At 71.2% G+C, this 54,667-nt stretch carries 61 protein-coding genes (2 of these 61 running past the window's edge); 23 read left to right on the top strand and 38 right to left on the bottom strand.

Annotated elements, in window-relative coordinates; all coding sequences use genetic code 11:
* The 3 genes in view from ACWH95_RS09015 to ACWH95_RS09005 are tightly spaced (at most 15 nt apart) and all read right to left on the bottom strand, a layout consistent with a single transcriptional unit that may run on beyond the window.
* Positions 1-397, bottom strand: partial view of a carbohydrate ABC transporter permease gene (locus ACWH95_RS09015; protein WP_136032291.1) — the start only. 437 nt of this gene lie to the left of the window's left edge; 397 of the gene's 834 nt are visible here — the first part of the coding sequence; it begins with the start codon at positions 395-397; its stop codon lies beyond the left edge, outside the window.
* A complete protein-coding gene (locus ACWH95_RS09010; RefSeq protein WP_136032289.1) occupies positions 394-1,368 on the bottom strand; it encodes a carbohydrate ABC transporter permease in 975 nt (324 codons plus the stop codon). The genes ACWH95_RS09015 and ACWH95_RS09010 overlap by 4 nt, the downstream gene beginning before the upstream one ends.
* 15 nt (positions 1,369-1,383) lie before the next feature.
* Positions 1,384-2,673 carry a sugar ABC transporter substrate-binding protein gene (locus ACWH95_RS09005; RefSeq protein WP_136032286.1) on the bottom strand — a complete coding sequence of 430 codons (1,290 nt, stop codon included), beginning with the start codon at positions 2,671-2,673 and terminating at the stop codon, positions 1,384-1,386.
* A gap of 150 nt (positions 2,674-2,823) precedes the next feature.
* Here ACWH95_RS09005 and ACWH95_RS09000 point away from each other — a divergent pair, with 150 nt between their 5' ends.
* The 4 genes from ACWH95_RS09000 to ACWH95_RS08985 all read left to right on the top strand — a co-directional run bounded on the left by ACWH95_RS09000 (position 2,824) and on the right by ACWH95_RS08985 (position 6,115).
* Positions 2,824-4,083: an LCP family protein gene (locus ACWH95_RS09000; RefSeq protein ID WP_136032283.1), complete on the top strand. Its 1,260-nt coding sequence runs from the start codon at positions 2,824-2,826 to the stop codon at positions 4,081-4,083.
* Positions 4,084-4,112: 29 nt separating this feature from the next.
* Positions 4,113-4,973, top strand: coding sequence for a spermidine synthase (locus ACWH95_RS08995; protein WP_247638391.1), 861 nt, complete (start codon positions 4,113-4,115; stop codon positions 4,971-4,973).
* Positions 4,974-5,055: 82 nt separating this feature from the next.
* Positions 5,056-5,583, top strand: coding sequence for a hypothetical protein (locus tag ACWH95_RS08990; protein WP_136032279.1), 528 nt, complete (start codon positions 5,056-5,058; stop codon positions 5,581-5,583).
* 43 nt (positions 5,584-5,626) lie between these two features.
* Positions 5,627-6,115, top strand: coding sequence for a SprT-like domain-containing protein (locus tag ACWH95_RS08985; RefSeq protein WP_136032277.1), 489 nt, complete (start codon positions 5,627-5,629; stop codon positions 6,113-6,115).
* A 52-nt stretch (positions 6,116-6,167) separates the two neighbouring features.
* On the opposite strand, the gene ACWH95_RS08980 is transcribed toward ACWH95_RS08985, so the two are convergent.
* The 11 genes from ACWH95_RS08980 to ACWH95_RS08930 form a co-directional block, all read right to left on the bottom strand.
* Positions 6,168-6,689, bottom strand: coding sequence for a DUF3054 domain-containing protein (locus tag ACWH95_RS08980; protein ID WP_206251722.1), 522 nt, complete (start codon positions 6,687-6,689; stop codon positions 6,168-6,170).
* Between the two features lie 77 nt (positions 6,690-6,766).
* On the bottom strand, positions 6,767-7,426 hold the full coding sequence (locus tag ACWH95_RS08975) for a 2-phosphosulfolactate phosphatase (protein WP_206251723.1): 660 nt from the start codon (positions 7,424-7,426) through the stop codon (positions 6,767-6,769).
* A gap of 18 nt (positions 7,427-7,444) precedes the next feature.
* Positions 7,445-8,905: an ABC transporter permease gene (locus tag ACWH95_RS08970; protein WP_247638390.1), complete on the bottom strand. Its 1,461-nt coding sequence runs from the start codon at positions 8,903-8,905 to the stop codon at positions 7,445-7,447.
* Positions 8,902-9,663, bottom strand: coding sequence for an ABC transporter ATP-binding protein (locus ACWH95_RS08965; RefSeq protein WP_136029774.1), 762 nt, complete (start codon positions 9,661-9,663; stop codon positions 8,902-8,904). Before ACWH95_RS08965 ends, ACWH95_RS08970 begins: the two co-directional genes overlap by 4 nt.
* A 97-nt stretch (positions 9,664-9,760) precedes the next feature.
* A complete protein-coding gene (locus ACWH95_RS08960) occupies positions 9,761-10,396 on the bottom strand; it encodes a response regulator (protein ID WP_136029771.1) in 636 nt (211 codons plus the stop codon).
* Positions 10,393-11,574 carry a sensor histidine kinase gene (locus ACWH95_RS08955; protein ID WP_454120553.1) on the bottom strand — a complete coding sequence of 394 codons (1,182 nt, stop codon included), beginning with the start codon at positions 11,572-11,574 and terminating at the stop codon, positions 10,393-10,395. The genes ACWH95_RS08960 and ACWH95_RS08955 overlap by 4 nt, the downstream gene beginning before the upstream one ends.
* Positions 11,575-11,632: 58 nt before the next feature.
* Positions 11,633-12,424, bottom strand: coding sequence for a class I SAM-dependent methyltransferase (locus tag ACWH95_RS08950; RefSeq protein WP_247981275.1), 792 nt, complete (start codon positions 12,422-12,424; stop codon positions 11,633-11,635).
* A gap of 37 nt (positions 12,425-12,461) precedes the next feature.
* Positions 12,462-13,616, bottom strand: a complete 1,155-nt coding sequence (locus ACWH95_RS08945; RefSeq protein WP_205814424.1) for an AMP-binding protein — start codon at positions 13,614-13,616, stop codon at positions 12,462-12,464.
* 23 nt (positions 13,617-13,639) lie between these two features.
* Positions 13,640-14,560: a 1,4-dihydroxy-2-naphthoyl-CoA synthase gene (locus ACWH95_RS08940; RefSeq protein ID WP_136037165.1), complete on the bottom strand. Its 921-nt coding sequence runs from the start codon at positions 14,558-14,560 to the stop codon at positions 13,640-13,642.
* A gap of 74 nt (positions 14,561-14,634) precedes the next feature.
* Complete coding sequence (locus ACWH95_RS08935; protein WP_454120552.1) at positions 14,635-15,612, bottom strand: permease prefix domain 1-containing protein; 978 nt, start codon at positions 15,610-15,612, stop codon at positions 14,635-14,637.
* Position 15,613: 1 nt separating this feature from the next.
* Positions 15,614-15,946: a PadR family transcriptional regulator gene (locus ACWH95_RS08930; protein ID WP_136029762.1), complete on the bottom strand. Its 333-nt coding sequence runs from the start codon at positions 15,944-15,946 to the stop codon at positions 15,614-15,616.
* A 119-nt stretch (positions 15,947-16,065) separates the two neighbouring features.
* Here ACWH95_RS08930 and ACWH95_RS08925 point away from each other — a divergent pair, with 119 nt between their 5' ends.
* Entirely contained in the window at positions 16,066-17,052 is a 987-nt protein-coding gene (locus tag ACWH95_RS08925; RefSeq protein ID WP_454120551.1) for an o-succinylbenzoate synthase, read from the top strand.
* Here ACWH95_RS08925 and ACWH95_RS08920 read toward each other — a convergent pair.
* Complete coding sequence (locus ACWH95_RS08920) at positions 17,049-17,672, bottom strand: TetR/AcrR family transcriptional regulator (RefSeq protein WP_136029756.1); 624 nt, start codon at positions 17,670-17,672, stop codon at positions 17,049-17,051. The genes ACWH95_RS08925 and ACWH95_RS08920 overlap by 4 nt on opposite strands.
* A 131-nt stretch (positions 17,673-17,803) precedes the next feature.
* Between ACWH95_RS08920 and ACWH95_RS08915 the strand changes: the two genes are divergently transcribed.
* The 3 genes from ACWH95_RS08915 to ACWH95_RS08905 are packed head-to-tail and all read left to right on the top strand — an operon-like array spanning position 17,804 to position 23,217.
* The gene (locus tag ACWH95_RS08915; protein WP_454120550.1) at positions 17,804-20,638 is read left to right on the top strand and encodes an efflux RND transporter permease subunit; all 2,835 of its coding nucleotides are present in this window, start codon (positions 17,804-17,806) and stop codon (positions 20,636-20,638) included.
* Positions 20,635-22,608, top strand: coding sequence for a YhgE/Pip family protein (locus ACWH95_RS08910; RefSeq protein WP_454120549.1), 1,974 nt, complete (start codon positions 20,635-20,637; stop codon positions 22,606-22,608). The genes ACWH95_RS08915 and ACWH95_RS08910 overlap by 4 nt, the downstream gene beginning before the upstream one ends.
* An 18-nt stretch (positions 22,609-22,626) precedes the next feature.
* Positions 22,627-23,217: a 2'-5' RNA ligase family protein gene (locus ACWH95_RS08905; RefSeq protein WP_240745271.1), complete on the top strand. Its 591-nt coding sequence runs from the start codon at positions 22,627-22,629 to the stop codon at positions 23,215-23,217.
* Between the two features lie 27 nt (positions 23,218-23,244).
* Here the strand turns inward: ACWH95_RS08905 and ccsB are convergent, their stop codons facing one another.
* The 5 genes from ccsB to ACWH95_RS08880 are packed head-to-tail and all read right to left on the bottom strand — an operon-like array spanning position 23,245 to position 27,914.
* Positions 23,245-24,225: a c-type cytochrome biogenesis protein CcsB gene (ccsB, locus tag ACWH95_RS08900; protein ID WP_136029750.1), complete on the bottom strand. Its 981-nt coding sequence runs from the start codon at positions 24,223-24,225 to the stop codon at positions 23,245-23,247.
* Positions 24,226-24,229: 4 nt separating this feature from the next.
* Complete coding sequence (gene resB / locus ACWH95_RS08895) at positions 24,230-25,990, bottom strand: cytochrome c biogenesis protein ResB (protein ID WP_378803407.1); 1,761 nt, start codon at positions 25,988-25,990, stop codon at positions 24,230-24,232.
* 37 nt (positions 25,991-26,027) lie between these two features.
* Entirely contained in the window at positions 26,028-26,786 is a 759-nt protein-coding gene (locus tag ACWH95_RS08890) for a cytochrome c biogenesis CcdA family protein (protein WP_136029746.1), read from the bottom strand.
* 16 nt (positions 26,787-26,802) lie between these two features.
* Positions 26,803-27,453, bottom strand: a complete 651-nt coding sequence (locus tag ACWH95_RS08885; protein WP_136029744.1) for a TlpA family protein disulfide reductase — start codon at positions 27,451-27,453, stop codon at positions 26,803-26,805.
* A gap of 56 nt (positions 27,454-27,509) precedes the next feature.
* A complete protein-coding gene (locus ACWH95_RS08880) occupies positions 27,510-27,914 on the bottom strand; it encodes a MerR family transcriptional regulator (RefSeq protein ID WP_136029742.1) in 405 nt (134 codons plus the stop codon).
* Between the two features lie 52 nt (positions 27,915-27,966).
* Between ACWH95_RS08880 and ACWH95_RS08875 the strand changes: the two genes are divergently transcribed.
* Positions 27,967-28,872, top strand: coding sequence for an NAD(P)/FAD-dependent oxidoreductase (locus ACWH95_RS08875; protein WP_136029740.1), 906 nt, complete (start codon positions 27,967-27,969; stop codon positions 28,870-28,872).
* Positions 28,873-28,909: 37 nt separating this feature from the next.
* Here ACWH95_RS08875 and ACWH95_RS08870 read toward each other — a convergent pair whose 3' ends face one another.
* Together ACWH95_RS08870 and ACWH95_RS08865 are read right to left on the bottom strand one after the other, a co-directional pair.
* A complete protein-coding gene (locus tag ACWH95_RS08870; RefSeq protein WP_136029737.1) occupies positions 28,910-29,551 on the bottom strand; it encodes a histidine phosphatase family protein in 642 nt (213 codons plus the stop codon).
* A 1-nt stretch (position 29,552) separates the two neighbouring features.
* On the bottom strand, positions 29,553-29,951 hold the full coding sequence (locus tag ACWH95_RS08865; protein WP_240745361.1) for a DUF5684 domain-containing protein: 399 nt from the start codon (positions 29,949-29,951) through the stop codon (positions 29,553-29,555).
* Between the two features lie 117 nt (positions 29,952-30,068).
* On the opposite strand from ACWH95_RS08865, the gene aspS reads away from it, so the two are divergent.
* The gene (gene aspS, locus ACWH95_RS08860) at positions 30,069-31,850 is read left to right on the top strand and encodes an aspartate--tRNA ligase (RefSeq protein ID WP_206251732.1); all 1,782 of its coding nucleotides are present in this window, start codon (positions 30,069-30,071) and stop codon (positions 31,848-31,850) included.
* 92 nt (positions 31,851-31,942) lie between these two features.
* On the opposite strand, the gene ACWH95_RS08855 is transcribed toward aspS, so the two are convergent.
* On the bottom strand, positions 31,943-32,725 hold the full coding sequence (locus ACWH95_RS08855) for a sulfite exporter TauE/SafE family protein (protein ID WP_136036377.1): 783 nt from the start codon (positions 32,723-32,725) through the stop codon (positions 31,943-31,945).
* A gap of 107 nt (positions 32,726-32,832) precedes the next feature.
* Here ACWH95_RS08855 and ACWH95_RS08850 point away from each other — a divergent pair, with 107 nt between their 5' ends.
* From ACWH95_RS08850 to ACWH95_RS08830, 5 genes are all read left to right on the top strand, one after another.
* Positions 32,833-33,345 (top strand): GNAT family N-acetyltransferase, encoded by a 513-nt coding sequence (locus ACWH95_RS08850; protein ID WP_136029732.1) that lies wholly within the window; start codon positions 32,833-32,835, stop codon positions 33,343-33,345.
* Positions 33,346-33,504: 159 nt separating this feature from the next.
* Positions 33,505-34,650 (top strand): ABC transporter substrate-binding protein, encoded by a 1,146-nt coding sequence (locus ACWH95_RS08845; RefSeq protein ID WP_378803404.1) that lies wholly within the window; start codon positions 33,505-33,507, stop codon positions 34,648-34,650.
* Positions 34,647-35,585, top strand: coding sequence for an ABC transporter permease (locus ACWH95_RS08840; RefSeq protein ID WP_378803403.1), 939 nt, complete (start codon positions 34,647-34,649; stop codon positions 35,583-35,585). The genes ACWH95_RS08845 and ACWH95_RS08840 overlap by 4 nt, the downstream gene beginning before the upstream one ends.
* Positions 35,582-36,373, top strand: a complete 792-nt coding sequence (locus tag ACWH95_RS08835; RefSeq protein ID WP_136029725.1) for an ABC transporter permease — start codon at positions 35,582-35,584, stop codon at positions 36,371-36,373. The genes ACWH95_RS08840 and ACWH95_RS08835 overlap by 4 nt, the downstream gene beginning before the upstream one ends.
* Positions 36,370-37,461: an ABC transporter ATP-binding protein gene (locus ACWH95_RS08830; protein ID WP_378803402.1), complete on the top strand. Its 1,092-nt coding sequence runs from the start codon at positions 36,370-36,372 to the stop codon at positions 37,459-37,461. Before ACWH95_RS08835 ends, ACWH95_RS08830 begins: the two co-directional genes overlap by 4 nt.
* A gap of 73 nt (positions 37,462-37,534) precedes the next feature.
* On the opposite strand, the gene ACWH95_RS08825 is transcribed toward ACWH95_RS08830, so the two are convergent.
* From ACWH95_RS08825 to ACWH95_RS08775, 11 genes are all read right to left on the bottom strand, one after another.
* Positions 37,535-38,209 carry a hypothetical protein gene (locus ACWH95_RS08825; protein WP_454120548.1) on the bottom strand — a complete coding sequence of 225 codons (675 nt, stop codon included), beginning with the start codon at positions 38,207-38,209 and terminating at the stop codon, positions 37,535-37,537.
* 271 nt (positions 38,210-38,480) lie between these two features.
* The gene (locus ACWH95_RS08820; RefSeq protein WP_136031965.1) at positions 38,481-39,236 is read right to left on the bottom strand and encodes an amino acid ABC transporter ATP-binding protein; all 756 of its coding nucleotides are present in this window, start codon (positions 39,234-39,236) and stop codon (positions 38,481-38,483) included.
* Positions 39,233-40,030 (bottom strand): amino acid ABC transporter permease, encoded by a 798-nt coding sequence (locus ACWH95_RS08815; RefSeq protein WP_136031967.1) that lies wholly within the window; start codon positions 40,028-40,030, stop codon positions 39,233-39,235. The genes ACWH95_RS08820 and ACWH95_RS08815 overlap by 4 nt, the downstream gene beginning before the upstream one ends.
* Positions 40,031-40,064: 34 nt before the next feature.
* On the bottom strand, positions 40,065-40,877 hold the full coding sequence (locus ACWH95_RS08810; protein ID WP_247981265.1) for a basic amino acid ABC transporter substrate-binding protein: 813 nt from the start codon (positions 40,875-40,877) through the stop codon (positions 40,065-40,067).
* Between the two features lie 143 nt (positions 40,878-41,020).
* Positions 41,021-41,323, bottom strand: a complete 303-nt coding sequence (locus tag ACWH95_RS08805; RefSeq protein ID WP_136035876.1) for a Dabb family protein — start codon at positions 41,321-41,323, stop codon at positions 41,021-41,023.
* On the bottom strand, positions 41,320-41,616 hold the full coding sequence (locus tag ACWH95_RS08800) for a glutaredoxin family protein (RefSeq protein WP_136031972.1): 297 nt from the start codon (positions 41,614-41,616) through the stop codon (positions 41,320-41,322). The genes ACWH95_RS08805 and ACWH95_RS08800 overlap by 4 nt, the downstream gene beginning before the upstream one ends.
* Positions 41,613-41,915, bottom strand: a complete 303-nt coding sequence (locus ACWH95_RS08795; protein ID WP_136035875.1) for a rhodanese-like domain-containing protein — start codon at positions 41,913-41,915, stop codon at positions 41,613-41,615. Before ACWH95_RS08795 ends, ACWH95_RS08800 begins: the two co-directional genes overlap by 4 nt.
* Before the next feature lie 75 nt (positions 41,916-41,990).
* The gene (locus tag ACWH95_RS08790) at positions 41,991-42,089 is read right to left on the bottom strand and encodes a 30S ribosomal protein bS22 (RefSeq protein ID WP_003792170.1); all 99 of its coding nucleotides are present in this window, start codon (positions 42,087-42,089) and stop codon (positions 41,991-41,993) included.
* A gap of 118 nt (positions 42,090-42,207) precedes the next feature.
* Positions 42,208-42,399, bottom strand: a complete 192-nt coding sequence (locus ACWH95_RS08785; protein ID WP_116242548.1) for a helix-turn-helix domain-containing protein — start codon at positions 42,397-42,399, stop codon at positions 42,208-42,210.
* Positions 42,400-42,474: 75 nt separating this feature from the next.
* On the bottom strand, positions 42,475-43,404 hold the full coding sequence (locus tag ACWH95_RS08780) for a cyclase family protein (RefSeq protein ID WP_452312417.1): 930 nt from the start codon (positions 43,402-43,404) through the stop codon (positions 42,475-42,477).
* A gap of 38 nt (positions 43,405-43,442) precedes the next feature.
* Positions 43,443-44,375 carry a TetR/AcrR family transcriptional regulator gene (locus ACWH95_RS08775; RefSeq protein ID WP_136031978.1) on the bottom strand — a complete coding sequence of 311 codons (933 nt, stop codon included), beginning with the start codon at positions 44,373-44,375 and terminating at the stop codon, positions 43,443-43,445.
* Positions 44,376-44,476: 101 nt separating this feature from the next.
* Here ACWH95_RS08775 and ACWH95_RS08770 point away from each other — a divergent pair, with 101 nt between their 5' ends.
* Both ACWH95_RS08770 and ACWH95_RS08765 read left to right on the top strand, forming a co-directional pair.
* The gene (locus ACWH95_RS08770) at positions 44,477-45,403 is read left to right on the top strand and encodes an ATP-binding cassette domain-containing protein (protein ID WP_454120547.1); all 927 of its coding nucleotides are present in this window, start codon (positions 44,477-44,479) and stop codon (positions 45,401-45,403) included.
* Complete coding sequence (locus ACWH95_RS08765) at positions 45,400-46,230, top strand: ABC transporter permease (protein ID WP_247638375.1); 831 nt, start codon at positions 45,400-45,402, stop codon at positions 46,228-46,230. The genes ACWH95_RS08770 and ACWH95_RS08765 overlap by 4 nt, the downstream gene beginning before the upstream one ends.
* A gap of 186 nt (positions 46,231-46,416) precedes the next feature.
* Here ACWH95_RS08765 and ACWH95_RS08760 read toward each other — a convergent pair whose 3' ends face one another.
* Positions 46,417-46,830 carry an ArsR/SmtB family transcription factor gene (locus ACWH95_RS08760; protein ID WP_136031980.1) on the bottom strand — a complete coding sequence of 138 codons (414 nt, stop codon included), beginning with the start codon at positions 46,828-46,830 and terminating at the stop codon, positions 46,417-46,419.
* 92 nt (positions 46,831-46,922) lie between these two features.
* Here ACWH95_RS08760 and ACWH95_RS08755 point away from each other — a divergent pair, with 92 nt between their 5' ends.
* The 4 genes from ACWH95_RS08755 (at position 46,923) to ACWH95_RS08740 (ending at position 51,437) form a co-directional block, all read left to right on the top strand.
* A complete protein-coding gene (locus ACWH95_RS08755) occupies positions 46,923-48,353 on the top strand; it encodes a TrkH family potassium uptake protein (RefSeq protein ID WP_136031982.1) in 1,431 nt (476 codons plus the stop codon).
* Positions 48,346-49,017, top strand: coding sequence for a potassium channel family protein (locus ACWH95_RS08750; RefSeq protein WP_136031985.1), 672 nt, complete (start codon positions 48,346-48,348; stop codon positions 49,015-49,017). Before ACWH95_RS08755 ends, ACWH95_RS08750 begins: the two co-directional genes overlap by 8 nt.
* A 69-nt stretch (positions 49,018-49,086) precedes the next feature.
* Complete coding sequence (locus ACWH95_RS08745; RefSeq protein ID WP_136035873.1) at positions 49,087-49,863, top strand: ABC transporter ATP-binding protein; 777 nt, start codon at positions 49,087-49,089, stop codon at positions 49,861-49,863.
* Positions 49,845-51,437 carry a hypothetical protein gene (locus tag ACWH95_RS08740; RefSeq protein WP_454120546.1) on the top strand — a complete coding sequence of 531 codons (1,593 nt, stop codon included), beginning with the start codon at positions 49,845-49,847 and terminating at the stop codon, positions 51,435-51,437. Before ACWH95_RS08745 ends, ACWH95_RS08740 begins: the two co-directional genes overlap by 19 nt.
* A gap of 12 nt (positions 51,438-51,449) precedes the next feature.
* On the opposite strand, the gene ACWH95_RS08735 is transcribed toward ACWH95_RS08740, so the two are convergent.
* Together ACWH95_RS08735 and proC are read right to left on the bottom strand one after the other, a co-directional pair.
* Positions 51,450-51,737 carry a DUF1905 domain-containing protein gene (locus ACWH95_RS08735; RefSeq protein ID WP_454120545.1) on the bottom strand — a complete coding sequence of 96 codons (288 nt, stop codon included), beginning with the start codon at positions 51,735-51,737 and terminating at the stop codon, positions 51,450-51,452.
* 1 nt (position 51,738) lies between these two features.
* Complete coding sequence (gene proC, locus ACWH95_RS08730) at positions 51,739-52,578, bottom strand: pyrroline-5-carboxylate reductase (protein WP_136031994.1); 840 nt, start codon at positions 52,576-52,578, stop codon at positions 51,739-51,741.
* Between the two features lie 59 nt (positions 52,579-52,637).
* On the opposite strand from proC, the gene ACWH95_RS08725 reads away from it, so the two are divergent.
* Positions 52,638-53,609, top strand: coding sequence for a cation diffusion facilitator family transporter (locus tag ACWH95_RS08725; RefSeq protein WP_136031996.1), 972 nt, complete (start codon positions 52,638-52,640; stop codon positions 53,607-53,609).
* Between the two features lie 34 nt (positions 53,610-53,643).
* On the opposite strand, the gene tadA is transcribed toward ACWH95_RS08725, so the two are convergent.
* Positions 53,644-54,099, bottom strand: coding sequence for a tRNA adenosine(34) deaminase TadA (gene tadA, locus ACWH95_RS08720; RefSeq protein WP_136031998.1), 456 nt, complete (start codon positions 54,097-54,099; stop codon positions 53,644-53,646).
* Positions 54,100-54,179: 80 nt separating this feature from the next.
* Here tadA and upp point away from each other — a divergent pair, with 80 nt between their 5' ends.
* Positions 54,180-54,667: the 5' portion of a uracil phosphoribosyltransferase gene (gene upp, locus ACWH95_RS08715; protein ID WP_136032000.1), read on the top strand. The gene runs 145 nt beyond the window's last position; the window shows 488 of its 633 coding nt (coding positions 1-488); the start codon lies at positions 54,180-54,182; the stop codon falls past the right edge of the window.

The raw sequence follows: 54,667 nt of genomic DNA, 5'->3' as shown, positions 1-54,667 counted from the left end.
CGAGGCTCTTCACCTGGAGGAACAGCGGGATCACGAGCGCCTCGAGCGGCACCATCTGCACGACCAGGATCATCATGAGGATCGTGGTGCGGAACTTGAAGCGGAAGCGCGCGACGGCGACCGCCGCGAGCAGGCACACCAGCGCGCTGACGAGCACCGTGACGAGCGCCACGATGGCGGAGTTGCGCAGGTAGGTGCCGAAGCCGCCCTCGGTGAGCACGAAGGCGAAGTTGTCGAACGTGAACTCCTGCGGCAGGAGCGACTGCCCACCGCTGGAGGCCTTGCCGTCGAGTGCGCTGGAGACCATCCAGTACACGGGGAACAGCGTGAAGATCAGGACGGCGGCGACGCCGATCCCGAGACCGATGCGGGAGCGGAGCCGGGGGCGCGGGTTCACAGCTCGTCCTCCTTCATGAGCGACCGGATGTACACGATCGTGATGCCGATCAGGACGAGGGTGAGCAGCACCGCGAGCGCGGCGCCGAAGCCGTAGCGGTTCTGCCCGAACGACTCCACGTACGACCACACGCCCAGGTTCAGCACCTGGCGGTTGCCGCCGCTTCCGCCGGGCATCAGGTAGACCTGCGCGAAGACCTTGAAGTCCCAGATGGTCGACAGGATGATGACGACCGAGAACACGGGCTTGAGCGTGGGGAAGATGATCTTCCAGAACCGGCGCCATGCACCGGCGCCGTCGAGGGCCGCGGCCTCCAGCATCTCCTTCGAGACGCCGAGGAGCCCGGCGAGGACCGTGATCGCCACGAACGGGAAGCCGTGGTGGACGACGTTGAGCAGCACGATCGCGTAGAACGACCACTGGTTGGTGAACCAGTTGACCTGGCCGTCGATGAGGCCGAGGTCCTGGAGCACCGAGTTGAAGATGCCGCGGTCGGCATCGAAGATGAACGTCCAGACGTAGGTGCCGGTCACGGCGGGCATCGCCCACGCGACCATGATGCAGCTGGACACGATGGTGCGCCACACGGTGCCGAGGCGCGCGAGCAGCAGCGCGACCAGGGTCCCGAGTGCGACGGTGGTGAACACCGCGACGGCCGCGAAGCCGACCGTGTTGGGGAGCACCACCGTCCACAGGGTCGGGTTGGTGAGCGCCTCGACGTAGTTGTCCAGGCCGATCCAGTTGTTCTCGCCGGTGTTGATCTCGCGCAGTCCGTAGTCCTGCAGCGAGTAGATGAACACCTGGACGAGCGGCCAGAGCATGAGCACCGCGAGGATGATCAGCCCGGGCGCGAGGAGAAGCCAGGGACGGGCCGTGACGAGCGAGAGTCCTCGCTTCTTCCGGCCGCCGGCCACGGAGGCGGAGGTGGACTCCGCCTTCGTGGCCGGCAGTGGCGCTTGCACCATCGACATGGAAGGAGTGGTTCCTTACTGGTTGAGCAGTTCGGTCATCTCCGCAGCGGCGTCCTTCGTCGCGGTCGCGACGTCCTTCTGCCCGCTGAGGATGGCCTGGATCATGGCGTTGGTCGTCTTCTTCGCCTGCACGGCGCCGAAGTTCGGGGTGACCGGGACGGACGCGCCGCCGTCGACCATCTGCTCCGCGAACGGGGCGACGAGCGGGTCGGTCGAGGCGAGGGCCTCCTCCATCGCGGACTGCACGCCCGGGAAGTAGCCGGTCTCGTCCGACCACTGCTCGGCGAACTTGCCGGTGGTCATGAGCTTGACGAACTCCCACGCCAGGTCGGCGTTCTTGGTGGTGTTGAAGATCGACAGGTGCGAGCCGCCGAGCACGGACGGGGCGATGCCGCCGTCCTGGCCGGGGATGACCGCGGCGCCGATCTTGCCCTCGAGCTCGGGGTTGGCCTCGACGAGCGCGTTCGGGGTCCACGATCCGGAGAGCATCATGGCGACGTTGCCCTGCGTGAACGCGTCACGGAGGTCGGTCTCCTTCCAGGTGGTGGCACCCGCGGAGGAGAAGCCGTGCTCGGTGGCCAGGCCCGTGTAGAACTCGATGCCGGCCTGCGACTCGGCGCTGTCCAGCTCGCTCGTCCAGGTGTCGCCGTCCTTCGTGGCGATCTCGCCGCCGGCGCCCCAGACCCAGGGGTAGACCTGGAACTCGGCGTCGCCCGCGACCGGGAAGGGCAGCATGTCGGGCTTGGCGGCCTTGATGGCCTCGCCCGCGGTGACGATGTCGTCCCACGTCTTCGGAGCCTCGAGCCCGAGCTCCTCGAAGACATCGGTGCGGTAGACGATCGAGCGGACGCCGGCGTACCACGGCATGCCGTAGAGCTCGTCGTCGTACGTGCCCGCGACCGAGAGGCCCTCGACCAGGTCGTCGCGCAGGCCCTTCTCGCCGTCGACGTACTCGTCGATCGGGAGGAGCGCGCCGGCGTCGGCGAACTCGGCGGTCCAGGTGGTGCCGGTCTCGGCGATGTCGGGGGTGGTGCCGCCGGCGATCGAGGTGACGAAGCGGTCGTGGGCGTCGGCCCACTGGATCTCCTCGATCTTGACGGTCGCGCCGGTCTCCTCCTCGAAGGCCTCGGAGACCTTGTCGTAGAACGCGGTCGCGTCGGGGTTGGTCCCCTTCATGATCCAGACGGTGAGCTCCTTGCCCTCACCGTCGGCCGAGCCGTTGTCGCCACTGCCGCCGGCACAGCCGGCCAGGGCGATCGTGGCGGCGGCGCCGAGCGCCACTGCCGGAAGAATGCGCTTGTGCATGAAGGGATCTCCTCTTTGAAAAGTCCAGGTAGGCATCGGGTGCAGACCGGGGGATAGGAAAAAGTATCCACGACTAACTAATTCGCTGCAAGTTCCTCCCAGAATCGTCACACCCCCGTAACATCGGGCTCCGCCGGTAGGCTCGCGCCTATGCCACGCCGCGGACACGACGCCGATCGCCCGACCATCGCCCGCCACGCCCCGCAGCGCACGCGCAGCACCGCCGGACGGGTCTTCCGGCTCCTCGGCATCTCCCTCGCCGTCGTGCTGGTCTCCGTCATCGGCGTCGGCACGTTCCTGATCGTCGACCTGTTCGCCCGCATCGGCGACGACGCCGTGGTGCTGGAGGGAGCCCCCGAGGTCGACCCGCCCACCATCGGCGCCTATCCCGCCGACAAGTCCTTCAGCATCCTGATCGCCGGGACGGACGAGTGCGGAGAGCGCGCGACCGCGCTGTTCGCGGAGCGGTGCGAAGAGGCCGACGGACTCCGCCGCAACGACGTCACCCTCCTCGTGCACGTCTCGGCCGAGCCCCGCAACGTCACGGTCGTCTCGCTCCCCCGCGACCTCGGCGTCGAGGTGCCGGAGTGCACCCGGCCCGACGGCTCCGTCGCATCGGCCATGCAGAAGGCGCGCATGAACTCCCTGTTCGAGCACGCCGGGCTCTCGTGCGTCGCGAAGACCGTCAGCACGCTCGGCGACATCCCGATCGAGTTCGCCGCCGCCATCAGCTTCGACGGCGTGATGGCCGTGACCGACGCGATCGGCGGCGTCGAGGTGTGCATCGCGGGAGAGGGCATCCGCGACCGGCACACGGGCATCGACTGGCCCGCGGGCATGCGCACCGTGTCGGGCGTCGAGGCACTGCAGTTCATCCGCACCAGGCACGGCGTGGGCGACGAGAGCGACCTGGCACGCATCTCCAACCAGCAGCAGTACATGTCGCGCCTCGCGAAGAAGGTGCTCAGCGAGGAGACGCTCACCGATGTGCCGAAGGTGCTGCGCATCGCGAACGCCGTGGCCGACAACATCGACCCCAGCGAATCGCTCAACGACCCGCTCCGGCTCGCGCAGCTCGCGCTCGCCCTGAAGGACGTGAAGTTCAGCGACTTCGTCTTCGTGCAGTACCCCAACGTCGTCGACCCCGACGACGACGACCGCGTGGTGCCCAACGAGGCCGCGGCCGAACAGCTGTGGGCGGCCATCAAGTCCGGACAGCCGCTGCAGCTGACCGGCGACGTGGCGACCCGCCGCGGCGTGGAGCTCGTGACACCGGCGCCGGGCGAGACCGACGGCACCGCCGCGACCCCCGCGCCGGGCGAGACGCCCGACGCGCGGGCCACCCTGCCCCCGGACGTCTCCGGTCAGACGCTCGAGCAGGAGACGTGCGCGGTCGGCAACCAGCGCTGAGCGGTCGGCGCAGCGCGTAGGCTCGGAGCATGGGCCGGACGCGCGCGCGAGACACCGAGCACCCGCAGACCCGGCTCGATCACGGCGGCATCGCCCGCATCGTCCCCTCCGAGTTCACGAGCGGCTTCGAGCTCATCGTCGACGACACCCCGCAGTCGCACGTCGACCTCGACGACCCGACCCACCTGCACTTCGAGTACATCGTGCGGATGGGCGCCGTGATCGACCAGCTGCCCGCCGGTCCGCTCACCGCCGTGCACCTCGGTGCCGGCGCGCTCACGATCCCCCGCTACATCGAGGCCACGCGAACCGGCTCGCGCCAGCAGGTGATCGAGCTGGAGGCACCGCTCGTGCAGCTCGTCCGGGAGCACCTCCCCCTCCCGAAGGGCGCGGCCATCCGGCTGCGCATCGGCGACGCACGGGAGGGTGTGGGGCGCCTGCCCGCCGCACTGCACCACGCCTGCGACCTGGTGGTGTCGGACGTGTACTCCGGCGCGCAGACGCCCGCCCATCTCACGAGCGTCGAGTTCTACCGCGAGCTCTCCGGGCTGCTCGCCCCCGGTGGCGTGCTGCTGGTGAACGTCGCGGACGGACCGGGGCTCGCGTTCGCCCGGCGCCAGGCCGCGACCATCGCCGCCGTGCTGCCCGAGCTCGGCATCCTCGCCGACACGCAGGTGCTCAAGGGACGGCGATTCGGCAACCTCGTGCTCGCGGCATCCGCCGCGCCGCTGCCCACCGAGTGGCTGCCGCGACTGCTCGCGGCCGGGCCCCACCCCGCCAAGATCGCCCAGGGCGCGGAGGCGGAGGCGTTCCTCCAGGGAGCTCGCGTCGTGACGGACGCGGACGCCGTCGCGTCGCCCCGCCCTGACGCATCGCTGTTCCTGCGCTGACCAGGGCGCGCCGCCTTCGAGACCGCGCAGACGCCAGGCACACTGGACGGGGACGCGGCGGGGACGCATCAGAAGGAGAGCAATGAGTTTGATCCGGGGTTACGACCGGGAGACCCTCCGCGAACTGGTCGATCTCGACGAGTGCGCTGCCCGCCTGACCGAGATCGAGGAGCAGCGCTCCCTGCCCGCACTGCTCGAGCGCGTGTGGCTGCTGAAGGTGCTCGACCGTCTCGACGAGGCGCTCGTGCTCGCCGAGGAGACCGTGCGCCAGGCGCGGATGGCCGGAACCCGCCGGGACGTGCTGCGCGCCCGTGTGCTGCACGCCACGATCCTGCAGTACCGCGGCGCCCATGCGGCCGCCGAGCAGGAGCTGGCCACGTGCGCCTCCGAGGCCGAGGGGCAGCGCTGGCTGTCGATCGCCGCGTTCGCCTACCAGCACCACGGCAAGAACGCCTACGAGGCCGGCGACTTCGACACCGCGCGGGAGAGCTTCAAGCAGTCGCTGTTCCTGCGGCGCGAGTCGGGCGCGGCCGACAGCGAGCTGGAGACCGTGCTGCTGGCGATCGAGGCCGCCGAACGGCACCGACCGTCGCAGCTCATCGCGGGCTGAGCCGCAGCACCCCGATGTCCCCGCCGTGGATTACCCTGAGCCCATGGCGGAACTGACCCGAGTGCGCGTCTGGGGCGAGGCACTGATCCGGCTGCACCTCGACGACAGCTGGACGTTCGACTTCGACCATGCCAAGCGCCGTGCCGGGCAGTGCGACTACACGAACAAGCGCATCACGGTATCGCGCTACCTCGCCGCCCGCTTCGAGGACGACGAGATCCACCAGGTCCTGCTGCACGAGGTGGCCCATGCGCTCGCGGGTCACGCGGCGGCGCACGGCCCCGCCTGGAAACGCGTCGCCGCCGACCTCGGCTACGTCGGCGGCACCACCCACCACGGCGAGACCGCGGTCGAACTGGCGCCGTGGGTGGGGCACTGCCCCGCGGGGCACGTGACCTATCGCCACCGCCGCCCGACGCGGGCCACCTCGTGCGCCCGGTGCTCGCGCACGTTCGACTCCCGGCACCTGTTCGCCTGGACGCGCCGCGAGATCACCACGGACGCCCGACTCGCTGCGCAGCTGCCGCGCTGACGACGCCCGCGGCTCCAAGTCTCCGCGCAGTCGCCGTCCGCCGTGACCCGGCTCAGGCGGGATCGGGGTCGCGCGACTCCGGCGCCTCGGCGGGATCGTCCGCCGCCGACGCCTCCGGGGCACGCGTGGCCGCCGCACCCGGTTCCGGCACGGCCGCGGGGAACGCCGCCGCCGACGGGCGGGTCTGCGGCGCGGAGGCCGAGCCCCGGTCGGACGACGCGCGCAGACGCCGCACCAGCGCCGCGAGCCCGCGCCAGCCCACCAGGAACAGCCCCAGCACGATCGACGCGACCACGATGAAGGGCACCTCGGCCGTGTCGCCGCTCAGCACTCGCAACAGCATGCCGCCCGCGACCGTGACGACCCACACGACGGCACCCCACGCCAGCGACCACGGTCGCCGCGGTCGTGCCGGGAGCAGCAGCGCCACCGCGTATCCGACCAGCAGCGCGGCCAGGAAGGGCCAGGCGGTGAGGAGGAACCCGGCCGGGTCTTCTTGATGGGATGCCCGCCCGATCGCGGCGAAGACCAGGACGAGCACGGCGTCGACGATGAGAGCGGGGAGGTATCTCATGCCCCGACCCTACGCCGCGCCACCGTCATCGGCTCGCCGGCGCGGCGGACCGCCGTGTGACCGGTGGCACCGCGCGCTCAGGTGTGGCGGACGAACCGCCCCTCGCGCAGCACCGGCACCGCGTCGATCGCATCCAGTGCCGCAGCCTCGACGGGGGCGAGGGGGGTGAGCCCCGCAGCGGTCAGGCGCTCCGTGGCCGCGACGCCCGCCGCGAGCTCGCGCGCGGAGCCGGTGGCCCCCACCAGGTGCCGCAGCGCCCGCCGCAGCGCCCGGAAACCCTCGGCCGCGACGGCCGCATCGGGTGCCGTGTGGTCGATGCCGCGGTCGGTGAGCGCCGCCGCGATCGCTCCGGCCCCCAGCAGGTCCTCCGCGGCGAAGCGCAGCTCCCCTGCCTCGTCGAGCTCTCCCGCCGGGATGATCGCGACCGAGGTGCGGCCCTGACGACGCTCCTGCTCCGCCTGCACCGCTGCGGCCACGGCCCGGGCGTTGCGCAGCGAGCCGAGCAGCACCGTGGCCTCGGCCGGAGCAGCGGCCGCGACCGCCGCCCCGTTGCGCGACCACTCGAGCGCTCCGGCCAGCGGGACCTCGGCGCCCTCCGCGACAGCCTCCGCCACGACGGACGAGAACCGCAGCACGTCGACCACCACGATCACGTCGGACGGCGCGAGCCGCCGGAGCCCGGCGACCCCCCAGTCGAGGCGGACCTGATACGTGGACTGATCGAACGGCGACGGCACCCGTCCAGCCTAGGGGCGTCAGTCCGCGGCGAGCGCCTCGACCGGTGCCACGCGCGTCGCGAGGCGCGTGGGCGTCGCGGCCGCCACGAGCGTGAGGACCGCGGTCGCAGCGACGATGATCACGACCGGCAGCCACGGCACCTGCGGGGCGACGAGGCCGGCCGGGGTGAACTCCGGCAGCGTGGGCACCGAGCCGAGCAGCGACTGCGCCGCGATCCAGCCGTAGGCCACGCCGAGCACGAGCCCGGTGAGGGTCGCGGCGACCGTGATGTGCGTCGCCTCCAGCAGCACCAAGCGGCGCACCTGTCCGTTGGAGAGGCCGATCGACCGCAGCAGCCCCAGCTCACGCCGACGCTGCACGACCCCGATCGTGAGCAGGTTGACCAGGCCGACCGCGGCGATCACCGCCGACACCGCCACGAGCACCATCATGATGGCCGCGAAGGCGTCGAACGGCGCGAAGAACTCCGGCGGGATCTCCTCGGTGGTCTGGCTCATCATGAGGCGCTTGGCGGACTCGAGGGCCACGGCGAACATGGTCACGAGGGTCACGCCCATCACGACGCCGATCGCCATGCGCGACGAGCGCTCCGGGTAGCGGAGGGCGTTCTCGGCCGCGAGCCGTGCGGTCGCGCTCGATCCGAACAGGCGACCGACGAGCCGCAGCACGGGCGGCATGAACAGCACCGACCCGAGCGCGAGCCCGGTGAACGACAGGATGCCGCCGAAGAACGCCACGACCACGCCGAGCGGGGTCACGAGCCCGAGGATCACGCCGCCCGCGAGCAGCGCGGCACCCGAGATCAGCAGCACCCACGCCCCCACGTGGCGCCCCGTCCGGCCCGAGACCTCATCGTGCGTGCGCTCGACCGCTCCGCCGAGCGCCTGCAGCGGCGTGACAGCGAGCACGCGGCGCGACCCCACCCACGCGGCCGCCCACGTCGTGAGCGCGACGCCGATCGCCGGGAGTGCGAGCGCGGGCTGCGCGAGCGTGAAGTCCGTCGGGGCGTTGGCGACGAACCGTCCCCCGATCTCGACGGCCGCTGCGGAGAGCGCGAGACCGGCGAGGAGCCCGATGGCGGCACCGAGCAGACCCACCATGAGTCCCTGTCGTCCGACCTGCCCGCGCTGCGAGCGCGCGGTGGCACCGATCAGGCGCAGCAGGGCGATCTGACGGGTGCGGCCGGCGATGATGGTCGAGAACGTGTTGGCCGTGACGATCGCGGCGACGTACATGGCCACCGCGGTGAGCAGCACCGAGAGGATCGCGACGACGACGGCGAGGGTGCCGCTGTCGCCGATGAACGGGTCGGACTGGAGCACCGCGCCGATGTAGGCGGTGATCTCGACGAGGAAGACACCGAAGGCGGCGGACAGCGCCGCGACCAGGATGCTCGCACCCATGCCGCGGTCGCGCAGCCAGCCCAGGCGAGGACCGGTCGCCCTGGTCTCCGGGACGACGGTCGCGACGGCGGTCATGCCGTCACCTCGGCGGCCAGCATGTACGCGGAGATCTGCTCGGCGGTCTGGCGGGGGTGGTCGGCGACGATGCGGCCGTCGCCCAGGTACAGCACCCGGTCGGCGTGGCTCGCGGCGATCGCGTCGTGCGTGACCATCGCGATGGACTGGCCGTGCTCGCGGCTCGCGGAGGCGAGCAGGCGCAGCACCTCCCGGCCGGTCTTCGAGTCGAGGTTGCCGGTGGGCTCGTCGGCGAACACGAGGTCGGGGGCCGTGGCGAGCGCCCTGGCGATCGCGACGCGCTGCTGCTGGCCGCCCGACAGCTGGTGGGGACGGTGCCCGAGGCGCGGCCCGAGACCGAGGGTGTCGATGAGGCCGTCGATGCGGGCCCGCTCGATCGCGCTCGGCCGGCGACCGTCGAGCTCGAACGGCAGCAGGATGTTGCCGAGGGCGTCGAGCGTGGGCACCAGGTTGAACGCCTGGAAGATGAAGCCGACGCGGCGGCGGCGGAGCAGCGTGAGGTCGAGGTCGCTCAGCCCCGTGATCTCGGTGTCGCCGATCCACGCCCGGCCCTCGGTGGGGCTGTCGAGCCCGGCCATGATGTGCATGAGCGTGGACTTGCCGGAGCCGGACGGCCCCATGATCGCGGTGAACTGGCCGCGGCGGATGCCGACGCTCACGTCGTCGAGCGCGTGGACCGTGCCCTCACCGGAGCCGTAGGTCTTCTTCAGGTGCTGGACGCGGGCGGCGAGCCCGAGGTCGCTGGTCGTGATCTCCATGTCCTCGACGCTATTTCCGCCGTCCAGGGCACCGCGTCGGCCATCGGGAGCATCCCGATACATCGGAAGGATGATCTCGCGGAGGACGCGGTCGCGCTCAGGCCAGACCGTGCTCGAAAGCGAACACCACCAGCTGCACGCGGTCGCGCAGCGCCAGCTTCGTGAGGATCCGGCTGATGTGTGTCTTCACGGTCGCCTCGCTCAGGAACTCCCGCGCCGCGATCTCCGCGTTCGACAGACCCCGCGCGGCGAGCGCGAAGATCTCCCGCTCGCGCTCGGTCAGCTCGCCGTACTGCGGCGGGACGGGGCGGGGCGCCTCGGCGAAGTGCGCGAACAGCTCGCGGGTCGCCGACGCCGCGATCACGCTGGACCCCGCGTGCACCGTGCGGATCGCCGCGAGCAGGAACTCCGGATCGGCGTCTTTGAGGAGGAAGCCGCTCGCGCCCTGCCGGATCGCGCGGGCCGCGGCCTCGTCGAGGTCGAACGTGGTGAGCATCACGATCCGCGGAGGCTCCGGCCGGGCGAGGATCTCCGCGGTCGCGGTCAGGCCGTCCATCACCGGCATCCGGATGTCCATCAGCACCACGTCGGGCCGCGTCGTGGCGACCACCGCGAGCGCCTCCCTGCCGTCGCCCGCCTCCCCCACGACCTCGAGGTCGGGCTGCGAGGCCACCAGCATGCGGATCCCGGCGCGGAACAGGGCCTGGTCGTCGACGAGCACGACTCTGATCACTGGGAGGCTCCGATCGGCAGGCTGCTCTGGACGACGAACTGCGCACCACGGCGCTCGGTGTGCAGACTACCGCCGACCAGCTGCGCGCGCTCCCGCATCCCGATCAGTCCGTGCCCACCCGGTGCGGACGGCGGGGCGTCGGCCGCCACCGTGTTGCGCACCTGGATGTCCACGCGGTCGGGGAGCCAGGCCAGGTGCACGTCCACCGCCCCGTCGCCGTGCCGGATCGCGTTCGTCAGGGCCTCCTGCAGGATGCGGTAGACCGCGAGCTGGATCGCCCCCGGCGGCTCCCCCGGCGGCATCGGGTCGACCGTGACGCGCGGCTCCATACCTGCCTGGCGCACCTGCGCGAACAGCGTCTCCAGATCCGCGAGGGTGGGCTGCGGACCGTCGCCCTGGCGGTGCCGCAGCTGGGTGAGCAGCATCCGCACGTCGCTCAACGCACCGCGGGCCGTCTGGGCGATCGTGCCGAGGGCCTCGGTCGCCATCTCGGGCTTCACGGCCGCGGCGTACCGGGCCCCGTCGGCCTGCGCGATCACGACCGCGAGCGAGTGCGCCACGATGTCGTGCATGTCGCGGGCGATGCGCACGCGCTCCTGCTCCTCCGCCGCGAGCGCCTCGGCCTGCAGCTGCGCCGCCCTGGTGCGCCGCGATCGCAGCACCACGCGCCACAGCAGACCGCACACCCACGCGAAGCCGAGGGCCATGATGGATGCCGCGAGCAGCAGCGTGCCGCCCGTCACGAGCTCCCACCCGGTGCCGGTGCCGAACGCGACCCCGCTGACGAACACCATGTAGAGCGCCGCGATCACGCCGCCGACGATCACCGAGCCGAGGCCCCACCACAGCACGCGGCGCGACCCCCAGGCCGACGTGGCGTACAGCACCAGCAGGATCGCGAGGTCGATCGGCAGCGGCCCGAAGCCGGCGAGCATCTGGACGATCGCGCCGGCCCAGGCGCCCACGAGCGCCAGCCCGGGAGACAGCCGGCCGATCGCCACCGCGCCGAACATCAGGAGCCCGGCGACGACGACCGCCGCCACCGCGGCGCCCGCGACCGGCTCTCCGGTGACCGGCGGCGCGTAGAACACCACCGACATCGGAGTGAAGATGACGAACAGCAGCACCGCCCCGACGATGTCGAGGATGAGCGCCGTGCGGGAGAGCGGCCGGATCACTCCCCCACGCTACGCGAGCACGCCGGGCGAGACATCCGTCGGCCGATGTATCCGCCGCTCACGCCCGCGCGAGGATCTCGCCGTGCGGCACGAGGAACCAGCCGTCGCCGTCGCCCGCCCACCGCCGCCACGCCTCGCTGATGTCGCGCAGGTCGGCCGGGGTCGCCAGGCCCTCGTCCACGAGCTGCCGGGCGAGGGCGGACTCCAGGATGCGGTCGGCCCACATGCCGCCCCACCAGTCGCGCTCCTCCGGGGTCGCGTAGCACCACGTGGACGCGGTCGCGGTGACCTCGCGGAAGCCCGCCGCGCGGGCCCACGCCAGCAGCCGCCGCCCCGCGTCCGGCTCGCCCCCGTTCGCACGCGCGGCCCGGCGGTAGAGGTCGAGCCACCGGTCGAGCTCCGGCAGCACCGGGAACCACAGGAAGCCCGCGTAGTCGGCATCGCGCGCGGCGACGAGGCCGCCCGGCACGGTCACACGCCGCATCTCCCGCAGCGCCTGCACCGGATCGGCCACGTGCTGCAGCACCTGATGCGCGTGCACCACGTCGAACGTGTCGTCGGCGAAGCTCAGCGCGTGCACGTCCTCCACCGAGAAGGAGAGGTTGTCGAGGCCGCGCTGCGCCGCCAGGTCGCGCGAGAGCGACAGCGCCGACTCGTCGATCTCGGTCGCGGTGACGTGTGCGACCGCCCCGGCGAAGTCGACCGTGATGCTGCCGGGACCCGCCCCGACGTCGAGCAGTCGCGTCTGCGCGGTGAGGTGCGGGCGGAGGTACGCGGCCGAGTTGGCGATGTCGCGCACGTTGTGCGAGCGGAGGACGGATTCGTGGTGTCCGTGCGTGTACGTGGCCATGCGCCCCAGTCTGGCAGGACCGCGGGCGGGCGACGCCTCAGTGCAGTTCCGCGACCGACCGGCGGATCGCCTCGCGGTCGGGCTTCCCCGACGACAGCACCGCGAGCTCGTCGACCAGGACGAGACGCGAGGGACGGGCGTGCGCGCCGATCTCGGCCGCCACCGCCTCGCGCGCCTGCCCCAGCTGTTCCGCCTCGCTGCGCCGCAGCACCTCGCCCCGCGGCGCGACGATCACCGACGCCTCACCCCAGCGCTCGTCCGGCACCGGCACCACCACCGCCTCGTGCAGCCCCGGCACGCGCCGCACGATGCCCTCCACCCTGTCCAGCGAGATGTTGATCCCGCCCGACACGATCACGTTGTCCGCCCGGCCGTGCACGCGCACGACCCCGTCCTCCACGAGGCCGAGGTCGCCCGTGCGGTACCACCGGATGCCGTGCTCGTCGTGCAGGAAGGTGCGAGCCGTGAGCGAGCCGTCGCCCAGGTAGCCCTCCGCGAGCATGGGTCCGGCGATGCGGAGCTCGCCGTCGACCACCCGCACCGCGACCGTGTCGAGCGGCACGCCGTCGTACACGCAGCCGCCGCTGGTCTCGGTCGAGCCGTAGGTGCGCACGATCCGCACGCCCAGGTCGCCCGCGCGCTCCCTGAGCGGCTCCGGCAGCGCCTGCCCGCCCACGAGGATCGCCCGGTACGCCTGCAGTGCCGCGCGCACGGCGGTGTCCTCCGCCGCGTCGAGCAGCGTGGCGATCTGGGCGGGCACGAGCGAGGTGTACAGCTCGGGGACACCCGCCGCACCCGCCGGGCGCAGCATGGCCAGCGTCGCCTCGGCAAACGACACCGGGGAGAAGCGTCCCTCGATCTGCCGCGGCTCCGTCCCGGCGAGGAGCGAGCGCACCATGACCTGGAGCCCGGCGACGTAACCAGCCGGGAGCGCGAGCAGCCACCGTCCCTCGCCGATGCGCGCGGCCGTGGCCTCGGCGCTCGCCCGCAGCGCCTCCGCGCTCAGGGCCACGCGCTTGGGGATGCCGCTCGACCCCGAGGTCGCGATGACCGCCGCTATGCCGTCCGCCACGTGCTCCGGAGCACCGCCCAGCATGCCGAAGCCGAGCGCCGGGCCGCCGTCGAGCGCCCGCTGGAGTGCGTCCCGCAGCTGTCCCGTGTCTTCCGCATCGGTCGGGATCAGGGCGGTCATGCGTGCCTCCGGGATGTGCTCGGTCAGTAGTGCCAGGGGAAGGAGGACCAGTCGGGCGCGCGCTTCTCCAGGAACGAGTCGCGACCCTCGACCGCCTCGTCGGTGCCATAGGCGAGACGGGTGGCCTCTCCCGCGAACACCTGCTGGCCCACCAGCCCGTCGTCGACCGCGTTGAACGCGAACTTCAGCATGCGGATCGCCGTGGGCGACTTGGTGAGCACGGTGCGCGCCATCTTCAGCGCCTCGCGCTCCAGCTCGGCATGCGGCACCACACGGTTTACAGCGCCCGCCTCGTACGCCCGCTGCGCGGAGTACTCCTCGGCGAGGAAGAACACCTCGCGCGCGAACTTCTGCCCGGTCTGGCGCGCCATGTACGCGGAGCCGTAGCCGGCGTCGAAGCTCCCCACGTCGGCGTCGGTCTGCTTGAACCGCGCCTCTTCGGCCGACGCGATCGTGAGGTCGCACACGACGTGCAGCGAGTGTCCTCCGCCGGCCGCCCATCCGGGCACGACCGCGATGACCACCTTCGGCATGAAGCGGATCAGGCGCTGCACCTCCAGGATGTGCAGGCGCCCGACGGCCGCGCGCGACTGCCCGTCGATCAGGGCGGTCTCGGAGTCGGAGTACTTGTAGCCGTCGCGGCCGCGGATGCGCTGGTCACCGCCGGAGCAGAACGCCCAGCCGCCGTCCTTCGGGCTCGGGCCGTTGCCGGTGAGGAGCACCGCGCCGATGCGGGCGTCCTGCCGGGCGATGTCGAGGGCGCGGTACAGCTCGTCGACCGTGTGCGGCCGGAACGCGTTGCGCACCTCGGGCCGGTCGAACGCGATGCGGGCGACACCGCCGTCGCGCGACACGTGCGCGGTGATGTCGGTGTAGTCCTCGGCGCCGGGCGCGAGCACCCATTCGGACGGGTCGAACAGGTCGGAGACGAAGGCATCGGTCACGTCTCCCAGCCTATTCCCCGCCTCCGAGCGACATGGAGTGCACCCACCCGGTCCGGGTGGGTGCACTCCGCGGGTCAGCGCCGGCGAGCCTTGCGCCAGCCGTCGACGATGTCCCAGCCGACGCCCAGTGCGATGCCGAATCCGAGCAGGACGGCGAGGATGCGGAAGATCCCGCCCTCGTCGGCGGCCTCGGCGTCACCGGCGGCGAATCCGTCGCCGCCCGCCGCGACGATGTGCGCGAGGAAGTCCGGGTTCACCAGGTCGCCGGTGAGGAGCAGGGTCAGGGTCCAGGCGAGGAAGGCCACGGCGAGGACCGTGTTCACCACGGCGAGCGCGGTGCTCCACCCGCGGCGACGGTAGACGACGATCGCGAACACGGCCTCGGCGACGATGAGGAGGAACAGCACGCCGATCCCCCACGGCCACAGACCGGGGTCGAGGATGGGCAGTGCCTCGCCGTCGACCACCACGAAGCCGCGGAACCGATCCCAGAACAGGGCGCCCACCGCGAGCCCGAGGAACACGAGCGAGGCGATCAGCTCGTTGCGGCCGACGCCGTCGTCCGACGCCTCGGGCAGCTGGTCGACGTCCCACTTCATCCCGGCGTCGGTGCCCGACCGTTCCAGGATGACGAACACGAGCGTGGTCCAGAAGCAGACGTGCAGGATGGTGCCCCCGGTCGCCAGGACGGCGCTGGAGATCACCTCGCCGACAGGGGCTCCCGCGATCGTCTGTCCGAGCGCCACGCCGCCGAGCGCGCAGACCGGCACGATCATCAGCAGCAGCTTCAGCAGCCGCCACCAGGCGAGGTAGTACCGCGGGCCGATCAGGTGCAGCGGGCGGTCGGCGTATCCCGCGGCGAGGGCTCCGGGATCCCCCAGCGCCGTCAGCGCGGCGCGCTCGGCCTCCTGCGGGTCCTCCCCCAGGTCGATGCGGGCCTCGACGGCGTCGGCGATGGACGCCTCGAGCTCGGCACGCACGTCGCCCTGCGTCTCGGGCGGCAGACTGCGGATCGTCGCGCTGATGTAGCGCTCGGTGAGAGTGGCGGTCATGTCAGTTCTCCTCGGTGGTGAGGGAGGCGATCGCGGCGGTGAGCGCGCGCCATTCGTCGGTGAGGGTGTCGGCCAGGCGCATGCCGGCCTCCGAGGTGCGGTAGAACTTGCGCGGCCGTGCCTCGTCGGTGTTCCACTCGCTCGTGAGGTACTCCTGCTTCTCCAGCCGGCGGAGCAGGGGGTACAGCGTGTTCGCGTCGGTCGCGAAGCCGCGGCGCTCGAGCTCTTCCAGCAGCCCGTAGCCGTAGCCCGCCGTGCGCAGCAGCTGCAGGCAGGCCAGCACCACGGTGCCGCGGCGCAGTTCCTGCAGGTGCGTGTCGAGCGTCTCGTTCATGTCGATCACATTACTGTGTGTCACACACCATTGTCAATGGCACGTGTTCGTGCGGCGTACGCTCCGGGTCGTCGGCGCGTGGATCCGTCCCCGCGCGGCCCGTGGCGCAGAATGAGGGCATGATCCCTCCGCTCGCAGAACTGCTCGACACGGCCAGGGTCGTCGCCCTCCCGATGCACACCCGCTTCCGCGGCGTCGACACCCGCGAGGCGCTGCTGTTCGAGGGCCCGGAGGGGTGGGCCGAGTTCTCGCCGTTCGTGGAGTACGACGACGCCGAGGCCGCCACGTGGCTCGCCGCCGCGATCGACTACGCCTGGTGCGCGCAACCGGCCCCCGTGCGCGATCGCATCGGCGTGAACGCGACGGTGCCCGCGGTCGAGCCCGGCCGGGTGCCGGAGGTGCTCGCCCGCTTTCCCGGGTGCCGCACCGCGAAGGTCAAGGTCGCCGAGCCGGGACAGCTGCTGGCCGATGACGTCGCCCGGGTCCGTGCCGTCCGCGAGGCCATGGGACCGGAGGGGCGCGTCCGCATCGACGCCAACGGGCTGTGGAACGTGGACGAAGCCGAGCACGCGGTGCACGCCCTGGCGGAGTACGACCTGGAGTACATCGAGCAGCCGTGCGCGACCGTGCCCGAGCTGGCCGAACTGCGCACCCGCGTGAAGTACATGGGCATCCCGGTGGCCGCCGACGAGAGCATCCGCAAGTCGGACGACCCCCTCGCCGTCGCCCGCGCCGGGGCCGCGGACATCGTCGTGATCAAGGCGCAGCCGCTGGGAGGCGTCACCCACGCGCTGCAGATCGTGACGGCAGCGGGACTCCCGGCGGTCGTCTCCAGCGCGCTCGACACCGCGGTCGGTCTGTCACAGGGCGCCGCACTGGCGGCCGCGCTGCCCTCACTCGGCTTTGACTGCGGCCTCGGCACGGGCTCGCTGTTCCTCGACGACGTGGCCGACCTCCGCCCGGTCGACGGCGCGATCCCGGTCGGACGCGTCACCCCGGACGCGGATGCACTCACGCGCCTGGCCGCGGCGGACGAGCGGCGCGAGTGGTGGCTGGCCCGCCTGGCCCGCTGCCACCACGAGCTCGCGACGCGGAACCCGGGCTAGGACTCGACGAGCAGTTCCACGAGGCGACCGAGCTCCTCGCCGCCGGAGTGGCGCAGCTCGGCGTCGTCGCGGCCGGCCATCGCTCCGCGCACGGTCATGCCCTCCCAGATGATCATGAGCATGCGCGCGGCGTCGGTCGCGGGCAGGCGCAGCCGCAGCGACCCGGCCTCGACGATGTCCTCCACGATCCGGGCGATGCTGCCGACCATCTCGCGCTCCTGCGCCAGATAGGCCTCACCGAACGCGGGATCGCGCAGCGCGCGGATGCGGATCTCGCTCATGAGCATCACGCCGAGCCGGTCGTCGCTGCCGAGCTCCATGATCTGCTGCACGAGGTCGGTCGGGTCGCACCCGTCGCCGAGCTCGCCCTCCGCGCGCATCTGCTCGACGCGCGTGCGCACGGCGGCCACGCGGGCATCGGCCACCCGCGCGGCGAGCATCAAGAACAGCTCGTCCTTGGAGTCGAAGTTGGAGTAGAACGCACCGCGCGTGAAGCCCGCGCGCTCGCAGACCGCCTCGACCGACGCCCCCTCCAGGCCCACCTCGGCGAACACCTGCGCCGCCGCGTCGAGCAGGCGCGCCCTTGTGTTCTCACGGCTGCGCGTGGCCGTTGCCGCCATGCGTTCCCTCCCGGTGCGATTCGCCTCGTGTTCACACCCGGCACACAGAATCGCGATGCCGGATCACCTTACGATACATCTATGTATTGGATACACCTGTGTATCCAGCTCACCCCCACCGAGGAGAACCCGTGTCCACACTCCTGTCGTCCCTCGGACGCTGGTCGTTCCGGCACCCCTGGCGCGTGCTGGTCTCCTGGCTCCTCGCCCTCGGCATCGCCGGCGCGGGTGCCGTCGTGCTCGGTGCGGGCACGGACAACACGTTCTCCATCCCCGGCACGGAGTCGCAGGCGGGCCTGGAGCAGCTGTCCCGCTCCTTCCCGCAGGTGAGCGGCACCAACGCGCAGTTCATCGTGGTCGCCGCCGACGGCGACAGCATCGACGACGACGCGTACCGCGAGCCCATCGACGACGCCGTGTCCGCCCTCGGCGATCTCGACCAGGTGCTGGCGGCGACCTCGCCGTACGACGAGATGGTCGACGGCATGATCAACGACGACGACACCGCGGCGATCGTGCGCGTGCAGTTCGACGGCGAGTCCACCGACGTGTCCGACGAGACGAAGGACGCCCTGCGCGCCGTGGTCGCTGACCTCGGCGCCGAGCTGCCCGATGGCGCTCAGACGTCGCTCGGCGGCGACCTGTTCGCGATCTCCATCCCGGGCGTCACGCTCACCGAGGCCGTGGGTCTGCTGATCGCCCTGCTCGTGCTCATCGTCACGTTCCGCTCGTTCGTGGTCGCCGGGCTGCCGCTGCTCACCGCGATCCTCGGCGTCGGCATCTCCATGGCGGGCATCTTCACCGCGACCGCGTTCGCCACCGTCTCGTCCACCACGCCGCTGCTCGCGCTCATGCTCGGGCTCGCCGTCGGCATCGACTACGCGCTCTTCATCGTCGCGCGGCATCAGGATCAGGTGCGCGACGGCGTCGACCCCGAGGAGTCCACCGCGCGCGCCGTCGGCACCGCCGGTTCCGCCGTCGTGTTCGCCGGCGTCACCGTGCTCATCGCGCTGATCGGCCTCGGCTTCGCCGGGATCCCCTTCCTCACCACGATGGGCATCGCCGCCTCGGTCGCGGTCGCCGTGGCCGTCGCGATCGCCGTGACCCTCACGCCCGCCCTGCTCGGCTTCCTCGGCCACCGCGTCGCCGGGCGCCCGAAGAAGCCCCGGGCGAAGACGTCGCGGAAGACGAAGAAGGTCACGGCGGCCACGGCCCGCACGGCGTCGGAGGCCGCCGACGGCGCCGAGGCGCCCCCGGCCGAACCCCGCCCTCGGGGCAGCCGCCGCTGGGTCGCCGGCGTCACCCGACGCCCGATCCTCGTGTCCCTCGCGATCGTGCTCGGTCTCGGCGTCGTCGCCGTCCCGGCACTCAGCCTCGACCTCGCGCTGCCGAACGCGGGCGTGCTGCCGAAGGACTCCGAAGCGCGGCAGACCTACGACCTCGTGGGCGAGCAGTTCGGGCCCGGGTTCAACGGCCCGCTCATCCTCACCGGCACCATCGTCACCTCCACCGATCCGCTCGGTCTGATGGAGGACCTGGGCGACGCGGTCGCCGAGGTCCCGGGGGTCAAGGAGGTCGCGCTCGCCACCCCCAACGAGACCGCCGACACCGGCATCGTGCAGATCATCCCGGAGACGGCGCCCGACGACCCCGCCACCGCCGACCTCGTGCGCGAGCTGCGCAGCCACCACGACGAATGGCTCGACGAGTTCGGCATCGACCTGAAGGTCACCGGCTTCACGGCGGTCGGCATCGACATCTCCGACCAGCTCGGAGCCGCCCTGCTGCCGTTCGGCATCTTCGTGATCGGCCTGTCGCTCATCCTCCTCACGATCGTGTTCCGCTCGCTCTGGGTGCCGATCACCGCGGCCGCCGGTTACCTGCTGTCGATCGTGGCCGCGTTCGGCGTGGTGGGTGCCGTGTTCGAGTGGGGCTGGTTCGCCGACGCCCTGCACGTCGCGAAGGTCGGCCCCATCATCAGCTTCATGCCGATCATCCTGATGGGCGTGCTGTTCGGCCTCGCGATGGACTACCAGGTGTTCCTCGTCTCGCGCATGAGAGAGGACTTCGTGCACGACCCCGACGCGAAGAGCCCGGACCGGGCGACCCGTCGCGCGGCCGCGCTGCGCGCCGTGCGGAGCGGCTTCTCCGGCTCCGCGAAGGTCGTCACGGCCGCCGGACTCATCATGTTCGCGGTGTTCGTGGCGTTCGTGCCCGAGGGCGACTCGTCGCTCAAGCCCATCGCGCTCGGGCTCGCCGCCGGCATCGCGATCGACGCGTTCCTGGTGCGGATGACCCTGATCCCCGCGCTCATGGCGATCCTCGGCGAGCGCGCGTGGGAGATCCCGGCCTGGCTCGATCGCATCCTGCCGAGCGTGGACATCGAGGGCGAGGCGGTGGAACGCGAACGACACCTTGCCGCGTGGCCCGGCGACGGCTCCGTCGTGGCAGCCGACGACCTCACGGTGGGCGGCGACATCGCCGCGCTCGACGGCCTGTCGCTGCGCCTCGCACCGGGGAGCGCGGTGGTGGCCACCGGGCTCGACGCCGCCACGCTGCGGGTGCTCGCCCTCACGATCGCCGGACGGGTGCCGCCGGGCGAGGGTCGCCTGCGCGTGGCGGGGCACCTGCTCCCCGGTCGCGCCGCGTGGGTGCGTGCCCACGTCGGCTGCGTGCTCGTGGACGACCAGGACGCGACGGCCCCCGACCTCGCCGAGGCGCTGCGCGGACGCACCGAGCTCGTGGTGCTCGACGGCATCGACCGCCTCGACGGCGCCGCCCGGGATCAGCTGGAGGCCCGACTGCGCGACACCGCGGGCCGCCGCCCCCTCGCCGTGTTCGCCACCGCGGTCGACGAGACCGCGGCGCGCTCCCTCCTCGCGGACGCCGGATGGTCGTCCGCCGACACCCTGGACCTCCGCGACCCGCTCCGGGCCGCCGCCGACACCACCGAGGTGACCGCATGACCCTCCCCCTCGAGCGCGCGCGCTCCCGCAAGCCCATCACCTGGCTGACGATCCTCGGCGTGCTGCTGCTGCCCGCCGCGATCGGCGGCATCCTCATGGCCGCGCTGTACAACCCCACGGAGCGGCTGGAGTCGATGACCGCCGCGATCGTGAACCTCGACGAGCCGGTCGAGATCGACGGGCAGGTCACCCCGCTCGGACGACAGCTCGCCTCCGGGCTGGTCGAGGGCTCCGACGCCCTCGACTCGAACCTCACGTGGGTCATCTCGAACGAGGAGGATGCGGCCGACGGGCTCGCGGACGGCTCGTACCAGGCCGTCATCACGATCCCCGAGGACTTCTCTGCCGCCGCGACCTCGGGCGGGCAGGCCGTGGCGGACGGCGGCGGCGATGCAGAGCAGGCGACGATCCGCGTCACCACCCCCGACGACGGTCTCGTCGCCGACGACCTCATCACGAGCCAGATCGCGAACGTCGCCGCGTCGACCCTCGGCACCATGCTGTCTGAGGCCACCACCGAGAACATCCTCGTGGGCTTCACCACGATCGGCGACCAGATCGGCGACGCCGCCGACGGTGCACTCCAGCTCGCGACGGGCGCCCGCGACGCCGCCACCGGGGCGGCGGAGATCCCCGACGGCGCGACACAGCTCGCCTCCGGCGCTGCACAGCTCGGCACCGGGGCCTCCTCGCTCGCGTCGGGGCTCGACACGATCGCGGGCAAGACGCGCGAGGCCGCGGCCGGCGCGGGGCAGATCGGCAGCGGACTCACCGCGGGTGCCGCGCAGCTCCAGGCCAGTGTCGCCCCGACGCAGCAGCTCGTCGGCGGGATCCAGTCCGCCGCCGGGTCGGCGCAGACGGCCGGCACCGACGCAGCGGCGCTCGCCCAGAGCCTCGGCGCCCTCGCGGTCGGCGCGTGCACGCCGCCCGTGTCCGACCAGGCGCAGTGCGACCAGCTCACCGCGCTCGCGACCCAGGCCGGGTCGGTGGCACGGTCGGCGGGCACCGCGGCGGGCATCCTCACCAGCCCGGAGGTGTCGGGCGGCGTGGCGGCGCTCCCCGGCACCCTCGGCACCCTCGCATCGAGCATGGGGCAGGCCGGGACCGGGGCGACCCAGCTCGCGGACGGCCTGACCCAGCTCGCCAGCGAGGGCATCGGCCCCTCGGCGGCCGGGGCCCGGGCTCTGGCGACCGGCGCGACCCAGCTCACGGACGGCGCGAACCAGCTCGCGGAGGGTTCCACCGAGCTCGTCGCCGGCCTCGACACGCTCGCCTCGGGCACGGGCGATCTCGCGGGCGGCCTGCGCACCGCGGCCGACTCGCTCCCCTCGTTCAGCGACGACGAGTCCACCTCGCTCGCGTCGGTGATCGCCGACCCGGTCGCGGCGGACGCCCCAGAGAACGCGATCTTCGGCCCGACCGCGATCCCGCTGCTCACCGCGGTCGTGCTGTGGTTCGGCGGCCTGGCGTCGTTCCTGGTGCTGCGCGCCCACACCGCCCGCACCCTCACCTCCCGCCGCTCCTCCGCGGCCCTGGCCCTGCGCGGGTTCTGGCCCGCCGCGGCCATCGGCGCCGCGCAGGGCCTGCTGGTGTCGCTCATCGTGCAGACCGTGGCGAGCTACGACGCCGCCCAGTGGTGGGCCTTCGCCGGCACGGCCGTGCTCGCCGGGGTCGCGTTCGCCGCCGTGAACCAGGCGCTCGTGGCCGTGTTCGGCGGGATCGGGCGCTGGATCGCCGCGCTCGTGGGCGTGCTCGCGGTCGCGACCGGCCTCATCTCGACCGTGCCCGACTGGCTCGCCGCGATCGGTGCCGCCCTGCCGACGGCTCCCGCGTTCACGGGCCTGATCTCCGCGAGCGGCCCGGCGGTGGCCGCGCTCATCGTGTGGGGCGTGCTGTCGCTCGTCGCCACGACCGTGGTGGTCGCGGTCCGCCGCACCACCACGGCGACCGCGGTCCTCGCCCCCGCCTGACTCCCCTAGGCTCCTGCCATGCGTCGACCGTTCATGGACACCCCCGAACAGCTCGCCGGCCTGGAAGGGCAGCAGTACGTCGTGCTGCGCCCCACCGCCGCGGTCGCCGAGACCTATCGGAACGTCCAGGACGCGTCACTCGCTCGCCTCGGCGCCCCGATCCGGCGCCCGCACACCGGTCACGTCACTCTGCGTGGATTCGCCGAGCCCGATCGGCGCGACGAGCTCGCCGCGCTGATCCGCACCTGGGCCGCGCAGCAGACCCCGATCGAGGTCAGAGCCGAGGCCACGGACGAGTTCTCCGCACCATGGCAGATCCTGATCGTGCGTCTCGCCCGCACCGCGTCACTCGTCTCGGCGTACTCGACCCTGACGACCGCGCTGGACGAGACGGACTTCCGCCGGCTGGGCGAGCTGCCGCTGGAGGACTGGACCTTCCACCTTTCGGTGATCTACGGCAAGACTCTCGACCCGGCCGAGTGGAGACGATTCGCCGAGGCCGAGTCCCGCGTCTTCGAGCCCGCTGTCACCGAGACCATCACCGAGGCCGAACTGGTCTGGTACGAGCACGGCACCGAGCACGCCGAGGTCCTGCCGCTCGGCGGCTGAGACCTGGCGTTGCCCGGGGGCAGCGGATCAGCTCAGGCCGGAGTAGGCGTGCAGGCCCTTGAAGAACACGTTGACGATCGTGAAGTTGAAGATCACCGCGGTGAAGCCGACGATCGACAGCCACGCCGAGGGGTTGCCGCGCCACCCGCGCGTCGCCCGCGCGTGGATGTAGCCCGCGTAGAGCACCCAGATCACGAACGTCCAGGTCTCCTTCACGTCGAAGCCCCAGAAGCGGCTCCACGCGTAGTACGCCCAGATCGACCCGGCGATGAGGGTGAACGTCCACAGGATGAAGCCGATGATCGAGAACATGTACGCCAGGCTCTCCAGGCGCTCCGCGGTCGGGAACGTGCGCAGGAAGCCCGGTCCCGTCTTGGCGGCGCCCTCGCCGAGCAGACGCTCGCGGCGGGACTGCATCAGCTGGATCACCGACAGCGCGAACGCCAGCGCGAAGAACGCGGTCGCCAGCGACGCCACGAACACGTGGATGATGAGCCACACGCTCTTGAGCGGGTCCATCAGCGGCGAGACCTCGACGTAGAAGTTCGTCGCCCCCAGCCCGAGGAGCACCACCACGAGCCCCGTGATGAACGTGCCGAGGAAGCGCAGATCGAGGCGCGTGAGCACCACGAGGTACACCGCGATGATGAGCAGCGTGCCGACCATCGCGAACTCGTACAGGTTGGCCCACGGCACCCGGCCGGCGGCGATGCTGCGGGTCACGGTGGCCGCGAGGTGGAACACGAACCCGAGCACCGTGAGCGACGTGCCGATGCGCGCCATCACGAAGCGCTGCGGGGCAGCGGTCGCGGCCGGGGCCCCGGTCGCGGGGGATGCCGCGCCACGGACGCCGCCCGCCGCCACCAGTTCGCCCTCCCGCACGGAGACGGCGTCGGCGGAGGCCTGGGAGCGGCGCGCGAGATCGAAGGCGTACGCCACGAAGGCGGCCGCATAGATCGCGATCGCGGTCCACAGCAGGACAGGCGAGATCACGGTGAGCTCGAGCATGGTGTCAGTCTACTTTCGTGGTGTCGGCGGCCGGGGGTGCGGTTTCCGCGGACGCGGTCTCGGCCTCCGCGTCGTCGGGGGTGCGGGCGACGGTGCCGCCCGCGGCGTCGAGCAGTCGGGCGTGACCGTCGCGGATGTCGTCCACGGCCCGCGCGAGCGTCGGGTCCTCGCCGCGGGCGAGCGCCGCGTACTCCAGCTCCACCGCGCCGTCGGCGGCCGTGGCCTTGACCCACACGCGCCGTCGCGGCACGAACAGCGCGAGCATGAGCCCGGCCAGCGCGAGGATGGCGAAGCCCAGCACGAACACGCCGGATTCGTCGCGGTGGATCTGCAGGGAGGCGAAGCGCTTCACCGACTGGGAGGCATCGGTCGCGCCCTCCGGCGACTCGTCCTCGAAGGTGACCGAGCCGAGCCCGTTCGGCAGCTCCGCGGTCTCGCCCGGCGCGAGCTCGATCGACTCGACGTCGGTCGAGCGCCCCGTGAGCTTGGTCATGTCGGAGGTGTCGAGCACGTACACCGAGCGGGGCACCCCGTCGTTGATGCCGAGGTCGCCCGTGTACACGTCGAGCGTGAGGGTGGGGTTGGTCAGGTCGGGGTAGCCGGAGAAGAACGCACCGGAGTCGAGCACACCCGTCGTCGGGTAGAAGAAGCCGACGAGGCCCACCTGCTCGGCGAGGCCGTCCGGCACCTTGAGCACCCCGAGCGAGGTCATGTTCGTGTCCTGCGGGAGGAACGGGGTGCTGCCCGTGAACACGACCGTGCCCTCGGGGTCGCGCACGGTGACGGTCGGCGCATAGCCGTTGCCGAGCAGGAACACGTCGTCGTCGGCGACGCCCAGCGGCTCGTTCACCTTGACGGAGCCCTCGCGCTCCTCGCCGTTCTCGAGGATGGTCATGTTGGCCGAGAAGTTCCCCGCCTGACCCGAGCCGGGCTCGCCGAACGGCTGGTACGTCACGTCGAACGAGTCGAGGCGCATCGAGTAGGGCGCGAACGCGTCGTCGGTCACGAAGCGGCCGCGGTTCATGGAGTCGTAGTCGAGCAGGGTGTTCGCGAACGTCTCCCCCTCCACCAGCACCCGCTGCCCGGTGTACGCGAAACCGCCGCCGACGCCGATCGTCACGAGCACGCCGACCAGAGCCAGGTGGAACAGCAGGTTCCCGGTCTCGCGCCAGTACCCGCGCTCGGCCGAGACCGAGAACGTGCGGCCGCGGTCGTAGCGCTCCACGCGGTAGCCGAGCGCCTTGAGCTGCGTCGTCGCGACATCGATCGCGGCGGCCGCCTCCGCCTCCGCGTCACCGGTGCCCGTGCCGGCGACCGGGTCGCGCGTGACCGACCGGTGGTCCTCCAGGCGCTGGAGCCGGGCGGGAGTCCGCGGCGGACGCGCACGCAGCGCCTTCGCGTGGTGCTTGATGCGCGGGATCACGCAGCCCACGAGCGACGTGAACAGCAGCAGGTAGATGGCGGAGAACCACGGCGACAGGTAGACGTCGAACAGCTTCAGGCCGTCGAGGATCGGGAACAGGTCGGGGTTGTCGCGTTCCCACTGCGTGACGCCGTTCGGGTCGGCCATGCGCTGGGGGAAGATCGAGCCGGGGATGGCGGCGATCGCGAGCACGAGCAGCAGGATCAGCGCGGTGCGCATCGACGTCAGCTGACGCCAGCCCCACCGCAGCCAGCCGACGACCCCGAGCCGCGGCTGGGTGATCGAGTCGTCGCCGTCGACGTGGTCGGACGGACGGAGCGGATCGCTGGAGTCGCTGTTCACGGCACCCTTGTTCTTCGTGGTGGTGTGCTCTGCGCGGTCAGAGCGGGAGGATGACACTGCCGATCACCGCCGTCAGCCGGGACATGATGTCGGTCCACAGCCCGGTGACCATCAGCACACCGAGCAGGATGAGCATGACGCCGCCCACGATGTTCACGATGCGCACGTGGCGGCGCAGGAAGCCGATCGCCCTGGTCGCCCAGCCGAAGCCGAGGGCGACCAGCAGGAACGGGATGCCGAGGCCGAGGGAGTACGCCAGGCCGAGGAAGCCGGCGCGCACCGGGTCGCCGGCGTTGAACGACAGCGCCAGGATCGCGGCGAGCGTCGGCCCCATGCACGGCGCCCAGCCGATGCCGAGCGCGACACCCAGCAGCGGGGCGCCGATGATCCCGGCCTTGGAGTCGACGTGGAAGCGGAACTCGCGCTGCGCGAAGCCGAACAGGCCGAGGAACACCAGCCCCATCGCGATGATCACGACGCCGAGGATGCGCGTGATGAGGTCGCCCCAGCGCAGCAGGAACGCGCCCGCCGTGCCGCCGAGCACCGTGAAGAGGATGAACACGACCGTGAAGCCGAGGATGAACAGCAGCACGCCCAGCACGAGGCGACTGCGGGTCGCGGTCTGCGTCGTGCCGTCGGCGGAGCCTCGCGGGGCGACCGCTCCGCCCAGGAATCCGAGGTAGCCGGGGACGAGCGGGAGCACGCACGGCGACACGAACGACACGAGCCCGGCGAGCATCGCCACGGGCAGCGCGAGCCAGAGGGCGCCGGAGCCGATGATGACGTCGGGGTTCACGGCGCCTCCGCGCGGGTCACGAGTCCTCCGCGAGGGCGTCCTTGACGAGCGTGGAGAGCACGGAGGTCCCGTCGATCGGCCCGATGATCTTCGCGGCCACGCGGCCCTGCTTGTCGAGCACGAGGGTGGTCGGGGTGGCCGAGATCGGCACGGCCTCCGCGAACGCGAGCTTGGCCTCCGCGGTGTCGACGTCGATCAGGCTCGGGTACGTGACGCCGTACTCCTCCGCGAACGCGGTGGCCGTGTCGGCCTGGTCGCGCGTGTTGACGCCGATGAAGGACACGCCCTGGTCCTCGTACTCCTTCCAGACGCTCTCCAGATCGGCCGCTTCGAGGCGGCACGGGGCGCACCCGGCGTACCAGAAGTTGACGACGGTGACGTCGCCGGCGACGTCGGCGCTGTCGAAGTCGTCACCGGTCTCGGTGACCCCGCCGAACTCGACGGGTTCGCCACGTTCGGCGACCGGGATCTCGACGATCGCGCCGTCCGCGGCGACGTAGCCGGTGTTCTCCCCGCTCAGGAAGGATTCGCTGACGGCGTCGGGGGCGCACGCGGTCAGGCCTACGGCGAGCACCGCGGCGAACGCGGCTCCGACCGCTCGGCGGGCATGCCGGGGGTGGGAGGTGCGGCCGCGGCGAATCGGAGGGATTCTGGGGGCGAGGGGCACGGCTCCGAGTTTACGCAGAGCATCCTATGCATCGGCCGGGTACCCCCCGGGGGGAATCAGAGGCGCGCGAGCACGTCGGCGACGCTCGCGCGGAAGCGCGGGCACGTCGCGATGTCGTGCGCACGGCAGCCCATCGCGTGCTCGGTCATCTCCCGCGAGCGCCGCATCTCCTCCATGCGCCGGTCGAGGTCGTCGAGGTGCTGCTGCAGCACCTGGTGCCGGCCCGCGCTGCCGTCGTCGAGCAGCACGGCGATCTGCTCGAGGCTCATGCCGGCCGCCTTGCTGCGCTGGATCACGGCGATCCGCACGACCTCGTCCTCGCCGTAGCGTCGCCGACCTGCCGCATCACGCGGCGGGCGGAGCAACCCGACCGACTCCCAGTGCCGCAGCACGTGGGTGGGCAGGTCGAAGCGGGCGGCGACCTCGCCGACGGACCAGGGGTGGCTGTCGCTTGACTTCATGTTGACATGAAGTCACACACTGGCGAGGAAGGCAAGAAGAGAGGACGACACCATGCACGACGCGATCGTGATCGGGGCGGGACCGGCCGGGCTCCAGGCGGCCCTGACCCTCGGACGCATGCACCGCTCGGCGCTGCTGCTCGATTCGGGCGAGTACCGCAACGGGACGGTGCAGCACATGCACAACATGATCGGCGAGGACGGCACACCCCCGGCGGAGCTGCGCGCCCGCGCCCGGCGGGAGCTCACCGCCTACGACACGGTGACCGTGCGCGACACCGCGGCGCAGCGCATCGAGGGTTCCGCCACGGAGGGCTTCCGCGTGACGCTTGCCGACGGCTCGGTCGAACGCGGACGACGCGTGGTGCTCGCGACCGGCGTGGCCGACGACCTCCCCGCGGTGCCGGGACTCGCGCCGCTGTGGGGGCTGAAGGCGTTCACCTGCCCGTTCTGCGACGGCCACGAGCACGCCGGTCGTCCGATCGCGATCCTCGGCCCCGCCCCGCGCGCGGAGCACCTGATCGGACTGCTCGGGCCCGTCGTCGGCGACATCACCGTGGTGCCGGTGGACGCGCCGCTCGGCGACGACGACCGCGCTCGGCTCGAGGGCCTCGGGGTGCGGGTCGCCGGGCCTGCGGCCGAGGTCTCGGAGCACGGCGCGGGGGTGCGCGTGCGCACGGCCGACGGCGACCTCGACGTGGCCGGGGTCTTCGTCGCCGCGGCCTCGGCGCGCCAGCGCGCCCCCTTCGCGGCCGACCTGGGACTGCGGATGCTCGACTCCGGCTCGATCGAGATCGACGAGCTCGGGCACACCTCGGTCGGCGGCGTCTTCGCGGCGGGCGACCTCGCCCATCGCGCGACCCTCCCCGGGCCGATGGCCGCGGTGCTGCTCGCCGCCGCGGCCGGTCAGCTCGCAGCGATCGGCGTCATCCGGTCACTGCTGGAGGACGCCCGCTGAGACCGAGGCCACGGGCGCGTGCGGTGACGGCGGCGGGTCAGACCGCGCCGACGTCGACCGCGTCGCCCGTGGCGGCGGGCTCCGCGTAGGCGACCTCGCGCCACACGTCACCCACGCGCTCGAACGAGGTGACGCTCGACAGGGCGCAGCGCCGCGTGCGGGGGTCGTGCTGCAGCGGAAGCCCCGCCACGCGCAGGTGCGTGATCCAGATGGGCGCCTGGTGCGACACCATCACGATGTCGCCCTCGGTCGTGCTCTCCAGCGCGGCCGTCCACGCCTCATCCATGATCCCGAGCATGCGCTCCGCGATCGACGCGTACGGCTCGCCCCAGCTGGGGACCGACGGCTGCCGCAGATGCCACCAGTTGAGCGGGTTCATCAGCGACCGGCGCATGCGGGTGCCCTCGAAGACGTTCGTCGGCTCGATCAGACGGATGTCGATCTCCGGCACCAGGTCGAACCGCTCGGCGAACGGCTCCGCCGACTCCTGCGCGCGCTCCAGCGGTGAGGCGTACAGCGCCGCCACGGGGTCACCGAGCTGCGCCACGTGCGCGGCCGCCGACGCCGCCATCCCGCGGCCAGCGCGGCTCAGGTGATAGTCGGGCAGCCGGCCGTACAGCACGCGGGCGGGGTTGTGCACCTCACCGTGCCGCACGAGGTGCAGTCGCGATACCCCCACGTCAGATCTCGCGGTAGCGGGAGTCGCCGAAGCCGAGGATGAAGTATCCGATGAACGAGAACACGAAGAGGAGGAAGAAGGAGAAGACGCCGCCCTTGCCGAAGCGGGCGCCGACCTTCACGGCCACGACGATCGCGAGCACCACGTTGGCGATCGGCACCAGGTAGAGCAGGACCCACCAGCCCGACATCCCGGCGATGCGCAACAGGAAGATCGCGTTGACGATCGGGATGAGGGCGAGGATGCCCGGATATCCGGCCTTGGTGAACACCTTCCACCAGGCGACGGCGAGGAGGATGTAGAAGATCAACGCCACCACGCCGGTGGTCCCAGAGAGGAACTGGCCGAGGAAGTCGGGGACGACCGGGACGTCGGCCGCGGGGACGAGAGCGAGGTTCATGGGGGCACCTTCCGTTCACAGACACCCTACTGAGGGACGGGCCGTCCCGTGAGAAGGGGTCGCGCACCCCCGTAGACTGGGCGGGTTCTCCATTTCCCAGATCAGAAGGAATACTCCGTGCTGCGCACCCACACCGCAGGCTCCCTGCGCGCCGAGAACATCGGTCAGACCGTCACCCTCACCGGGTGGGTCGATCGTCGTCGTGACCACGGAGGCGTCGCGTTCATCGATCTGCGGGATGCCTCGGGCATCGCCCAGGTGGTCATCCGCGACGAGGAGGTCGCCCACCCGCTGCGCAACGAGTTCGTGCTCAAGGTCACGGGCGAGGTCTCGCGCCGCCCCGAGGGCAACGCCAACCCGAACCTCCCGTCGGGCGAGATCGAGGTCATCGCGGCCGAGGTCGAGGTGCTGAACCCCTCGGCTCCGCTCCCCTTCCAGGTCTCCACGGCGCTGGCCGACACCGAGACCGTGGGCGAGGAGGCGCGTCTCAAGTACCGCTACCTCGACCTGCGCCGTCCGGCCGCGGCCTCCGCGCTGCGTCTGCGCTCCGACGTGTACAAGGCCGTCCGCGACGTGCTGCACGCCGACGGCTTCACCGAGGTCGAGACCCCCACCCTCACCCGCTCCACCCCCGAGGGCGCCCGCGACTTCGTGGTGCCGGCGCGGCTGCACCCGGGCAGCTGGTACGCGCTGCCCCAGTCGCCGCAGCTGTTCAAGCAGCTGCTCATGGTTGGCGGCGTGGAGAAGTACTACCAGATCGCCCGCTGCTACCGCGACGAGGACTTCCGCGCCGACCGGCAGCCCGAGTTCACGCAGCTCGACATCGAGATGAGCTTCGTCGAGCAGGAAGACGTGATCGCCCTCATGGAGTCGCTCATCGTGGCGATGTGGAAGACGATCGGCGTGGAGGTGCAGACCCCGCTGCCGCGCATCACCTACGCCGAGGCGATGGCGAAGTACGGCTCCGACAAGCCCGACCTGCGCTTCGGGCTCGAGCTCGTCGAGGCGACCGAGTACTTCGCGGACACCCCGTTCCGGGTGTTCCAGGCCGAGTACGTCGGCGCGGTGCGTATGCCCGGCGGCGCCTCGCAGCCGCGCAAGGTGCTCGACGCCTGGCAGGACTGGGCCAAGCAGCGCGGCGCCCGCGGTCTCGCCTACGTGCTGTTCAACGAGGACGGCACCCTGGGCGGCCCCGCCGCGAAGAACCTGTCCGAGGCGGAGCAGGCGGGTCTCGCGGAGTTCGTGGGCGCCGAGCCGGGCGACTGCGTGTTCTTCGCCGCCGGATCCACCAAGGAGAGCCGGGCGCTGCTCGGCGCCGCGCGCGTGGAGATCGGCCGCCGCCTGGGTTACCTGAACCCGGACGAGTTCGCGTTCACCTGGGTCGTCGACGCCCCGATGTTCGAGCCCGCCGCCGACGCGGTGGCCTCGGGCGACGTCGCGGTGGGCGCGGGCGCCTGGACGGCCGTGCACCACGCGTTCACCGGCCCGAAGCCCGAGTTCGAGGACACGTTCGACACCGACCCGGGCTCGGCCCTCGCCTACGCGTACGACATCGTGTGCAACGGCTCCGAGCTCGGCGGCGGCTCGATCCGCATCCACCGCGAAGACGTGCAGAAGCGGGTCTTCGAGGTCATGGGCATCAGCGACGAGGTCGCGCAGGAGCAGTTCGGCTTCCTGCTCGACGCGTTCTCCTTCGGCGCTCCCCCGCACGGCGGCATCGCGCTGGGCATGGACCGCGTGCTGCAGCACCTGTCGAAGACCGAGTCGATCCGCGACGTCATCGCCTTCCCGAAGTCGGGCAACGGGTACGACCCGCTGACCTCCGCGCCCGCCCCGATCACCCCGGAGCAGCGCGCCGAGGCCGGCGTGGACTACGAGCCCGACGACGACGCGGCCTGAGCCGCTCGCGCACGATCAGGCACTCGCGCCGGGTCGGGCGGTTCCCCACGGAACCTGCCCGACCCGGCGTCGTCGTGTGAGCCGCGGACGGTTCAGCGGAGCGAGGCGAGAGCCGGGACGATGTTCTCGTTCCACACGTCCACGCCCAGCTTCGCGATGAGCGCGACGACCACCACGAGGAACACCACGCGGATGAACGTGGTGCCGCGCGAGATCGCCATGCGCGACCCCAGGTAGCTGCCAGCGACGTTCGCGACCGCGAGGATGCCGCCCAGCAGCCACAGCACCGACCCGTGCGGGATGAACAGCAGCAGCGCGCCCAGGTTCGTGGCGAGGTTCACGATCTTCGCCTTCGCGCTGGCCTGCAGGAAGTCGTAGCCGAGCAGCGCCACGAGGGTGATCACCAGGAACGTGCCGGTGCCCGGGCCGATCATGCCGTCGTAGAAGCCGATGCCGAGGCCGGCGAGGCCCGCCATGAGGTGGTGCTTGTGGCCGTGGAAGCGCAGCTGCGTCGCGGCGCCGAGCTGCGGGCGGAGCGCCGTGAACAGGGCGACCGCGAGGAGTGCGACCACGATGATCGGCTTGAACGCGGCGGGCGGGAGCACCGTGGCGACCGCGGCTCCCCCGAACGAGCCGAGCAGCGCGATCACCGCCATGGGCAGAGCCGTGCGGATGTCGGGTTTCGCGCGGCGGTAGTACGTGACGCTGCTCGTCGCCGTGCCGAACACCGACGCGAGCTTGTTGGTGGCCAGGGCCTGCACCGGCGCGATACCGGGGATCAGCAGCAGCGCGGGCAGTTGCAGCAGACCCCCGCCGCCCACGACCGCGTCGATCCAGCCGGCGCAGAACGCCGCGACGATCACGAGGATCAGCATCCCCCAGGTGAGCTGCTCGAGCCCGAGCACCGTGCCGATATCCACCCGGCCATGATTCCAGAGAGTGCACCCTCCTCCCGCATCCGCGCCCCTGAGAGACTGGTGCCATGCTCGACGCCCTCCCCCTGCCCTTCCCCTTCCCGTCGCGCGTCGGCGAGGCCGTCCTGCGGCGGGCCACCCTGGACGACACCGATGCGGTGATCGCGCTGCTCGCCGACGACCCCATCAGCGCCGCCCGCGGTGATGTGGCCTCCGACGAGGATCGCCCCGCCTATGAGCGCGGCCTGAGGGAGATCCTCTCCGAGCCCTCGAACGACCTGCTGGTGGTCGAGCTCGGCGGGGCCGTCGTCGGCACGCTGCAGCTCACGTCGATCCCCGGCATGGCACGCCGCGGAGCCCGTCGCCTGCTGGTCGAAGCCGTGCGCGTGCGCAGCGACCTGCGTTCGGCGGGTCTCGGCGGGGCCGTGATGCGCTGGGTCGGGGAACAGGCCGCGCCCGCGCTCGGCGCCGCGATGGTGCAGCTGACCTCCGATGCCGCCCGCACCGACGCGCACCGCTTCTACGAGCGTCTCGGCTACGTCGGCTCGCACCGCGGCTTCAAGCTCACCGTTCCGCACTGACCGGCGGCCGCGCCGGCTCGCCTGTCGGTCCCGCGCCCGCGCGCCACCCATCGGACACCGTCCGTTCACCGCGGCCGCCACGAGCGGCAACCTCCGGCTCGTAGTGTCCTCTCGCAACCCGACCCCGGCGAACCCGCGCCGGGCACCGAGAGGATACTCATGGCACGCTTCACCCGCCGCGCGCGCATCGGCGCCGGCATCGCCCTCGCCACCACGGCCGCGCTCGCACTGAGCGCCTGCTCCGGCGCCGCCGACGCGTCGGGCTCCGGCTCCGGAGAGCCCGACGTCGACGCGTCGGCGGCCACGTCGGTGGCCGACTTCGGCACGTTCGCCGATCTGGAGGCCGCCGCCAAGGCCGAGGGACAGCTCAACGTCATCGCGCTCCCGCGCGACTGGGCGAACTACGGCGAGATCCTCGATCTCTTCGCCGAGAAGTACCCCGAGATCACGATCAACGAGGCCTCGCCCGACGTGTCCAGCGCGGAGGAGATCCAGGCCGCCGAGACGAACAAGGGCCTCGACACGGCGCCCGATGTGTTCGACCTCGGCCTCACCGTGGCCCTGCAGAACACCGATGCCTTCGCGCCGTACACCGTGCAGACGTGGGACGACATCCCCGACGAGCTCAAGGAGCCGAGCGGGCTGTTCGTGGGCGACTACGGCGGGTACATGTCGATCGGCTACGACTCGTCGAAGTACGACGCACCGTCTGAGCTCGACGACCTGCTCTCCGCCGACTACAAGGGCGCGGTCGCGATCAACGGCGACCCCACGCAGGCCGGTGCCGCGTTCGCCGCGGTGGGCCTCGCGACCGTGCAGTCGGACGGCACGCTCGACGACTTCCAGCCCGGCATCGACTTCTTCTCCGAGCTGCAGAAGGCCGGCAACCTGCTCAAGGTCGACGTGACCACCGCCACCATCGCCAGCGGTGAGACCCCGGTGGTGTTCGACTGGGACTACCTGAACGCCGCCCACACGGCCGACAACCCCGACTGGAAGGTCGTCGTGCTCGACGGAACCGGTTACGCCGGCTACTACAACCAGGCCATCAACGCCGACGCCCCGCACCCGGCCGCCGCGCGACTGTGGCAGGAGTTCCTCTACAGCGACGAGGTGCAGAACCTGTGGCTGAAGGGCGGCGCCCGTCCGGTGCGCATGGAGGCCATGACGGAGGCGGGCACGATCGACGCCGACCTCGCCGCCGCGCTGCCCGAGGCACCGGCGGAGACCGTCGTGCCGACCGAGGAGCAGTCGGCGAACGCCGGCACGCTGCTCGGCGAGAAGTGGGCCGCGGCGGTCCAGTGACGACCGTCGTCGCACCGGGGGCGCACGTCGCGGCGTCCGCCCCCGCCCCCACCGCCGGGCCCGCGCGTGACGCGGGGGCCCGGCGGTCCGCGCCGTCGTTCGCGTGGCTGGGGCTGGTCCCCTTCGCGGCCTACGTGGTGCTGTTCCTCGCCGTGCCGACGGTGCTCGCCGTCGGCTCGGGGTTCTTCGACGACGACGGCGCGGTCACGATGGCGAACGTCGAGGCACTGGGCGACCCCGTGGTCCTGAGGACGTTCGCGAACTCGGCCGGGCTGTCGCTGCTCACGGCCGCGGTCGGAGCGGTCGTGGGGGCCCTGGTCTGCTACGCGCTGCTCGGCGCTCCGCCCGAGGGCGCCGTGCGCCGCGCGGTCGATGCAGCAGCCGGGGTGCTCGCCCAGTTCGGCGGGGTGATGCTGGCGTTCGCGTTCATCGCCACGATCGGCATCCAGGGGGTGATCACGGTCTTCCTGCGCGACACGCTCGGCGTCGACATCTTCGCGAACGGCACCTGGCTCTACGAGCTGCCCGGGCTCGTCCTCCCCTACATCTACTTCCAGGTGCCGCTCATGGTCATCACGTTCATGCCCGCCCTCGCCGCCCTGCAGCCGCAGTGGGCCGAGGCGAACCTCACGCTGGGCGGCACGCGGGCGAGCTTCTGGCTGCGCGTCGGCCTGCCCGTGCTCGCGCCCTCGTTCCTCGCCAGCCTGCTGCTGCTGTTCGCGAACGCCTTCTCGTCGTACGCGACCGCCGCGGCGCTGGCCAGCCAGGGCTCGCAGATCGTGCCGCTGCAGATCCGAACCGCCCTCACGAGCGAGACGCTGCTGGGGAGGGAGAACCTCGCCGGGGCGCTCGCCCTCGGCATGATCCTGGTGGTCGGCGTGGTGATGGGCCTGTACTCGCTGATCCAGCGCCGGGCTGCGCGGTGGCGCTCGTGAACCGTCTCGCCCCGTCGCGCACCACGCGCTGGGTGATCGGTGTGCTCGTCGGCGCGTTCTTCGCTGTACCGCTCGTGTCGACGTTCCTGTTCACGCTCCGCGGTGCCGACGGACCGTCGTTCGAGCACTGGGCCGCGCTGTTCGACCCCGCTGCGGCGGCCGCGCTCCGGCCGATCTGGACGGGACTCGGCAACTCGCTGATCCTCGCCGTCGTGACCGTCGCGATCGTCCTGCTGGTACTGGCCCCGACGATGATCCTGGTGAACCTGCGCTTCCCGCGGCTGAAGCCCGCGTTCGAGTTCCTCGCGCTCCTGCCCATCTCGATCCCGGCGATCGTGCTGGTGGTCGGCCTCGCACCCCTCTATCTGCAGATCGGTCGCACCCTCGGCACCGGCACCTGGACGCTCGCGTTCGCCTACGGCATCACCGTGCTGCCGTTCGCCTTCCGGTCGATCCAGGCGGCGATCGACGCGGCCGACCTGCGCACGCTGTCGGAGGCGGCCCGTTCCCTCGGCGCGAGCTGGCCGGCCGTGGTGCTCCGCGTGCTCGCGCCGAACCTCCGCCAGGGGCTGCTGGCCGCGTCGCTGCTGTCGATCGCTGTGGTCCTGGGAGAGTTCACGATCGCCTCCCTCCTGAACCGTCCGGTGTTCCAGACGGCGATGCTCGTCGTGCAGAAGCAGGACCCCTACGCGCCGGCGATCTTCACCCTGCTGGCGCTGCTGCTCGTCTTCCTCCTGCTCCTCCTGATCGGCCGCGTCGCGCGCGGCTCCCGAAAGGCCCGCTCATGACCCTCGACCACGCCCTCCCCCGCACGAAGGACAACCTGCTGCTCGCGCGGGCCGGCGAGGGCACCCGCGTGCAGCTCCAGGGCATCGTGAAGCGCTACGGCGGCACGACCGTGCTGCACGGCGTCGATCTCGACATCGCGCCGGGCGAGTTCGTGTCGCTGCTGGGCCCGTCCGGATGCGGCAAGACCACGCTGCTGCGCGTGCTCGCCGGGCTCGAGGTCGCGGATGGCGGCGCGGTCCTGCTCGGCGGCGGAGACGTCTCTCGGGTGACGACCAACAAGCGCGACATCGGCATGGTGTTCCAGTCGTACTCGCTGTTCCCGCACCTGCGCGTGGTCGACAACACGGCCTTCGGTCTGCGACGCCGCGGAGTCGGCCGGGCCGAGGCGGCACGACGGTCGCTCGACGCCCTGGCTCTCGTGGGTCTCGCCGACCTCGCCGATCGCTTCCCGCATCAGTTGTCGGGTGGGCAGCAGCAGCGGGTCGCCCTCGCGCGGGCACTGGTCACCGAGCCCCGGGTGCTGCTGCTGGACGAGCCCCTGTCGGCGCTCGACGCGAAGGTGCGCGTGCAGCTGCGCGACGAGATCCGCCGCCTCCAGCTCCGACTGGGCATCACCACGGTCTTCGTCACGCACGACCAGGAGGAGGCGCTGGCGGTGTCCGACCGCATCGCCGTGATGAACGCGGGGCGCATCGAGCAGATCGGCACCCCGGAGGAGCTGTACACCGCTCCGTCCACGGCGGGGGTCGCCGCGTTCGTCGGGCTGTCGAGCGTGGTGTCCGGTGTCGCGGAGGGCGACCACGTCGTGGTGTGGGGGCAGCGCCTGCCGTTGCAGACGCCGGCCGACGGCCCGGTCGACGTGTACCTGCGACCGGAGAACGTGCACTTCGCGTCGGAGGCGGACGCGGCGACCGATGCTCTGGTGGAGGAGAGCACGTTCCTCGGCAGCATGCGCCGCACGCTGGTGCGCACGGAGTCGGGCGAGCTCGTCCGCGTGCAGCACGCTCCGGGTGTGCACCCCGCGTTCGGCGACCGCGTCCGCATCGCGGTCGACCCGGAGCCCGTGGTGGTCCATCCGCGCGGCTGAGCGGCGGAGGCCCACCTGGAACGTCGGAGACCCCGCGGCCGTCTGGCCGCAGGGTCTCCGTTCGGTTTCCGGGTCAGATGGTGATCTGCCCGGCGACGGTGGCGAGCTTGTGGCGGGCGAGCGCCAGGTTCGCCTTAGCCTTGTCGAGCACCAGGTAGACGAAGAGTCCTTCGGTGCCGCTGCTGCTGAGCACATTGATCAGGTGGTACTGGTCGTCGAGCGTGATGAGGATGTCGTCGATCCGACTGGCGATGCCGAGCTCCTTCATCGTCTGCAGCTTCGCGCGGACGACATTGGAGTTCCCGGCCGCGGCGACACCGAGGTCGAAGGCGGGGTGACCGCCCTGCGCGAGAGCCATGCCGGACGCGGAGTCCGCGATCGCGACGCCCACGGCGCCGTCGATCGTCAGAAGCTCCTGCACGGACTGTTCCAGTTGTGCCATTCGTTCTCCCTGAGGTTCTGTACGGGTGCGGTCGAGCGAGGTGTCCCGCTCGATGAGGGGTGTGCCCGGGGTCGGTGCGATCGGGTCGTCGCCGCCGGGCGTGAGGGTCGGAAGGAGCGCCGGGCCCGCGTCGAGGTCGACGAGTGCGTGCGCGCGCAGCGCGGGGCGCGGAGGCGGTGGCGGGAGTGTCGAGAACAGGTCCTCGAGCGCGCGGAGCGCGTCGTCATCGGGCGCGGCGGCGTCGGCCGATTCCGCGCGTGTGCTCGCAACGTCGATCTCACGTCGACGACGGCCGAAGACAGCCATCGGTCCCCCTTGTGTCACCACGAGTCGTCGCCGATCCGTCCCGGATCGCCGCCGACTTGTCCCCAGATCCCGTCGACCGCCCCAGCGATCGACCTGCACACGATACCCGGCGAACCTCCGGATCGGTGCCTCCGGACGCCCTTCCGCCGCGTTGTATATCGGTAGCGCGTCTCCGGCCTCCCCGCGGAGGTCGTCGCAGCCGAGGGACCGCGGTGAGAAGAACGAACCCCCTGTCGCCATCCCGGCGGCAGGGGGTTCGTTCGTCGGTGCTTCAGAGCACGCGGGACAGGAAGTCCCTGGTGCGCTGGTGCTGCGGATCGGCGAGCACCTCGTGCGGGTCGCCCTCCTCGACGATGTGACCGCCGTCCATGAAGATCAGCCGCGAGCCGACCTCACGCGCGAAGCCCATCTCGTGGGTCACGACCAGCATCGTCATGCCCTCGTCGGCGAGCGACCGCATGACCGACAGCACCTCGCCGACCAGCTCGGGGTCGAGCGCGGAGGTGGGCTCGTCGAAGAGCATCATGTCGGGGTTCATGCACAGCGCTCGGGCGATCGCGACGCGCTGCTGCTGCCCGCCCGACAGATGACCAGGGTAGGCGCCCGCCTTCTCGGCCAGGCCCACCCGCTCGAGCATCGCGTGCGCGACCTTCTCGGACTCCGCCTTCGACCGCTTCTTCACCCGCTGCTGCGCGATCGTCAGGTTGCCGAGCACGCTCAGGTGCGGGAACAGGTTGAAGCTCTGGAACACCATGCCGATGCGGGTGCGCACCCGGTCGATGTCGACGTCGGGGTCGGTGATGTCGATCCCCTCGATCAGCACCTTGCCGCCGGTGGGCTCCTCCAGCAGGTTCACCGAGCGCAGCAGCGTGGACTTGCCCGAGCCGGACGGGCCGATCACGCAGACGACCTCGCCGGCCGTGACCGTGAGGTCGATGCCCTTGAGCACCTCGTTGTCTCCGAACGTCTTCACGAGCCCCTGGATGTCGATCGCGGGCGCGTGGACGTCGATCAGATCGGTGGTCATCGGCTCCTCGCCATCCGTCGCTCCAGCCACGCGCTGAACCGCGTGAGGGGGATCGTCACGATCAGGTACAGGATCGCGGCCATGATCAGCGGCGTCCCGTTGGCGTTCTGCGTACTGGCGTCGCGGGCGAACGTCGTGAGCTCCTTCGACCAGATGAACGACCCGGCCACGAACAGCAGCGAGGTGTCCTTCAGCAGCAGCACGAACTCGTTCGTCAGCGGCGGGATGATGATGCGGAAGCCCTGCGGCACCACGATCCAGAATGTCGTCTTCATGGGCGACATGCCGAGCGAGCGGGCCGCCTCGGTCTGCCCCTTCGGCACCGCCTGCAGGCCGGCGCGAATGGTCTCGGCCATGTACGCCGATGCCACGAGGATCAGACCGATCAGCCCGAGGACTACCGGCCCGCCGAGCTTCGTACCGGGGATACCCATGCCGATCGGCACGATGTAGGCGATCGCGAAGATCGTGAGGATCGCCGGGAGTCCGCGGAACAGTTCGATCCAGCACGTCGCGATCCAGCGGAACGGCCCGATCTCCGACAGCTTCATCAGCGCGAGGACCACGCCGAGCAGCAAACCGCCCACGAACGCCACGGCGGTGAACCACAGGGTGTTCACGAGCGCGGTGGTGATGATCCCCGGGAGCATCTTCGCCGCGATCTCCGGGTTGAAGTACATCGTGGCGATCCGCGCCCAGTCGGTGCTGATCGCCGCCCAGATGACGAGAGCGATCAGCACCGCATAGACGGTGTAGCGGTACAGCTTCTTCTTCGTGGTGCGCCTCAACGCCATTGTCAAGGTCCTCCCGACCGACTCAGTTCCGTCTTCAGTTGGCCGTGAAGTACTCGTCGTAGATCTTCTGGTACTCGCCGCTGTCGCGGAGGTCCTTCAGTGCGCCGTTGACCGCCTCGAGAAGAGCATCCTTCTCGCCCTTCGCGAACGCGAAGCCGTAGGACTCGTCGGTCTCGTACGTTTCCACGATCTTGTAGGCGGAGTCGGCCTTCTCGTGCTCGAGGTTCACCGGCTGGTCCTGCAGGATCGCGTCGATCTGCCCGGCCTGCATGGCCGGCCACAGCTCGCCGTCCGACGGGTACTGCACGAGCTGAGCGCCCTTCGCGTTCTCCCCGGCGTAGGACTCACCCGTCGTGCCCTGCTGCACGCCCACGTTCTTCCCGTCGAGGTCGTCGATCGACTCGATGCCCGAGTCGGTGCGCACCAGGAGCGACTGCAGCGAGTCGTAGTACGGGTCGGAGAAGTCGATGTTGGCCTTGCGCTCCTCGGTGATCGTCATCGCCGAGGCGCCGACGTCGCACGTACCGGCCGCCAAGGTGGTCCCGGACTGCAGAGCTTCGAAGCCCACATCCTGCACCGAAAGCTTCAGGTCGAGCTGCTTCGCGATCGCGCCCAGCAGGTCGATGTCGAAGCCCGTGTACTCTCCATCGTCGCCCTGGAACTCGAACGGCGGGTAGGGGATGTCGGAGCAGACAGAGAGGGTGCCCGCCTCGATCAGACCGTATTCGTCGCCGGCCGCGGGAGCGTCGCTGCTGCCCGCGTCGGTCGATCCGGTGGCGCATCCGGCGAGCGCGAACGTGGCGGTGGCCACGAGTGCGAGACCGGCGAAGAGGGTACGACGAGGCATGTCGACTCCTGGGGTTCGGGGGCGGGTGCGCCCGCGGACGGGTAGGAGATCATCTAAACATGCGGCTCGTCGCGTGACCAATGACACGGGCAGACGACCGCATTACGTTTGTGTTTCGGTGCCTCCCCGCGCGGCACCCGGTCTCACACCTCGACGTCGACGGCCACACGACCGGAGACGACGGAACGGATGTATCCGGCGACCTCCTCGTGCGCAGGGTGCACCTGGTACTGCTCCAGAGCATCGACGGAGTCGAACTCCGCGACGAGCGTCACGTCCCAGTTGGCGTCGGGGTAGACGTCGTTCGCGCCCGCCCAGATGCTGCGCAGCTGGGGAACGATGCCGTCGAGCGCGTTCAGCCGGCGGGCGACCTCGGCCGCCTGGTCCGCGCGGGTCTGCGCATCGTCGACGGCGAGCTTCCAGGCCACGACATGGCGAATGGTCATCGGGGTGTCTCCTGGTCGGTGAGGGCGTCGGCGCTCACGGCTTCCTCCAGCGCCTCGCGCAGGCGGTCGGGCGAGACGCGCCAGTGGGCGTGCAGGCGGCCGTCGATCAGCACCACCGGGATCTTCTCCCACCACTGCTCGTACAGCGCGGGGTCTTCGGCGATCGACGCCTCGACGATCTCGATCCGCTCGGCGGCGGCGTCGGGCAGCTCGGCGACCACGGCGTCGACGACCTCGGAGGCCACGTCGCACAGATGGCAGTCGGGCTTGCCGATCAGGGTGAGCGTGGTCACGCCGACGGCACCTCGACCTCGCGACCCTGCGCGATCCACTCGCCCGTGCCGCCCTCGACGTTCGTCGCGTCATAGCCGCGCGCCTCGAGCGCCTCGACCACGCGAGCCGAACGGCCGCCGGCCTGGCAGATCACGTCGAAGGACTCGGCGGGCAGTTCGTCGAGACGGTTGCCGATCTCGGACATCGGGATGTTCACCGCGCCCGGCACGTGGCCGGCGGCGAACTCGTGCACCTCCCGGACATCGATGAGCGGGGTACCGGAGCGCTCGGCGAGCTCGGCGACGGTGATCGACTTCATGACATCCTCTCGGCGGTGCGGCACGGCAGAGACACAAAGCGCCCGTCCGAAGACAGGCGCTCGGTGTCTGGCCGCTTACTTCTTGTTGCGGCGCTGGTGGCGAGTCTTGCGAAGCAGCTTGCGGTGCTTCTTCTTCGCCATGCGCTTGCGGCGCTTCTTGATGACAGAACCCACGGAAACCTCACTAAGTCAGGGGCTGGGTGTCGCCGAATCGGACACCCGGGTACGGGCACGAAAAAATGCCTCGGATCATCCTAGCAAACCCACGGGCCGCCTCGCGCCGCCCTGCGGATCAACCCGCGTCGGCGATCGGTCGCTGCAGCGCCTCGGCCACGGCCGACTCCGGGACGCGGTAGCTGCGGCCGAAGCGGATGGCGGGCAGCTCTCCGGAGTGCACGAGGCGGTACACGGTCATCTTGGACACGCGCATGAGCTCGGCGACCTCGGCCACCGTCAGGAATCGGACATCTGGAACCTCGGGCATCCCACGTACCCCTTTCTCGATGTGCACACTCTATGGGTTTCCTGGGACGCGTGTAAACCCATGTGACTCGTGTGATCAGTGGGACGCGGGCACCGTGGCGAACGCCCGCACCGGGAAGGTGCCGAACCCGCGGATCGCGGGCGGGGCCGCGGTGAAGCGGGCACCCCGCGAGGGAACCGCGTCGAGACCCGTGAGGTGCTCGACCACGTGCACGCCGGCGGCGAGGAGGATGCTGTGCGCCGGACGCTCTCCGCCGCTCTCGGTGTCGTCGATGTTGAGCGAGTCGATCCCGACCAGGCGCACCCCCGCCTCGACCAGGAAGCGGGCGCCGTCCTCCGTGAGGTACGGCGCCCCCTCCGCATAGTCGGGCGTGCCGAAGAGCCGGCTCCACCCCGTGTCGAGGAGGACCGCCGAGCCCCGCAGGTCGCGGTCCGCCAGGGTCGCCGCACGGATGCCGCGGCGCTCGGGCGACCAGGCATCGCGCAGGTGGAAGACCTCGGCGGGGAGGCCGACCAGGGTGCGCAGGTCGAGTGCGGCGAGATCGTCGCCGTCGCCGTAGCGGTGCCAGGGGGCGTCGAGGTAGGTGCCGGTGTTGCCGATCATCGTGATCACGTCCATCGCGAACTCGGTCCCCGGCGCGTAGCGCTCCCGGGATGCGGCGCGTGTGAGGAACGGGGCGATGGTCGGCGCCGGCAGCCCGGGATAGGTGATCATCCCGGCCTCGATGGGGTGGCTGAGATCCACGATGCGGTCCTCGGCCTCACCGCCGCTCGGTGCCTCGACTCCGCGGCTTCCGCGATGCGGCTCCTCGACGATGCGCAGGTCGCGGAGGTGCACCTCGTCGACCAGCGTCAGTCCCAGGTGGCGGACGAGCAGGGTGCCGATCTCCTCGGCCGAGAGGTCTTCCCGGGGAAGGTCGAGGCGGAACCCCTCCCCGTGCATGCCGCCGCCGTTGGCGAACGTGATCGAGAAATCGAAGTGAGCGCGGTGCGGAGCGGTCGTCATCCCCCCATCCTGCCCATCCGGCGCGGCGCCGGGGTCGCTCAGCCGGACTTCCTGGCCTTCGCCACCCGTTCGCGCGCCTCGCGAAGAGCCTGACGCTCGAGCTTGCGGGCCGCGCGCAGCGCCTTCTCGGCATCACGGCTGGCCTTCTGCGCCTCCTTGAGGCGCTTGTCCCCGGCGAGCTCCGCCGCATCGAGGGCGACCCACTCCTCGGAGACCCGGTGCTGCTCCCCGCGATCGAGACCGTCGAGGTAGGCCGCGACACCGTCGAGCGTGCGCTCCACGGCGAAGCGGAACGGATCGGCCGGCGACAGGAACACGCCGTCCTCGATCGCCCGGCGGAGCGCGGGGAACTCCTCGGCCGAGATCACCCGATCGAACAGCGACGCCTCCCGCATCGCCACCTCTTCGGCGGAGAGACCGGAGGAGCGGGACTGCTCCGAGTACCCCGCCTGCACGATGCCGCACCAGCGAGCGTGGCCGGTGATCGCGAGGGCGACGGCCATGCGCTCGTCGGCGGTGAGCGGTGTGTCATCGAGCGCGGCGAGACTGGCGTCCAGCCAGGCGGAGCTGTTGGGGGTGATCGGCGAACCCGAGATCGGCAACGACAGGATCCACGGGTGGCGCAGGTAGACGAGGATCTGGGCCTCGTACAGCGCGAGCAGCCGCGCGCGCCAGCCCTCGACCTCGAGGTGGCTCTCCGGAGGAAGTCCGGTCGCCTCCTCCTGCATGAGCAGCAGGAGGTCGTCCTTCGCGGAGACGTAGCGGTACAGCGACATGGGGGTGAAGCCGAGCCGGGCGGCCACCGCTGCCATGGAGACGGCGCCGATGCCCTCGCCGTCGGCGAGTTCCACCGCGGCCTCCACGATCTTCTCGACACTCATCTCCCGCTTCGGCCCGCGCTGGGGATTCGCCGCGACGCCCCAGGCGAGGGCGATGCCCCGGGGGAGCTCGGGAGGCTCGATGTCGGTCATCCGCCCATCCTACTTCTGTTTATTTCATAAACAGTGTGTTACCGTCATACACAATTGCGTTGCCCATACACAGTTTTCGCGATACACAGAAAGGGATCCTGATGGAGACAGCCATCCAGGTGCGCGACCTGCGCAAGGCCTTCGGGCCGAAGCCCGTGGTCGACGACCTCGCCTTCGAGGTCGCCCGCGGCGAGGTCTTCGCTCTGCTCGGACCGAACGGCGCGGGCAAGACGACGACCATCCACATCCTCACCACCCTCACCGCCGCGGATGCGGGATCGGCGACCGTGGCGGGGTGGGATGTGCGCTCGCATCCCGACGAGGTGCGCCGGCGCATCAGCCTCACCGGGCAGGCGGCCGCCGTGGACGACGCCCTCACCGGTACCGAGAACGTCGTCATGTTCGCGCGCCTCTCGGGACTGGGGCGGGCGGCCGCGCGGCACCGCGCCGAAGACCTCATCGCCCGGTTCGCACTGACCGACGCGGCGTCCCGCGCCGTGCGCACCTACTCCGGCGGCATGCGCCGTCGCCTCGACCTGGCGCTCAGCTTCGTCGTGACCCCGGAAGTGCTGTTCCTCGACGAGCCCACCACCGGGCTCGACACCCGTAGCCGCCGCGACCTGTGGGACATCATCCGCACGATCGCGGGTGCCGGCACGACGGTGTTCCTCACCACCCAGTACCTGGAGGAGGCGGATCAGCTCGCCGACCGGATCGCCGTCCTGCACGACGGCCGGATCGCGGCGCTGGGCACCGCCGCCGAGCTCAAGGCGCGTATCGGCGGCGACACGGTCGAGCTCCACGACAGCCGGGGAGAGCTGCGGCGCGAGATCCCGACCGACGGCACGGTCGCCGGGCTGCGGCGCGCCCTCGATCGGCTCGACACGGAGGGGGACGACGGCGTCGTCACGCTCCGACGGCCCACCCTCGACGACGTGTTCCTGGCGGTCACATCGTCCCCCGCGGGCCGGCCCGTATCCGGAGAGCCGTTCGACGCCGCCTCACGCACCCTCGAGGAGCTCGCATGAACACTGCGGTCACCATCACCACCCCCATGCCCCCGCACGCCTCCCCCACGCCGACGCCTCGACCGCGCCTGCGCGGGCTGACGGCCGAAACCGTCTTCGTCGGACGCAGCCTGCGGCACTCGCTGCGCGACGGCGAATCACTGCTCATGGCGATCATGCTGCCCGTCATGCTCATGCTCATGTTCACGTGGGTGTTCGGCGGGGCGATCGACCCCTCCGGCGCCTACGTCGACTACGTCGTGCCGGGCATCATCCTCACGTGCGCGGGGTTCGGGGCGTCCTCGACGGCGGTGTATGTCGCGAACGACATGCGCTCCGGCATCATCGACCGGTTCCGCACCATGCCGCTGCGCGCCGGAGCCGTGCTCACCGGGCACGTGGTGGCGAGCGTCCTGCGCAACCTGGTCGCGACGGCCATCGTCATCGGCGTCGGGGTGCTGGTCGGGTTCCGCCCGACCGCGTCGCCGGGCGACTGGATCGCGCTGGGCGGGCTGATCACGCTCTACATCCTCGCGATCACGTACCTGTTCGCGGCGATCGGCCTCGCCGCCGGCAGCCCCGAGGGTGCCAACGGCTACGGCTTCGTGCTGCTGTTCCTGCCCTACCTGTCCAGCGCGTTCGTGCCGGTGGCGAGCATGCCGGAGTGGCTGCAGCCGGTCGCCGCGCACCAGCCCATCACCCCGATCGTCGAGACCATCCGCAGCCTGCTCCTCGGTACCGACGCCGGAACGCAGCCGTGGTGGGCGGTGCTGTGGTGCGTGGTGATCCTCGGCGTCGCCGTCGTGTGGGGCGCGTGGCTGTTCCGCCGCAAGGCGGGCCGCCGCTGAGCCCGTCCCGTCCAGCCCGCGCATAGCCGCCGCTCGCCGGTCGCCCAGACAGCTCTGGCACTGTCGATGCAGGACTTGTGCCGGCACCGCCGAGTCCGTTGCGGAGCTGGGGTCCGTGGATCGCCCCTGACGACATGCCCCCCGGTCGTCAGGGGCGATGTCCGTTCCGGCGCGGCTGCGCGCGCGTCAGGCGCCGAGCCGCTTGAGCGCCGTGGTCACCACGTGCTTGGCCGATGCGGCCGCGCGTCCGACCACCTCGGCGGCGTGTGCCGCACCATCGGGAAGACCACCCGGGTAGGCGATGTCCGGGGCCGCGTCACCGTAAGCGTCGACGAGGAACGGGACCAGCCAGTCGTCGACGACCTCGAGCGGCTCGACGGCGAGGCTGTAGAACCGGCGCTGCCCGTCCTCGCGCACGGTCACGAGCTCGGCATCGCGCAGCACCTTGAGGTGCTTGGAGACGGTGGGCTGGCTGATCCCGAGGTCGGCCACGATCTGGCTCACGCTGGTGCCGGACTCGCCTTCGGACGTTCGCCGGAGCAGGAGCTGGAGGATGTCGCGCCTCGTACCGTCTGCGATCACGTCGAAGATGTCCGTCATGGCATCAGGGTAGTCGCCCCCGGCACGGAGTACCATGACGAGGGCTCGGCGGGCGGCGTCGTGCACGGATGGATTCGAACGAGGGGGCAGCGATGTCGGGCATCGTTTCGGCGTCGTCGCCCCGACAGCGGTTCCCGGGGTCGGGCGGGCGCTTCAAGCACCTCATCACGTCGTCGCCGTCGCGGTTCGCGATCTCCGTGTTCGCGCTGCTGATCCTCGTCTTCACCGTCCTCTTCTCGCTGCCGATCGCATCGGCCGACCGCACCGTCACGCCGTTGAGCGACGCCCTCTTCACCGCCGTCTCCACGATCTGCGTCACGGGTCTGGCGACCGTGGACATGGCCAACCACTGGTCGCCGTTCGGGCACGTCCTGGTGTTCATCGGCGTGAACATCGGTGCGCTGGGCGTGCTGACCCTCGCCTCGCTGATGGGCATGCTCATCTCCAAGCGCCTCGGGTTGCGCGCCAAGCTCATGGCCGCGGGCGACACGAACCCGCTGCGCGCGCACGGCGGCGTCGTGAACGAGAGCCAGACGGTGCGGCTGGGCGAGGTCGGACAGCTCCTCACCACGGTCGCCGTCTCCGCCCTCATCATCGAGGCCTCCCTCGCCGCGCTCCTCTACCCGGCCCTGGTGATGGCCAAGGTCGACCCGATCGCCGCACTGTGGGAGGCGCCCTACTTCGCCGCCATGGCGTTCACCAACACCGGCTTCGCCCCCAACGACGGCGGCGTCGCGGTGTTCGCCGACGACTACCTCGTGCTGTTCCTGCTCATGGTGGGGGTCTTCCTCGGCAGCATCGGCTTCCCCGTGATCTACACGCTCGCCAAGCACGTGTGGCACGTGAAGCGGTGGTCGCTGCACTCCAAGCTCACGATCGTCACCACCGTGCTGCTGTTCGTGGTCGGTGCCGCCGCGTTCCTCATCCTCGAGTACGACAACCCGAAGACGTTCGGGTCGATGGACGCCGCCGACACGACCTTCCAGGCGTTCTTCCTCTCCGCGATGACGCGCTCCGGCGGCTTCAACGTGATCGAGATGGACGATCTCAACGGCTCCTCCCTGCTCGCGGCGAGCATGCTCATGTTCGTCGGCGGCGGCTCCGCGTCGACCGCGGGAGGCATCAAGGTGACCACCCTCGCCGTGCTCGCGATCGCGGTGTGGTCGGAGGCGAAGGGACGCCAGTCGGTCGAGGCCTTCGGGCGGCGCATCCCGAGCGACGTGCAGCGCGTCGCCCTCAGCGTCGTCGCGTGGGGAGCGACCATCGTGGCCCTGTCGACCATCGTGATCGCGCAGATCACGAAGGCCGACATCAGCCACGTGCTGTTCGACGTCATCTCCGCGTTCGGCACCGTCGGCCTCTCGACGGGCCTGACCGGCGAGCTGCCGGATTCCGCCTCGTACGTCATGGCCGCGACCATCTTCATGGGGCGCGTTGGTACAGTGACTCTCGCCGCGGCAGTCGCCGCGACGTCGCGAACGCAGTACTACTCACTGCCGGTGGAAAGGCCGATCGTTGGTTGAAGTCCTGCGCGGAGACGCCCCCGTCCTCGTCATCGGCCTCGGCCGGTTCGGTGCGGCGTGCGCCGGTGAGCTCGACCGTCTCGACCGCGAGGTCCTCGCGATCGACGACAATCTCGAGCTCGTGCAGAAGTGGTCGGAGCGGGTCACCCACACCGTGCAGGCCGATGCCAGGAACATCGACGCCCTGCGCCAGATCGGCGCCCAGGACTTCCAGGTCGCGGTCGTCGCGGTCGGCTCCTCGATCGAGGCATCCGTGCTCATCACCGCGAACCTCGTCGACCTCAAGGTCCCGCAGATCTGGGCCAAGGCCGTCTCCCAGTCGCACGGCAAGATCCTCGCCCGCGTCGGCGCCAACCACGTGATCTATCCCGAGCGCGAGGCCGGCGAGCGCGTCGCCCACCTGGTGAGCGGTCGCATGCTCGACTTCATCCGCTTCGACGACGACTTCGTGCTCGCCAAAATGTACCCGCCGAAGTTCATCCGCGGCGTCGGCCTGAACGAGTCCGGCGTGCGCTCGAAGTACAAGGTCACCGTCGTCGGCGTGAAGAGCCCCGGCAAGCCGTTCCGCTACGCCGAGGCGAACACCATCGTCACCAACCACGACCTCATCATCGTGTCGGGCACCAACAGCGATATCGAGCGCTTCGCCGCCCTGGACCGCTGACCGCGCCCCATCCCGACTCCCCCTCGCGGTGGATGCGTCCCTCGACTCCCGCGTGATGGGATGGGGGCCATGACCGACCACGCCCCGGCCCCTCCCGTGCTCGCCCTCCGCGGGCTCCGCAAGCAGTTCGGCCAGAAGGTCGCCGTCGACGGCCTCTCGCTCGACGTCCCCGCCGGATCGATGCTCGGCCTGCTCGGCCCGAACGGTGCGGGCAAGACCACCACGCTGGCGATGACGACGGGGCTGCTGCGTCCGGACGCGGGCTCGGCGTGGGTGCTCGGGCACGACGTCTGGCAGGACCCGGCGGGGGCGAAGGCGCTCATGGGCGTGCTGCCCGACGGGATCCGCATGCTCGACCGCCTGACGGGTGCCGAGCTGCTGCGCTACACCGGCCTGCTCCGCGGCATGCCCGAGGCCGAGGTGCACACCCGCACCGGCGAGCTGCTCGACGCGCTGGGCCTCGGCGATGACCGCGACACCCTCGTCGTGGACTACTCCGCCGGCATGCGCAAGAAGATCGGCCTGGCGTGCGCGCTGATCCACGCGCCGCGGCTGCTGCTGCTGGACGAACCGCTGGAGGCCGTCGACCCGGTGTCGGGTCAGACCATCCGGCAGATCCTGCGCGCCTTCGTCGACAGCGGCGGCACGGTGGTGCTGTCCAGTCATGTCATGGAGCTGGTCGAGTCGATGTGCGACCGCGTCGCGATCGTCGCCGAGGGGCGGCTGCTGGCGCACGGAGAACTCGACGAGGTCCGAGCCGGGATGACGCTGCAGCAGCGCTTCCTGTCGCTCGTCGGTGCCCACGACCTGGGAACGGAGACGCTCGCGTGGTTGCGCTCCTCGTAGGCCTGCGGCTGCGTCAGCTCGGTCACCAGCTCGCGCGCAACCCGTGGATGATCGTCACGCTCGTCGTGGTCGGCCTCCTGGCCGTCGGCATCCTCGCGACCCTGACGGTGGGGATCGTGCTGCTGCGGATCGGTGCGCCAGACGCCGCCGTGACCGCGCTCGTGCTGACGGGAGCCGTGATCGTGCTCGGCTGGTGGATCGGGTCGATCCTCGTGAGCGGCGACGACGCCCTGGCGCCCGACCGGTTCGCCCTGCTGCCGGTCACGGCGAAGCGGATGCTCCCGGGGCTCGTGGTCGCGGGCGTCACCACGATCGGCGGCATCGGCACCGCACTCGCCCTGCTGCTGATGCTCCTCGGCTGGTCGGTCGACGTGCTCGCCCTGCTCGCCGCGTTCGTCCTCATCCCGGTAGCCCTGGCGACCTGCGTGCTGGGCGCCCGCGTCGTGAGCGGGCTGCTCGGGAAGTGGCTCGCCCGGCGCCGCACCCGCGACCTCGTGCTCACGGTGGGTGTCGTGCTGCTGGCGTCGTCCGGACTGCTGCTGAACATCGGGCTCCAGGCGCTGACGACCGTGCACGACGTCGGCGGGGCGTTCGCCACCGTGGCCGAGGTCGCCGCCTGGACCCCGGTCGCCGCCGTGTTCGGGGTTCCCGCGGCGCTCGCGCAGGGGGCGGTGGGGGTCGCACTGCTCCGGCTGCTCATCGCCGTCGGCACGGTCGTGCTCCTCTGGGCCGCGGCCCGCGTCCACCTCGACGCCCGCCTCACGGCACCTCTCGTGTCCAGCGGGGGCGGCCGGGTCCGCTCGGGCGGCCTACTCGACCGGATGCTGCCGGCGGGACCGGTCGGTGCGATCGCGGGCCGCACGCTCCACTACTTCCGCCGCGACCCGCGCCAGGTCGTCAATGTGGTGATGCTGCTGATCCTGCCCGCGATCTTCCTCGGTCTCGCCGTGATGAACGGCCTGCGGGAGGAGTCCGTGGGACTCGCTCCCGCCATCGTGCTGATCCCGGCCATCAACGCCCTCCTCGCGGGGAGCATCGTGCAGCTGGCCATCGCCTACGACAACGACGCGGTCGCCCTGCACATCCTGACCGGTGTCAGCGGCACCGCAGACCGGGCGGGACGGCTGCTCGGCTTCGGGCTGATCGGCCTCCCGGTCACGATCGCCCTGTGCGTGGCGACGTGCCTGGTCGCCGGACGACCGGACCTGCTGCCCGCGAGCCTCGGCGCGGCGCTCGGCCTGATGGCGGTGTCGGCCGGCGCGGGCGCGTGGGTGGGCGCGTTCCTCCCCGGTCGCGCTCCCGCTCCCGAGGCGAACCCGTTCGGTCGCGGATCGGCGGGCGGCGCGCAGTCCTTCCTCGCGATGCTGATCATGTCGCCGATCACGCTGATCCTGGGCGGCCCGGCTCTGGGCTTCGGGATCGCCGCGATCTGGATGCCGCCGCTGGGCTGGGTGAGTCTGGCGTGCGCGGTCGTGATCGGGACCGCCGCCGTGTGGGGCGGGGCCGTGCTGGGCGGCAAGACGCTCGAACGGCGGTGGCCGGAGGTGCTCGCGGAGGTGTCGAGCGAGAGCTGAGCCCCGCGGGGATCAGGCGTCGATGTCGAGGACGACCTCGACCGTGTCGCCCACGCCGAGTCCCTCCCGATCCTGCAGCACCTTCTTGATCGGCACGATGTAGCCGCCGTCCTTCGGCCACAGCGCGGTGGTCACGGTCGTGCCGCCGATCGTCACCGTCGCGGGGATCATGCCCCAGCCATAGGTGACGACGGCGGCGACATCGTGGATCATCGCGCTCTCGACCGGCGGCACCGTGACGAAGTGGAACGGCGCCGGCCCGCGCCAGAACCAGATCTCCCCCTCGACCCGCAGCCGCATGTCACGCCCCCGCCGCGAGCTCCTTCGCGCGGGCGAGCGCGGCCGCGGCGGCCTCGGCGAAGGTCCGGTCAAGGTGGGCGTCCTGCAGCACGGCGACGGCGCGCTCGGTAGTGCCCTTGGGACTGGTCACACGGCGCCGCAGCTCGGCCGGGTCTTCGCCCGACGCGTCGAGCAGGGCGGTCGCACCGATGAAGGTCTGCTCGACCATGAGCCGCGCATCCGCCTCGGTGAACCCCATCCCGATGGCCGCCGTGGTGACCTCCTCGATCAGGAGGAACACGTACGCGGGGCCCGAGCCGGAGATCGTGGACAGCGCGTCGATCTGCGACTCCGGCACCTCGATCACCGCGCCGACCGTCTCGAACAGGCGTCGCACGAGCGCCACGTCGTCCGCGGTCGCCGCAGCCCCGGCGGCGAGGCCGGTCACGCCCTTGCGGACGGTCGACGGCGTGTTCGGCATCGACCGGATCACGCGCGCTCCGGTGCCCAGGTGGTCGGCGAACGTCTGCAGGGTGACCCCGGCGGCCAGGCTGACGACGATCGTGTCGGCGGTCAGGTGCGGAGCGATCTCGCGCAGCAGCTCCGGCACCATCGCGGGCTTGACGCCCACCAGCACGATCCGGGCGCCGGACACCGCCTCGGCGTTGCCCTCCGGCCGCTCGGACAGCGCGATGCTGGTCACCCCGTCGAGCCCATCGAACGACGCCGCCTTCTCCGTCGTGCGGTTCGTCGCGGTGATCCCGCCGTCGACCGGGACGCCCGATGCGAGCACGCCGCGGAGGATCGCCCCGCCCATCGAACCGGCACCGAGGAACGCGAGGGAGGGAAGCGAGTCAGCCATGTGGTCATCCTACGGCGGGCGCTCCGGCGTCCCCCGACCGGCGGTTCTAGACTCGACGCATGAGTGCATCCGGAGGAAGCAAGGCCATCGTCGCGGCATTCCTGGCGAACCTGGGCATCGCTCTCGCGAAGTTCCTCGCGTGGGCCCTCTCCGGCTCCGCCTCCATGCTCGCGGAGGCCATCCACTCGGTCGCCGACTCGGGCAACCAGCTCCTCCTCATGCTCGGCGGACGCAAGGCCCAGCGCCGAGCCGACCGCGCGCACCCGTTCGGCTACGGACGCGAACGCTACGTGTACGCCTTCGTCGTCTCGATCATCCTGTTCTCGGTCGGCGGCCTCTTCGCCATCTACGAGGGCGTCGAGAAGCTCACGAACCCCCACGAGCTCGACAAGACCTGGTGGTGGCTGCCTCTCGTCGTGCTGCTGATCGCGATCGGCCTGGAGTCGTTCTCGCTGCGCACCGCCGTGAAGGAGAGCAACCTCGTGCGCGACCGGGGCCAGTCGTGGCGGTCGTTCGTGCGGCGCGCCAAGGCCCCCGAGCTTCCGGTCGTGCTGCTCGAGGACGTCGGCGCCCTGACCGGTCTGACGTTCGCGCTGCTCGGCGTCGGCCTCACCCTCCTCACCGGCAACCCCCTCTTCGATGCGCTCGGCACCGTCATGATCGGCGTGCTGCTGGTGCTGATCGCGATCGTGCTCGGCGTCGAGACGAAGAGCCTCCTGGTGGGCGAGGGAGCCACGCAGGCCGACGAGGACCGCATCGTGGACGCGATCACGGACGGCCCGGAGATCGAGAAGATCATCCACCTGAAGACCCTGTACCTCGGGCCGGACGAGCTCATGGTCGCCGCGAAGATCGCCCTCAACGCCGACAAGCCCCTGCGCGAGGTCGCCGACGACATCGACGCGATCGAGAGCCGCATCCGCGAGGCCGTTCCGGTGGCGCGCGTCGTCTACATCGAGCCCGACGTGTACCGCCCCGCGATCGACCCGGAGCCCTCGACGGACGTGTTCGTGCTCAAGTCCTCGGACTGAGGCGCGGCGGTCGCGCAGTGATCCGACCCGGCAGTCACCGCCGCTGCGCGAAGAAGTCACGCAGCAGCGCGGTGGACGCCTCTTCGTCGACCCCGCCGATGACCTCCGCACGGTAGGGAAGACGTCGGTCCCGCAGCACGTCGTACATCGACCCGGCCGCACCCGCCTTGTCGTCCCACGCGCCGAACACCACGCGCCCGACGCGAGCCTGCAGGATCGCGCCAGCACACATGAGGCAGGGCTCCAGCGTCACCACGAGCGTGCAGCCGTCGAGGTTCCACGAGCCGAGCGCCGCCGCGGCCGCCCGCAGGGCCACGACCTCGGCGTGACCGGTCGGGTCGTGCGTGGTCTCCCGCGTGTTGCGGCCCTCCGCGAGCATCCGCCCCTGGGCGTCGAGCACCACGGCGCCCACCGGGATCTCGGCGTCTGCGGCGGCCTCCGCGGCCAGCACGAGCGCGCGCTGCATCGCAGTGCGGTCGGCGGCGGTCATGCGTCGAGCCTACGGCAGCGCCAGCTGCGCCCCGCAGGACCGATGTCGTGCGCGCGGTCGCGGCGCATTAGCCTGTATCCATGCGTGTTCACGTCGCCGACCACCCCCTCATCACCCACAAGCTCTCGGTGTTGCGCGACGCGCGCACCCCGTCGCCCGTGTTCCGGCAGCTGACGGAGGAGCTCGTGACCCTCCTGGCGTACGAGGCCACGCGCAACGTGAAGGTGTCGCCGGTGGAGATCACGACCCCGGTCACCACCACCACGGGCGTCAAGATCTCCGAGCCGCGCCCCATCGTCGTCCCCATCCTGCGCGCCGGCCTCGGCATGCTCGAAGGCCTCGTGAAGCTGCTCCCGACCGCCGAGGTCGGCTTCCTCGGCATGGTCCGCGACGAGGAGACGTTCGAGCCCACCACCTACGCCGAGCGGCTGCCGGACGACCTCAGCGACCGGCAGTGCTTCGCGATCGACCCGATGCTCGCAACCGGCGGGTCGCTGGCCGCGGCCATCCAGTTCCTGTTCGACCGCGGCGCGAAAGACGTCACGGCCATCTGCCTGCTCGGCACCCC

The sequence above is a fragment of the Microbacterium sp. NPDC055502 genome (genome assembly GCF_053643635.1).
This window is presented reverse-complemented; position numbering and strand designations above follow the sequence as displayed.

Bases quoted from the DNA above. Each gene is read 5' to 3' on its own strand.
- ACWH95_RS09010 (WP_136032289.1), bottom strand. From the start codon at position 1,368: ATGTCGATGGTGCAAGCGCCACTGCCGGCCACGAAGGCGGAGTCCACC.
- ACWH95_RS09005 (WP_136032286.1), bottom strand. From the start codon at position 2,673: ATGCACAAGCGCATTCTTCCGGCAGTGGCGCTCGGCGCCGCCGCCACG.
- ACWH95_RS09000 (WP_136032283.1), top strand. From the start codon at position 2,824: ATGCCACGCCGCGGACACGACGCCGATCGCCCGACCATCGCCCGCCAC.
- ACWH95_RS08995 (WP_247638391.1), top strand. From the start codon at position 4,113: ATGGGCCGGACGCGCGCGCGAGACACCGAGCACCCGCAGACCCGGCTC.
- ACWH95_RS08990 (WP_136032279.1), top strand. From the start codon at position 5,056: ATGAGTTTGATCCGGGGTTACGACCGGGAGACCCTCCGCGAACTGGTC.
- ACWH95_RS08985 (WP_136032277.1), top strand. From the start codon at position 5,627: ATGGCGGAACTGACCCGAGTGCGCGTCTGGGGCGAGGCACTGATCCGG.
- ACWH95_RS08980 (WP_206251722.1), bottom strand. From the start codon at position 6,689: ATGAGATACCTCCCCGCTCTCATCGTCGACGCCGTGCTCGTCCTGGTC.
- ACWH95_RS08970 (WP_247638390.1), bottom strand. From the start codon at position 8,905: ATGACCGCCGTCGCGACCGTCGTCCCGGAGACCAGGGCGACCGGTCCT.
- ACWH95_RS08965 (WP_136029774.1), bottom strand. From the start codon at position 9,663: ATGGAGATCACGACCAGCGACCTCGGGCTCGCCGCCCGCGTCCAGCAC.
- ACWH95_RS08950 (WP_247981275.1), bottom strand. From the start codon at position 12,424: ATGGCCACGTACACGCACGGACACCACGAATCCGTCCTCCGCTCGCAC.
- ACWH95_RS08945 (WP_205814424.1), bottom strand. From the start codon at position 13,616: ATGACCGCCCTGATCCCGACCGATGCGGAAGACACGGGACAGCTGCGG.
- ACWH95_RS08935 (WP_454120552.1), bottom strand. From the start codon at position 15,612: ATGACCGCCACTCTCACCGAGCGCTACATCAGCGCGACGATCCGCAGT.
- ACWH95_RS08930 (WP_136029762.1), bottom strand. From the start codon at position 15,946: ATGAACGAGACGCTCGACACGCACCTGCAGGAACTGCGCCGCGGCACC.
- ACWH95_RS08925 (WP_454120551.1), top strand. From the start codon at position 16,066: ATGATCCCTCCGCTCGCAGAACTGCTCGACACGGCCAGGGTCGTCGCC.
- ACWH95_RS08920 (WP_136029756.1), bottom strand. From the start codon at position 17,672: ATGGCGGCAACGGCCACGCGCAGCCGTGAGAACACAAGGGCGCGCCTG.
- ACWH95_RS08910 (WP_454120549.1), top strand. From the start codon at position 20,635: ATGACCCTCCCCCTCGAGCGCGCGCGCTCCCGCAAGCCCATCACCTGG.
- ACWH95_RS08905 (WP_240745271.1), top strand. From the start codon at position 22,627: ATGCGTCGACCGTTCATGGACACCCCCGAACAGCTCGCCGGCCTGGAA.
- ccsB (WP_136029750.1), bottom strand. From the start codon at position 24,225: ATGCTCGAGCTCACCGTGATCTCGCCTGTCCTGCTGTGGACCGCGATC.
- ACWH95_RS08880 (WP_136029742.1), bottom strand. From the start codon at position 27,914: ATGAAGTCAAGCGACAGCCACCCCTGGTCCGTCGGCGAGGTCGCCGCC.
- ACWH95_RS08875 (WP_136029740.1), top strand. From the start codon at position 27,967: ATGCACGACGCGATCGTGATCGGGGCGGGACCGGCCGGGCTCCAGGCG.
- ACWH95_RS08865 (WP_240745361.1), bottom strand. From the start codon at position 29,951: ATGAACCTCGCTCTCGTCCCCGCGGCCGACGTCCCGGTCGTCCCCGAC.
- ACWH95_RS08855 (WP_136036377.1), bottom strand. From the start codon at position 32,725: ATGCTGATCCTCGTGATCGTCGCGGCGTTCTGCGCCGGCTGGATCGAC.
- ACWH95_RS08850 (WP_136029732.1), top strand. From the start codon at position 32,833: ATGCTCGACGCCCTCCCCCTGCCCTTCCCCTTCCCGTCGCGCGTCGGC.
- ACWH95_RS08845 (WP_378803404.1), top strand. From the start codon at position 33,505: ATGGCACGCTTCACCCGCCGCGCGCGCATCGGCGCCGGCATCGCCCTC.
- ACWH95_RS08830 (WP_378803402.1), top strand. From the start codon at position 36,370: ATGACCCTCGACCACGCCCTCCCCCGCACGAAGGACAACCTGCTGCTC.
- ACWH95_RS08825 (WP_454120548.1), bottom strand. From the start codon at position 38,209: ATGGCTGTCTTCGGCCGTCGTCGACGTGAGATCGACGTTGCGAGCACA.
- ACWH95_RS08820 (WP_136031965.1), bottom strand. From the start codon at position 39,236: ATGACCACCGATCTGATCGACGTCCACGCGCCCGCGATCGACATCCAG.
- ACWH95_RS08815 (WP_136031967.1), bottom strand. From the start codon at position 40,030: ATGGCGTTGAGGCGCACCACGAAGAAGAAGCTGTACCGCTACACCGTC.
- ACWH95_RS08810 (WP_247981265.1), bottom strand. From the start codon at position 40,877: ATGCCTCGTCGTACCCTCTTCGCCGGTCTCGCACTCGTGGCCACCGCC.
- ACWH95_RS08805 (WP_136035876.1), bottom strand. From the start codon at position 41,323: ATGACCATTCGCCATGTCGTGGCCTGGAAGCTCGCCGTCGACGATGCG.
- ACWH95_RS08795 (WP_136035875.1), bottom strand. From the start codon at position 41,915: ATGAAGTCGATCACCGTCGCCGAGCTCGCCGAGCGCTCCGGTACCCCG.
- ACWH95_RS08785 (WP_116242548.1), bottom strand. From the start codon at position 42,399: ATGCCCGAGGTTCCAGATGTCCGATTCCTGACGGTGGCCGAGGTCGCC.
- ACWH95_RS08780 (WP_452312417.1), bottom strand. From the start codon at position 43,404: ATGACGACCGCTCCGCACCGCGCTCACTTCGATTTCTCGATCACGTTC.
- ACWH95_RS08775 (WP_136031978.1), bottom strand. From the start codon at position 44,375: ATGACCGACATCGAGCCTCCCGAGCTCCCCCGGGGCATCGCCCTCGCC.
- ACWH95_RS08770 (WP_454120547.1), top strand. From the start codon at position 44,477: ATGGAGACAGCCATCCAGGTGCGCGACCTGCGCAAGGCCTTCGGGCCG.
- ACWH95_RS08765 (WP_247638375.1), top strand. From the start codon at position 45,400: ATGAACACTGCGGTCACCATCACCACCCCCATGCCCCCGCACGCCTCC.
- ACWH95_RS08760 (WP_136031980.1), bottom strand. From the start codon at position 46,830: ATGACGGACATCTTCGACGTGATCGCAGACGGTACGAGGCGCGACATC.
- ACWH95_RS08755 (WP_136031982.1), top strand. From the start codon at position 46,923: ATGTCGGGCATCGTTTCGGCGTCGTCGCCCCGACAGCGGTTCCCGGGG.
- ACWH95_RS08745 (WP_136035873.1), top strand. From the start codon at position 49,087: ATGACCGACCACGCCCCGGCCCCTCCCGTGCTCGCCCTCCGCGGGCTC.
- ACWH95_RS08735 (WP_454120545.1), bottom strand. From the start codon at position 51,737: ATGCGGCTGCGGGTCGAGGGGGAGATCTGGTTCTGGCGCGGGCCGGCG.
- proC (WP_136031994.1), bottom strand. From the start codon at position 52,578: ATGGCTGACTCGCTTCCCTCCCTCGCGTTCCTCGGTGCCGGTTCGATG.
- ACWH95_RS08725 (WP_136031996.1), top strand. From the start codon at position 52,638: ATGAGTGCATCCGGAGGAAGCAAGGCCATCGTCGCGGCATTCCTGGCG.
- tadA (WP_136031998.1), bottom strand. From the start codon at position 54,099: ATGACCGCCGCCGACCGCACTGCGATGCAGCGCGCGCTCGTGCTGGCC.